This window comes from Bradyrhizobium sp. MI1.3, assembly GCF_055811695.1.
Genome location: NZ_JBVVPQ010000051.1, coordinates 1 through 53,187 on the forward strand (window position 1 = coordinate 1; position 53,187 = coordinate 53,187).

At 64.8% G+C, this 53,187-nt stretch carries 45 protein-coding genes and 1 tRNA gene; 24 read left to right on the top strand and 22 right to left on the bottom strand.

Features of this window, described 5'->3' with window-relative positions:
• Positions 1-175 precede the first annotated feature (175 nt).
• The 5 genes from AC0L3A_RS28835 to rpmH all read right to left on the bottom strand — a co-directional run bounded on the left by AC0L3A_RS28835 (position 176) and on the right by rpmH (position 3,779).
• A complete protein-coding gene (locus AC0L3A_RS28835) occupies positions 176-547 on the bottom strand; it encodes a DUF423 domain-containing protein (protein ID WP_007597682.1) in 372 nt (123 codons plus the stop codon).
• Entirely contained in the window at positions 547-1,200 is a 654-nt protein-coding gene (gene yihA, locus AC0L3A_RS28840) for a ribosome biogenesis GTP-binding protein YihA/YsxC (RefSeq protein WP_007597680.1), read from the bottom strand. Before yihA ends, AC0L3A_RS28835 begins: the two co-directional genes overlap by 1 nt.
• A gap of 112 nt (positions 1,201-1,312) precedes the next feature.
• Positions 1,313-3,160 carry a membrane protein insertase YidC gene (gene yidC, locus AC0L3A_RS28845; protein ID WP_007597678.1) on the bottom strand — a complete coding sequence of 616 codons (1,848 nt, stop codon included), beginning with the start codon at positions 3,158-3,160 and terminating at the stop codon, positions 1,313-1,315.
• A gap of 13 nt (positions 3,161-3,173) precedes the next feature.
• Positions 3,174-3,617, bottom strand: a complete 444-nt coding sequence (rnpA, locus tag AC0L3A_RS28850) for a ribonuclease P protein component (protein ID WP_473255580.1) — start codon at positions 3,615-3,617, stop codon at positions 3,174-3,176.
• A 27-nt stretch (positions 3,618-3,644) separates the two neighbouring features.
• Positions 3,645-3,779 (bottom strand): 50S ribosomal protein L34, encoded by a 135-nt coding sequence (gene rpmH / locus AC0L3A_RS28855; protein ID WP_008542748.1) that lies wholly within the window; start codon positions 3,777-3,779, stop codon positions 3,645-3,647.
• Positions 3,780-4,163: 384 nt separating this feature from the next.
• Between rpmH and AC0L3A_RS28860 the strand changes: the two genes are divergently transcribed.
• Both AC0L3A_RS28860 and AC0L3A_RS28865 read left to right on the top strand, forming a co-directional pair.
• Positions 4,164-5,663: an ATP-binding protein gene (locus AC0L3A_RS28860; protein WP_219682512.1), complete on the top strand. Its 1,500-nt coding sequence runs from the start codon at positions 4,164-4,166 to the stop codon at positions 5,661-5,663.
• A 163-nt stretch (positions 5,664-5,826) separates the two neighbouring features.
• Positions 5,827-5,903: transfer RNA gene (locus AC0L3A_RS28865), tRNA-Arg, on the top strand.
• Positions 5,904-5,983: 80 nt separating this feature from the next.
• Here the strand turns inward: AC0L3A_RS28865 and AC0L3A_RS28870 are convergent.
• Entirely contained in the window at positions 5,984-7,405 is a 1,422-nt protein-coding gene (locus AC0L3A_RS28870; protein ID WP_473255581.1) for a DUF7986 domain-containing protein, read from the bottom strand.
• Positions 7,406-7,655: 250 nt separating this feature from the next.
• Positions 7,656-7,880 (bottom strand): hypothetical protein, encoded by a 225-nt coding sequence (locus AC0L3A_RS28875; protein ID WP_245285951.1) that lies wholly within the window; start codon positions 7,878-7,880, stop codon positions 7,656-7,658.
• Positions 7,881-8,117: 237 nt separating this feature from the next.
• On the opposite strand from AC0L3A_RS28875, the gene AC0L3A_RS28880 reads away from it, so the two are divergent.
• Complete coding sequence (locus AC0L3A_RS28880) at positions 8,118-8,603, top strand: hypothetical protein (protein WP_219682506.1); 486 nt, start codon at positions 8,118-8,120, stop codon at positions 8,601-8,603.
• A 75-nt stretch (positions 8,604-8,678) separates the two neighbouring features.
• Here the strand turns inward: AC0L3A_RS28880 and AC0L3A_RS28885 are convergent, their stop codons facing one another.
• Positions 8,679-10,973, bottom strand: coding sequence for an MHYT domain-containing protein (locus tag AC0L3A_RS28885; protein ID WP_354126951.1), 2,295 nt, complete (start codon positions 10,971-10,973; stop codon positions 8,679-8,681).
• 447 nt (positions 10,974-11,420) lie between these two features.
• Between AC0L3A_RS28885 and AC0L3A_RS28890 the strand changes: the two genes are divergently transcribed.
• Entirely contained in the window at positions 11,421-11,579 is a 159-nt protein-coding gene (locus AC0L3A_RS28890) for a hypothetical protein (RefSeq protein ID WP_354126950.1), read from the top strand.
• Between the two features lie 30 nt (positions 11,580-11,609).
• Here AC0L3A_RS28890 and AC0L3A_RS28895 read toward each other — a convergent pair whose 3' ends face one another.
• The 3 genes from AC0L3A_RS28895 to AC0L3A_RS28905 form a co-directional block, all read right to left on the bottom strand.
• The gene (locus tag AC0L3A_RS28895) at positions 11,610-12,632 is read right to left on the bottom strand and encodes an LLM class flavin-dependent oxidoreductase (protein ID WP_473255582.1); all 1,023 of its coding nucleotides are present in this window, start codon (positions 12,630-12,632) and stop codon (positions 11,610-11,612) included.
• A gap of 75 nt (positions 12,633-12,707) precedes the next feature.
• The gene (locus AC0L3A_RS28900) at positions 12,708-13,673 is read right to left on the bottom strand and encodes an AraC family transcriptional regulator (RefSeq protein WP_473255583.1); all 966 of its coding nucleotides are present in this window, start codon (positions 13,671-13,673) and stop codon (positions 12,708-12,710) included.
• Positions 13,674-13,805: 132 nt separating this feature from the next.
• On the bottom strand, positions 13,806-14,774 hold the full coding sequence (locus AC0L3A_RS28905) for an AraC family transcriptional regulator (RefSeq protein WP_246648925.1): 969 nt from the start codon (positions 14,772-14,774) through the stop codon (positions 13,806-13,808).
• Positions 14,775-15,129: 355 nt separating this feature from the next.
• Here AC0L3A_RS28905 and AC0L3A_RS28910 point away from each other — a divergent pair, with 355 nt between their 5' ends.
• On the top strand, positions 15,130-18,765 hold the full coding sequence (locus tag AC0L3A_RS28910; RefSeq protein ID WP_354126948.1) for an autotransporter domain-containing protein: 3,636 nt from the start codon (positions 15,130-15,132) through the stop codon (positions 18,763-18,765).
• Between the two features lie 66 nt (positions 18,766-18,831).
• Positions 18,832-19,635: an outer membrane protein gene (locus AC0L3A_RS28915; protein WP_473255584.1), complete on the top strand. Its 804-nt coding sequence runs from the start codon at positions 18,832-18,834 to the stop codon at positions 19,633-19,635.
• A 47-nt stretch (positions 19,636-19,682) separates the two neighbouring features.
• Here the strand turns inward: AC0L3A_RS28915 and AC0L3A_RS28920 are convergent, their stop codons facing one another.
• Together AC0L3A_RS28920 and AC0L3A_RS28925 are read right to left on the bottom strand one after the other, a co-directional pair.
• Complete coding sequence (locus AC0L3A_RS28920) at positions 19,683-20,366, bottom strand: class I SAM-dependent methyltransferase (RefSeq protein WP_007597664.1); 684 nt, start codon at positions 20,364-20,366, stop codon at positions 19,683-19,685.
• A 27-nt stretch (positions 20,367-20,393) separates the two neighbouring features.
• The gene (locus AC0L3A_RS28925; RefSeq protein ID WP_007597663.1) at positions 20,394-20,852 is read right to left on the bottom strand and encodes an Rrf2 family transcriptional regulator; all 459 of its coding nucleotides are present in this window, start codon (positions 20,850-20,852) and stop codon (positions 20,394-20,396) included.
• A gap of 141 nt (positions 20,853-20,993) precedes the next feature.
• Between AC0L3A_RS28925 and AC0L3A_RS28930 the strand changes: the two genes are divergently transcribed.
• A complete protein-coding gene (locus tag AC0L3A_RS28930; RefSeq protein WP_354126946.1) occupies positions 20,994-22,235 on the top strand; it encodes an MFS transporter in 1,242 nt (413 codons plus the stop codon).
• Between the two features lie 218 nt (positions 22,236-22,453).
• Here AC0L3A_RS28930 and AC0L3A_RS28935 read toward each other — a convergent pair whose 3' ends face one another.
• Complete coding sequence (locus AC0L3A_RS28935) at positions 22,454-24,475, bottom strand: YgiQ family radical SAM protein (RefSeq protein ID WP_354126945.1); 2,022 nt, start codon at positions 24,473-24,475, stop codon at positions 22,454-22,456.
• Between the two features lie 266 nt (positions 24,476-24,741).
• On the opposite strand from AC0L3A_RS28935, the gene AC0L3A_RS28940 reads away from it, so the two are divergent.
• Positions 24,742-24,906 (top strand): hypothetical protein, encoded by a 165-nt coding sequence (locus AC0L3A_RS28940; protein WP_007597654.1) that lies wholly within the window; start codon positions 24,742-24,744, stop codon positions 24,904-24,906.
• A gap of 6 nt (positions 24,907-24,912) precedes the next feature.
• Here the strand turns inward: AC0L3A_RS28940 and AC0L3A_RS28945 are convergent, their stop codons facing one another.
• Both AC0L3A_RS28945 and AC0L3A_RS28950 read right to left on the bottom strand, forming a co-directional pair.
• A complete protein-coding gene (locus tag AC0L3A_RS28945; RefSeq protein ID WP_354126944.1) occupies positions 24,913-25,578 on the bottom strand; it encodes a GntR family transcriptional regulator in 666 nt (221 codons plus the stop codon).
• An 8-nt stretch (positions 25,579-25,586) separates the two neighbouring features.
• Entirely contained in the window at positions 25,587-26,999 is a 1,413-nt protein-coding gene (locus tag AC0L3A_RS28950) for an FAD-binding oxidoreductase (RefSeq protein ID WP_007597645.1), read from the bottom strand.
• Between the two features lie 180 nt (positions 27,000-27,179).
• Between AC0L3A_RS28950 and AC0L3A_RS28955 the strand changes: the two genes are divergently transcribed.
• From AC0L3A_RS28955 to AC0L3A_RS28965, 3 genes are all read left to right on the top strand, one after another.
• A complete protein-coding gene (locus AC0L3A_RS28955; protein ID WP_354126943.1) occupies positions 27,180-28,064 on the top strand; it encodes a dihydrodipicolinate synthase family protein in 885 nt (294 codons plus the stop codon).
• Between the two features lie 206 nt (positions 28,065-28,270).
• Positions 28,271-30,595: a TonB-dependent siderophore receptor gene (locus AC0L3A_RS28960; RefSeq protein ID WP_473255585.1), complete on the top strand. Its 2,325-nt coding sequence runs from the start codon at positions 28,271-28,273 to the stop codon at positions 30,593-30,595.
• A 63-nt stretch (positions 30,596-30,658) separates the two neighbouring features.
• Positions 30,659-31,852 carry a PepSY-associated TM helix domain-containing protein gene (locus AC0L3A_RS28965; protein ID WP_354126941.1) on the top strand — a complete coding sequence of 398 codons (1,194 nt, stop codon included), beginning with the start codon at positions 30,659-30,661 and terminating at the stop codon, positions 31,850-31,852.
• 57 nt (positions 31,853-31,909) lie between these two features.
• Here the strand turns inward: AC0L3A_RS28965 and AC0L3A_RS28970 are convergent, their stop codons facing one another.
• A complete protein-coding gene (locus AC0L3A_RS28970) occupies positions 31,910-32,578 on the bottom strand; it encodes a hypothetical protein (RefSeq protein WP_219682492.1) in 669 nt (222 codons plus the stop codon).
• 182 nt (positions 32,579-32,760) lie between these two features.
• On the opposite strand from AC0L3A_RS28970, the gene AC0L3A_RS28975 reads away from it, so the two are divergent.
• From AC0L3A_RS28975 to AC0L3A_RS28985, 3 genes are all read left to right on the top strand, one after another.
• Positions 32,761-33,993 (top strand): rhodanese-like domain-containing protein, encoded by a 1,233-nt coding sequence (locus tag AC0L3A_RS28975; RefSeq protein ID WP_354126940.1) that lies wholly within the window; start codon positions 32,761-32,763, stop codon positions 33,991-33,993.
• 99 nt (positions 33,994-34,092) lie between these two features.
• Positions 34,093-35,337, top strand: coding sequence for a phosphoglycerate dehydrogenase (serA, locus tag AC0L3A_RS28980; protein ID WP_007597639.1), 1,245 nt, complete (start codon positions 34,093-34,095; stop codon positions 35,335-35,337).
• 76 nt (positions 35,338-35,413) lie between these two features.
• The gene (locus AC0L3A_RS28985; protein ID WP_473255586.1) at positions 35,414-37,075 is read left to right on the top strand and encodes a tannase/feruloyl esterase family alpha/beta hydrolase; all 1,662 of its coding nucleotides are present in this window, start codon (positions 35,414-35,416) and stop codon (positions 37,073-37,075) included.
• Positions 37,076-37,100: 25 nt separating this feature from the next.
• Here the strand turns inward: AC0L3A_RS28985 and AC0L3A_RS28990 are convergent, their stop codons facing one another.
• On the bottom strand, positions 37,101-38,819 hold the full coding sequence (locus AC0L3A_RS28990) for an ATP-dependent Clp protease adaptor ClpS (RefSeq protein WP_473255594.1): 1,719 nt from the start codon (positions 38,817-38,819) through the stop codon (positions 37,101-37,103).
• Positions 38,820-39,030: 211 nt separating this feature from the next.
• Here AC0L3A_RS28990 and AC0L3A_RS28995 point away from each other — a divergent pair, with 211 nt between their 5' ends.
• The 6 genes from AC0L3A_RS28995 to AC0L3A_RS29020 all read left to right on the top strand — a co-directional run bounded on the left by AC0L3A_RS28995 (position 39,031) and on the right by AC0L3A_RS29020 (position 45,942).
• Positions 39,031-39,504 carry a MarR family winged helix-turn-helix transcriptional regulator gene (locus AC0L3A_RS28995; protein ID WP_473255587.1) on the top strand — a complete coding sequence of 158 codons (474 nt, stop codon included), beginning with the start codon at positions 39,031-39,033 and terminating at the stop codon, positions 39,502-39,504.
• A gap of 11 nt (positions 39,505-39,515) precedes the next feature.
• Complete coding sequence (locus AC0L3A_RS29000; protein WP_473255588.1) at positions 39,516-40,286, top strand: enoyl-CoA hydratase; 771 nt, start codon at positions 39,516-39,518, stop codon at positions 40,284-40,286.
• Between the two features lie 129 nt (positions 40,287-40,415).
• On the top strand, positions 40,416-42,497 hold the full coding sequence (locus tag AC0L3A_RS29005) for a methyl-accepting chemotaxis protein (protein ID WP_007597630.1): 2,082 nt from the start codon (positions 40,416-40,418) through the stop codon (positions 42,495-42,497).
• A gap of 124 nt (positions 42,498-42,621) precedes the next feature.
• On the top strand, positions 42,622-43,563 hold the full coding sequence (locus tag AC0L3A_RS29010; RefSeq protein WP_007597629.1) for a dihydrodipicolinate synthase family protein: 942 nt from the start codon (positions 42,622-42,624) through the stop codon (positions 43,561-43,563).
• Between the two features lie 307 nt (positions 43,564-43,870).
• Positions 43,871-45,271 carry a selenium-binding protein SBP56-related protein gene (locus AC0L3A_RS29015; protein WP_007597628.1) on the top strand — a complete coding sequence of 467 codons (1,401 nt, stop codon included), beginning with the start codon at positions 43,871-43,873 and terminating at the stop codon, positions 45,269-45,271.
• A 77-nt stretch (positions 45,272-45,348) separates the two neighbouring features.
• A complete protein-coding gene (locus tag AC0L3A_RS29020) occupies positions 45,349-45,942 on the top strand; it encodes a hypothetical protein (RefSeq protein WP_088941049.1) in 594 nt (197 codons plus the stop codon).
• Between the two features lie 3 nt (positions 45,943-45,945).
• On the opposite strand, the gene AC0L3A_RS29025 is transcribed toward AC0L3A_RS29020, so the two are convergent.
• The 3 genes from AC0L3A_RS29025 to AC0L3A_RS29035 are packed head-to-tail and all read right to left on the bottom strand — an operon-like array spanning position 45,946 to position 48,512.
• Positions 45,946-46,644: a DUF1045 domain-containing protein gene (locus AC0L3A_RS29025; protein ID WP_007597626.1), complete on the bottom strand. Its 699-nt coding sequence runs from the start codon at positions 46,642-46,644 to the stop codon at positions 45,946-45,948.
• Between the two features lie 18 nt (positions 46,645-46,662).
• The gene (locus AC0L3A_RS29030) at positions 46,663-47,856 is read right to left on the bottom strand and encodes an alpha-D-ribose 1-methylphosphonate 5-triphosphate diphosphatase (protein WP_473255589.1); all 1,194 of its coding nucleotides are present in this window, start codon (positions 47,854-47,856) and stop codon (positions 46,663-46,665) included.
• A complete protein-coding gene (locus AC0L3A_RS29035) occupies positions 47,853-48,512 on the bottom strand; it encodes an LbetaH domain-containing protein (RefSeq protein ID WP_473255590.1) in 660 nt (219 codons plus the stop codon). The genes AC0L3A_RS29030 and AC0L3A_RS29035 overlap by 4 nt, the downstream gene beginning before the upstream one ends.
• Positions 48,513-48,695: 183 nt before the next feature.
• Here AC0L3A_RS29035 and phnC point away from each other — a divergent pair, with 183 nt between their 5' ends.
• The 4 genes from phnC to phnE (AC0L3A_RS29055) all read left to right on the top strand — a co-directional run bounded on the left by phnC (position 48,696) and on the right by phnE (AC0L3A_RS29055) (position 52,310).
• Positions 48,696-49,505, top strand: a complete 810-nt coding sequence (gene phnC, locus AC0L3A_RS29040; protein WP_007597623.1) for a phosphonate ABC transporter ATP-binding protein — start codon at positions 48,696-48,698, stop codon at positions 49,503-49,505.
• A 63-nt stretch (positions 49,506-49,568) separates the two neighbouring features.
• Positions 49,569-50,504, top strand: a complete 936-nt coding sequence (phnD, locus tag AC0L3A_RS29045; RefSeq protein WP_219682481.1) for a phosphonate ABC transporter substrate-binding protein — start codon at positions 49,569-49,571, stop codon at positions 50,502-50,504.
• Positions 50,505-50,580: 76 nt separating this feature from the next.
• Positions 50,581-51,465: a phosphonate ABC transporter, permease protein PhnE gene (gene phnE, locus AC0L3A_RS29050; protein WP_473255591.1), complete on the top strand. Its 885-nt coding sequence runs from the start codon at positions 50,581-50,583 to the stop codon at positions 51,463-51,465.
• Positions 51,462-52,310 (top strand): phosphonate ABC transporter, permease protein PhnE, encoded by an 849-nt coding sequence (gene phnE, locus AC0L3A_RS29055; RefSeq protein ID WP_473255592.1) that lies wholly within the window; start codon positions 51,462-51,464, stop codon positions 52,308-52,310. The genes phnE (AC0L3A_RS29050) and phnE (AC0L3A_RS29055) overlap by 4 nt, the downstream gene beginning before the upstream one ends.
• Positions 52,311-52,419: 109 nt before the next feature.
• On the opposite strand, the gene phnF is transcribed toward phnE (AC0L3A_RS29055), so the two are convergent.
• A partial coding sequence (phnF, locus tag AC0L3A_RS29060) for a phosphonate metabolism transcriptional regulator PhnF (RefSeq protein ID WP_473255593.1) occupies positions 52,420-53,187 on the bottom strand: 768 nt, incomplete at its 5' end.

Genomic DNA, 53,187 nt, shown 5'->3' on the forward strand with positions numbered 1-53,187 from the left:
CGGTGATGATCTTGAGCTGGCTGGCGGTGACGCTCGCCGCGGTGGTGGTGAAGCGCAGTCCGTAGCCCGGATGGAGCCAACGGGTCGGCGCGAAGCGCCGCCCGATGACAGGCTCCGCGCAATCCGGGAGAGCTTGCGCGGGTAGATTCCCGGATTACGCTGCGCTCCATCCGGGCTACGGACTGCGCTTCACCACCACCGCGGCGAGCGTCACCGCCAGCCAGCTCAAGATCATCACCGATCCACCGGTCGGCGCTGCATAGGGAAACAGCGAATGGCCGGCATATTGCCGCAACGTGAGGTCGCCCGCGAACAGCGCGGCGCCGGCTGCGAAGCCGGACGCGGCGATGATGCCAATTCCGTCGTGCAGAAGGCCGCGCCCGAGCAGGGCGACGGCCGCGAGTATGGCGGTTGCATGAAACAGCAGCATGGCACTTGCGGCGGCGAGCCGGCTCGCATCGCCGCCATGCGCGGAAGCCGCGGCCAGCGCGACGCCGGCGGCGCCCATCACGCCGGCAAGCCCGATCAGCAGGCGGAATGCCGTCATTACGAGGTTCGCTCTTCCAGCAACTTTGCGATCGCTGCGCGCAGCTCGGCCATGCCGGTCGCGCTCCGCGACGAGGTCGCGAGCACGTTGGGGAACGCCGCCGGACGCTTGGCGAGCGCGGCCTCGGTCTCGATGATGCGCGATTGGAGCTCGGTGGCCTTGATCTGGTCGGCCTTGGTCAGCACGATCTGGTAGCTGACCGCGGAGCGATCGAGTGTCTTCAGGACTTCGAGATCGACGTCCTTGAGGCCGTGCCGCGCGTCCACCAGCACGTAGACACGCGCGAGGCTGGCGCGTCCGAGCAGGAATTTGTGGATCAGCTCGGTCCAGGACGCGACCTGGCTCTTCGGCGCTTTGGCGTAGCCATAGCCGGGCATGTCGACGAGGCGCAGTTCACTTTTCCCGGGGACCTCGAAGAAGATCAGCTCCTGGGTGCGGCCCGGGGTATGCGAGGTGCGCGCGAGCGCGTTGCGCCCGGTCAGCGCGTTGATCAGGCTGGACTTGCCGACATTGGAGCGGCCGGCAAAGGCGATCTCCAGCCCCGCCATCGGCGGCAGCGTTTCAGTCGAGGGCGAGGCCCAGATGAACTGCCAGTCGCGCGTGAACAGCTTCCGCCCGACCTCGATCAGCTTCGCATCCTTGTCGTCATTCATGCGAAGGCTTTCTGTTTGTCCGCGTCATTGCGAGCGAAGCGAAGCAATCCAGAAATGCGTCCGCGGAGGGACTCTGGATTGCTTCGTCGCTCGCTCCTCGCAATGACGACCGCTACGTCGCCTTCTTCGCGAACGTTGCCTTGAGATTGTCGAACAGCTCCACCTTCACGCCGTTGCGGCGCATGATGAAGCTCTGCTGCAGCACCGAGAGCGTGTTGTTCCAGGCCCAGTAGATCACGAGGCCTGCCGGGAAGCCCGCCAGCATGAAGGTGAAGATCAGCGGCATCCAGTTGAAGATCATCTGCTGCGTCGGATCCGGCGGCGTCGGATTCAACTTCATCTGGAACCACATCGTGATGCCCATGATGATCGGCCAGATGCCGAGCGCCAGGTAGTGGCCGAACACCGGGATAGTGGTCGGATCGAACGGGATCAACCCGAACAGAGTGAACAGGTTGGTCGGGTCCGGCGCGGAAAGATCCTTGATCCAGCCGAAGAACGGCGCGTGCCGCATCTCGATGGTGACGAACAGCACCTTGTACAGCGAGAAGAACACCGGGATCTGGATCACCACGGGAAGACAGCCGGCGACCGGATTGATCTTCTCCTTGCGGTAGATCTCCATCATCTCCTGCTGCTGCTTCACCTTGTCGTCAGGGTAGCGCTCCTTCAGCGCCTGAAGCTGCGGTTGGACCGACTTCATCTTCGCCATCGAGGCGTAGGACTTGTTCGCCAGCGGGAAGAACAGGAGCTTCACGATCACGGTCACGAGCAGGATCGAGATGCCGAAATTGCCGAAGAAGCGGTAGAAGAAGTCGAGGCCGAGGAACATCGGCTTGGTGATGAAGTAGAACCAGCCCCAGTCGATCAACAGATCAAAATGGTTGAGGCCGAGTTCCTTGTTGTAGCCGCCATGGCCGGCGAGCGGGAAGTTGATGCCGACGACGCTGGCTTCCTTGGCGCCGGCGAACAGCCGCGCGTTCGCGGTCGCGGAGCCGCCGATCGCGACAGTGACGGGATCGAGCAAATAATCGGTCTGGTAGGTGTGGACGTTGCCGCTCGGGTTCGACGAGAAGCGCGCCTGAATTTGCGCACTGGTGTCCGGCAGCAGCGCCGAGGCCCAGTACTTGTCGGTCATGCCGAGCCAGCCATTGGTGGCCTTGAAGTTCACCGTCCGGGCTTCGTCGATTTTCTTGTAGGCGTATTCCTGCAAGCCATCGAGATAGCCGATCAGGCCTTCATGCAGGATGTAGTAGCCGGAGACCTGCGGCGTGCCGTGGCGCGAGATCAGCGCGAACGGATAGAGCGTGACCGGCGCGTTGCCGACATTGCTCACCTCGTCCTTGACGGTGAAGAGGTAGTGGTCGTCGACCGCGATGGTGCGGCGGAAGCTGAGGCCTTCGCCATTGTCCCATTTCAGCACCACCGGCGTGGTCGGCGTCAGGCTGCCGCTGCCGTCCTGCTTCCAGACGGTCTGCGCGTCCGGCAGTTTCGCCGTCACGCCCGTCGCCGGCACCCAGCCGAACTCGGCGTAATAGGGCTCCGCGGTACCCGAGGGCGAATACAGAATGATCGGCGGTGACTTCGGGTCGACCGTTTCGCGGAATTGCACCAGCGCGACATCGTCGATGCGGCCGCCCTTCAACGAGATGCTGCCGGCGATTCGCGGCGTCTCGATCTTCACGCGCGGGCTGGCAGCAATCGCAACGTCGCGGGCAACGACCGGCTGGGCTTGCTGGTTCGCGCTCGGCGTCGCCGGCTGGGCCGTGCTGCCGGCCTGCGGCGCGGCGCCCGGCGTCGCGGAAGCCGTCGGCTGCGGCGTGCCCTTCTGCAGTTCGGCCTGCGCCTGTTGCTGGGCGCGCTGCTTCTCCATCGCCGGCATGTTGTAGAAATACTGCCAGGCGATCAGCACGAAGCCCGACAGAATGACGGCGAGGATGGTATTGCGGTTGTCGGTCATCATTCTCTCGTCATCAATCCGGTTTGCGGCTGGTCGCAGGAGCGGGGCCGGGCTTTGAGCCGTCGGTTGTTGGGCTGCTTTTTGAGCCGCGTCCCTTGCGCGTATGCCGTGCGGGCTTCGCGAACGCTATGCGCAGATCGTCGAGCATGGTGGCGAAGTCGCGCGAGAGCGCGTCCCTTCGGCCGACCAGCACATAATCATGATGGGGCTGCATCGACACCGGATCGAGCCGATTCACCAGTTCGCGAAGCCGGCGCCGGATGCGATTGCGCTCGGGAGCGTTGCCGTTCTTTTTGGTGACGGTGAAGCCGATCCGGACCGGGCCGCTGTCGTCTCGGCCATGGTTTTGGCGGTCAAGGCTTCGGCGGTCAAGGCTTTGCAGGACGAACGCGGGACTACTCACCCGCGCGCCATTGGCAACGGCGAGGAAATCCGCTCGCTGCCTCAGCCGATCCATGATGAAATCCCAAAAAGGGGGTCCGGCTCAGGCGCTCAGACGCTTGCGGCCGCGGGCGCGGCGGGCGGCGAGCACCTTTCGGCCGCCGGCCGTGGCGAGACGGGCACGGAAGCCGTGACGGCGCTTGCGCACCAGTTTGCTGGGTTGATAAGTCCGCTTCACGGGTTTTTCTCCGCTGACCGGGCAATTTGCCTGTAGAATTGATGATAAAGTCCGGAAGATGCTGCCCAAAACGGGCCTTTTTCGGCCCCAAGAGAGCCGCTCCCGGCGGTCACACCGGGTCATCGCGGACAATTGGCCGGCTTATATGCGAGCGCCTTCTTTTCGTCAACGCCGCACAAGAGCTCAATTCGGGCGAATATCGCTGTCCGTGCGGGGTTTTTAACCCTTGAGGTAGCGACTCGCCAGATCTGCGCTTACATCCGACCTTGGCAGATTGACGATCTGTAATTTGACCGCGCTGGGGGCGGGCCGCATCTTGATACGCGCCAAAACCCTTCACCCGGCGATATCTTTCATCCGGTAAAGGCAGCGAGGGCGAATTTCGTGGCAGCGACAGACCTCCAGCCGATCCAGGATGGGGATCAGCGGGACCCGCCGGCGGCGCTGCCGCGCGGGACGCGCGGGCTTGGGCTGTCCGGCAAGCTGCTGCTGCTCACCGTTCCCCTTGTGATGATCGCGGCCATCCTGCTCTACGTGCCGGCCATCGCCAACTTCTGGGTCAACCGGCTCAACGACCGCGTCGCCGCGGCTAACACGGCGGCGCTGGTGCTCGATGCGGCGCCGCTCGGCATGGTCCCCGACTCGCTCTCGCGCGAGATCCTGAAGAGCATCAATGCGCGTGCCGTTGCCATCAAGATGGGCCAGCAGCGCCGTCTGCTCGCCAGCGACAATCTGCCCGCGGCGATCGAGCACGACATTGACCTGCGCGACATGACGGCGTGGGAGGCGATCACCGGCTCGTTCCGGATGATGCTGGAGACCGGCAACCAGGCCATCCGGATCGTCGGCCCGGGCGTCGGCAACGCCCAGTTCATGGAGATCGTCACCGACGAGCTGCCGCTGCGGCAGTCGATGTACCGCTTCTCCCGCAACGTCGTGGTGGTCGCGCTGATCATCGCGGTGCTGACCGCCGGCCTCGTCTATCTCGCCATGCATTATCTCTTCGTGCGCCCGATGCGGCGGCTGACTGCGAGCCTGGTCGGCTTCCACGAAAATCCCGAGAGTTCGGCGGGGATCATCGTGCCGAGCCAGCGCAGCGACGAGATCGGCGTTGCCGAGCGCGAATTGTCGGACATGCAGCGCGACCTGATGTCGATGCTGCACCAGAAGAGCCGGCTCGCCGCCCTCGGCCTCGCCGTCTCCAAGATCAATCACGATTTGCGCAATCTGCTGGCCTCGGCGCAGCTCCTGTCGGACCAGCTCGCCAGCGTGCCGGATCCGCGGGTGCAGCGCTTTGCGCCAAAACTCGTGCGCTCGCTCGAGCGCGCCATCGCCTTCTGCCAGTCGACCTTGTCTTACGGCCGCGCTCAGGAAGCAGCGCCCGACCGGCGCATGATCATGATCGAGCCTGTGGTGCTGGAGGTGCGCGAGACCGCCGGCCTTGCCTCCGACGCCTCGATCGCCTGGGTCGCCGCGATTGAGCGCGGGCTCGCGGTCGACGCCGATCCCGACCAGCTGTTTCGCGTGCTGCTCAACCTCGTCCGCAACGCCGCCCAGGCGCTGGAAAGCCATGCGTCCGCCGAGGGCGGCGCGCAGCAGATCCGGATCACGGGAAAACGCGAGGGCGCGGTCGCCATCATCGAGGTCTCCGACACCGGCCCTGGCGTGCCGCAGAAGACCCGCGATCACCTGTTCGAGGCGTTCCAGACCTCCGGCCGCCCCGGCGGCAGCGGCCTCGGCCTTGCCATCGCCGCCGAGCTGGTCCGCGCCCATGGCGGCGACATCCATCTGGTCGAAGGCACCATCGGCGCCACCTTCCGGATCGTCATCCCCGACCGCCCCGTGGAACTGCTCTCCGTCCGCAACGAGCGGGCGCGGGCGTAGGTCGGCCGGCGGCCGAGTGCGGAAACCGTCATGTCCCTGCAAAATCTCCCCAATCCGGACCTTGCCAATTGGGGCAAGAGCGGTTAGTCAGAGCGCTCTTTCGCACCCCTCCGGCGTCGCCGGGGGCTGCCTGCGGGCCACGCCCGCACTGTCAGCGAAAAACGCGCCCGTAGCTCAGCTGGATAGAGCATCAGACTACGAATCTGAGGGTCGGACGTTCGAATCGTTCCGGGCGCGCCATTTCGGTACCGACTGTCGCCTGGTCACGCGGATCGAAGCCCCCTTCAGCGGCCCAGCGCAGCGGTCATTGCCCGGTTCGTTCACTCCCTCCGCTCACTGAGACCCAACTCTGTCCATAGCCACGCGAAATTGTAGCTGGCCATCGGATTATCTGGATCGGCGTGCTTCGCCGTCCGGTTCTCCATGAGCTTGAGCCACTCGACGACCTTCATCCGTCCGCCCTCCGTCTTCACCGCGGTCCGCGGCGTTTGCCCGTCGAGCGCGGGAACCGGTTGATCGAGCACGTCACGGTAATGCCGGTCCATGTAGTCATGGACGATGGCACGCTGCTCGTCCTCAGGGATATCGAGCTGATTTGGCATGGCAGACTCTCGCGACACCATGACCTGCTCGATCGATTCCGTCTTGACCGAGGGGTGGCGCAGGCGTCCGCCGAGCGCGTCGGACAGCAGTGCGCATCCGCGGCTGCAGCGCTGTTCGGAGTTGGTATTGAGCACCAACGTCTTGCTCTCCAGCCGTATATCGCCCAGCACGAGCCTGTCCTCGTCGGACCATGTTTCGAAGGTCAGCTGTTTCCGCGATGATCCGTCGTGCCCTGGTGCGGCGGCGGGCTTGGCTGCGCTTCTGTTTTCGCCAACCCAGCTCCATGACTTCGAGCTCGTGGCGCGAAACTCCGGACGTGCTTCCAACGCCGCTCGGATGTCACGCCCCGTGGTGCGGGCGGCGAGCGGGAAGCGCGCCTCGCACAGCATCACCTCGTCCCCTTCCGCGTTCCGCAAATCGGGAATTCTCGGTGACTGAATTCGGTCGATCGCGTCGACAAGCCAGAACGTGGTGAACATGGGCGTGATTGCGCGGAGCCTGTCGGTGGGAGAAAGATCCGAGAATCGGTCCTCGTCGAACTCGTATCCGTTCGCTTCCGCCAATTCTCGCTCTTCCTCGCTGCTCAGCGACTCCAGCTTCCGAACGGCCGCAACCAAGAGTTCCGATGTCTCGTGGTCGAATACCAGCAAGCCGCCACCGATCTGCGACCGCGAACCGACATCAACCACGCGCGCGGCAATGCGGTCCCATGGCTTGAGGCTTCGGGTCGCGCTCCGCTCGCTGACCAGGACCGGTTCGGTGTCGCGAAGCAGGTCGCGCGCCAGGAACGAAGTGTCGGGGACGATGTCGCTGACCTCATAGAGGCTCATCGTCGATTTCCGCAGCGCGGCCATGTAATTGCGAATCGATGCGGATTCTTTCCAGCCGCGGCGCTTGAGATAGTCATCCGTCGCGTTCTCGCCGTCGAATTCACGGGTCAGGAAGTCCTCGAAAGCGCAGGCCCACACGGTGCTCATGAACAGGTCTTCGCCGATGGTCGAAGCGATCTGCTCGATCTCGATGCCGGTTTCCTCGCAGGTGGGGACAAGGTGACCTTCAAGGACCCAGTCGAACCGATCGGCCCATCGATCGCGCGTAGACCACCTTATCAACCCTTCGAGCACGTGCTTGCTGGCCATATCCCTGCTCGCATCCCGGAATTCCCGGTCGCCGCGTAAGCGCGGCCATGCCGGAGTTTAGCAGGCCCGCGCGACCTGTTCGATCCGGAACTGGATTTTTCGAAACGACGATCAACGAATTTCTTTGGCACCCGAACTGGCCCGGCGACGCAAGGGCCGCGTGCGCGCCGACGATGCCTGCTCGCACCGCTCACCGAAGCCGCTGCAATTGATTGCACCGGTTCCAAGCCTACGCGTAACAAAGCCCGCTTTAGCGCCGCCCAACTTCCTGCGCCGTCGGATCCGAACCGAGCCCCTTGCTCGTCAGCAAAAGGTTGAACTGATCGGCGAAAAAAAGCTGCCCGTTCGGAGCCGTGATCGAAACCACAAAACCATTCACAGCGTGCTTGCGGGCCAGGATCACCGCAACGATCGCGCTGTCACGGAAATCCACGGTGCGGCAGTCGTCTTTAATAGCTTCGATGATAAATGTCATTTGGCCCACGACCACAATTGGCACGCGCCAATTGCGCGCCCGGCAACTCAACCTCGTATCGGTGAAAATGATGTTGCCGACAAGCCAGCTATTGACCCGATGGAACCGCGACCATACCCATATTGGGGGAAACAGCAGACCGGTCCTGGCTCACGCGGTGCGCCAGGGAGACATATAACTGGCTTGCAACCGACTTGTGGGCGTCGGACCGGACATCCGTAGAAGCGGGCACTGGCCATGGTTGGTACGGCGAAAGACGAGGACATCGCGGCGGATTTGATCCGAACCGTCTCCCGCCACTCGTTGGCCTACATGCTGTGGGCAGCCAGCGAAATGTTCCGCCACTACGATTTCGATCCGCTGGACTTGATGATCATTCATGCGGTCTTGAACGCGAACGTTCTCAAGATCATGAAGAACCCCGAACTGGACCGGCAATTTGGCAGCATCCAGGCGGTTGAGCCGGACAAGATCAAGCAGGGCGTTTCCCGTGCCGCCCTGTCCCGCTTTTTCGGTCTGCCGATCGAAACCGTCCGGCGGCGCGCCGATCGCTTGAAGAAGCAAGGCATTTTCCGCGAGACCGACCATGGACTGATCGTGACCGAAGCCAATCAGTTCAAGTTCGGCAATAATCACGAGCTGCAGAGAACCAACATGCTCCTGGTGCGGAAATTCCTCCGTGACCTGACGGAAGCGGGCGTCGAGCTTCCCGGCGGGATTTGACGGACCATTGCCTTGGAGTCTCCGAACCGGGACCGCACCGCGCGCAGGCGGCGTGCGCCATTCATCATCCGGCTTTCACGCGCTCTTCGGCCGAAAGGCGACGATGGATCCGGTTGGCTCGTCTTCGCGCATTGCCGCCTCGATGGCCTTCGCCAACGCAGCCTGGTCGAATGGTTTTGACAATCGCGGCAGGCTGGATCGTTCGTCGCTGGGAATCTCTGCGTATCCCGTGCTCAGGAGGATGACCGTCCCGGGGCGCTCCGCGGCGACAGCGCTGGCCAGCTGCAGTCCAGTCATCCCAGGCATGGCATAGTCGGTCACGACCAGGTCGACGGTACGGGTGCGGCGGAGCAAAGCCAGTGCCTCGTCGCCCGAGCGCGCCTCGACCACGATGTGCCCAAGATCGTCCAACATCGCTGCCGTGTTCTCGAGCACCAGGAGATCGTCGTCGACGACAAGTACGGAAAGCTGTCGGCTGGCCCGCGGTACGGGCGCCGGAGCTTCCGCGCGCGGGTCAGGCACCGCGGTCTCCCCGGCCATCGGCAGCCAAATTTCGGCTGTCGTGCCCTCCCCGGGAAGGCTCCTCAAAGCGAGCTTGCCGCCGGACTGCTCGGCAAGTCCGTGGACCATTGACAGGCCGAGCCCGGTGCCTTTGCCGACGCCTTTGGTCGTAAAGAACGGCTCCTGGGCGTGCCTGAGGGTCTCGTCATCCATGCCGCAGCCGGTGTCGCTCACCGAGAGCGCAACATAGTCGCTCGTCCGAAGGCCGCCATCGCCCCGCTCTTCGCGAGCGGCAATGGTAATCAGGCCACCGCCCGGCATCGCATCACGTGCGTTGACCGCCAGGTTGAGGACAGCCAGTTCGAGCTGGTTCGCGTCGACCCTCACCTTCGGCAGGTCCATCGGAAACAGCGTCTCGACACGAATTCCGGCCTCGAATTTCAGCAATGAGGCCATGCCGTGCACCAATTCGTGGATATCGACGACCGCCGGCCTGAGATCCTGTTTACGCGCAAAAGCGAGCATACGCTGGGTCAGGGACGCGCCCCGCTGCGCGCCTAGCGTCGCGTTGTCCACCAGGCGCTGCACCTTCGCATCGCCCGGCGGCAGGCGCCTCTTCAGAAGTTCGAGGCTGCCGAGAACGGCTGCGAGCAGGTTGTTGAAGTCGTGGGCCACACCGCCGGTAAGCTGGCCGATGGTTTCCATCTTCTGCGACATCATCAGTGCTTCGCGCGCCCGATCCAGCGCATCCTGTGCCCGTCGCCTTTCGCTGACGTCGCGCACGATCTTCGCAAAGCCGGCGATTGCGCCGCTCTCGTTCCGTACCGCAACGATCGTTGCTTCCGCCCAGAAGCGGCTGCCGTCCTTGCGGATACGCCAGCCTTCGATTGCCGACTTCCCCTCGCGCTCGGCTTCAACAAGGGCGCGCGCCGGGGCCCCGGCCGCGCAATCTTCCTCGGTGTGAAAGATCGTGTAGCTCGTCCCTACGATGTCATCGCCATAGCCCATCAGCCGGTGCGCGCCGAGATTCCAGTTGCCCACGCGCCCGTCCGGATCGAGCATGAAGATCGCGTGGTCGACGATACCTTCGACAAGGAGCCGAAAGCGTTCTTCGCTGCGCCTCAGTGCGTCGGCCTCGCGTTGAGCGCGCTCCGCGGAAGCCCTGTCATAGACGGCAGCCGCGATTCCGATGCTCAGGATCACAATGGTGATGCCGGCGAGCAGGAACGCGAGCGGCGCCTGACCGACGCCGAGATGTCCTGCCTGCCGGGCCATGGTGTTCGTCGGCAGGAACATGGCGCCTTCCATCGCGGCGTAGTGCATGCCGGAGACCGCAAGGCCCATCACCAGTCCCGCGAACAGCCGCTGGACCGCGTTGGTGTTGCGAAAGGCGAGCCAGAGCGCCACGACGGAGGCGCTGATCGCGATCAGGATCGAGAGCACAACCCATCGGGGATCGTACTCCATGAGCGCCGCCATGCGCATCGCGGCCATGCCGGTATAGTGCATGCCGGAGATACCAAGTCCCATCGCGAAGCCGGATGCGAGGAGCGCCCGTGGCCGTCGTCCGACGACGGCAAAGGCCGCAGCGGCGACGACGATCGGAATGACAAGCGAGAGGAGAGTCAGGAATGGATCGTACGAGATCTCGATTCCAGGCAGGCTGAAGGCCAGCATACCGACGAAATGCATGGACCAGATGCCGCCGCCCATGGCGATCGCGGCGGCTACCAGCCAGGATCGGCGGGCCCTTCCCGAAGCAGCTCGCATTCGGGTCGCCAGGTCCAACGCCGTATAGGAGGCGAGTGCCGCGATCAGAATCGATAACGCGACCAGAACGGGATCGTGAAAAGCCGCATGATGATGCATTTCGGCCGACGCTAGCCGAACTTACGTTCGCGTTCGCGTTCCCGCAAATTGTCCTCCCCCGACGACGCCGAATCATCCTCGGCACCAAGATCGTTTCCGCCTGACAGGACGGCGCCGATGACCGGCCGCGGCATCCGTACCTCGCCAGACGAGAATCAGTTGAGAATAGTACCGACGACGAGCCTGCACCGCAAAGGTGGCAGCAAGTCGGCTGGTTCCCGCAAAAGATGCATGACGAGCAGCCGCTCGTCATACGCGAGGGCGGCGTCACGCGCTGCTACGCCGGCAAGGGCGTGGTGCGCTACCGATGGTAAGATCCAGGCAGGCTCGGCCGGCGGTGTGAGGTGCAGCACGCGAGATCACCTGTAATCTGCTTCACACGCAAACGCGCCCAATGACGCTAGATGGAACCAGGCGCGCCTCCGCGCGGCCTGTTCGGAGCTGGCGATGATGGCTGCACTGGCAAAGGCGATATCCCGCGCGACGAGAACCGACGTTGATGTCGAAACTCTGAAAGTCCTCGTGATCTTTTCGGGCGCGGGCTTGCTGCTCTCTCTCGTGGCCGCAATGATCTACGGACAGGCTGTCAGCGCCGCCTTGTTTTGAGAGCGCGCTTCGCCAAATCGACCATTCGCCTCACCGCCACCCGAGCGCCGGCGCCACGTGCGTGAGGATCGCCTCGATGGCGTGCGCGCAATAGTCGACGCCGAGCTGGTTCGGGATGGTCAGCAGCAACGTGTCGGCCTCGGCGATCGCCTCGTCCGCTCGGAGCTGCTCGATCAGCACATCCGGCTCCGCCGCATAGGAGCGGCCGAAGATCGCGCGGGTGCGCGGGTCGATGAAGCCGACCTGGTCCTCGCTCCCGCGCTCGCCGCCGAAATAGGCGCGGTCGCGATCGTCGATCAGCGCGAAGATGCTGCGGCTGACGGAGACGCGGGGCTCGCGGGGGTGGCCGGCTTCCTTCCACGCAGCGCGATAGTTACGAATCTGAGCGGCCTGCTGCACATGGAAGGCTTCGCCGGTCTCGTCGTTCTTCAGCGTCGAGCTCTGCAGATTCATGCCGCGCCTGGCGGCCCAGACCGCCGTGGCGTTCGAGCCGGCCCCCCACCAGATCCGTTCGCGCAGGCCTTCCGCATGCGGCTCGAGCCGCAACAGGCCCGGCGGATTTGGGAACATCGGCTGCGGGTTGGGTTTTGCAAAACCTTCGCCGCGCAAGATATCGAGAAACACTTCGGCATGACGCCGGCCCATATCGGCGTCGCTCTCGCCGTCGGCCGGCTGGTAGCCGAAATAGCGCCAGCCGTCGATCACCTGCTCGGGCGAGCCGCGGCTGATGCCGAGCTGCAGCCGCCCGCCGGCGATGAGATCGGCAGAGCCGGCGTCCTCCGCCATGTAGAGCGGATTCTCGTAGCGCATGTCGATCACGGCCGTGCCGATCTCGATCTTGCTGGTCTTGGCGCCGACCGCGGCGAGCAGCGGAAAGGGCGAGGCGAGCTGCCGCGCGAAATGATGCACCCGGAAATAGGCGCCGTCGGCGCCGAGTTCTTCCGCCGCAACCGCAAGCTCGATCGATTGCAGCAGCGTGTCCGCGGCCGAGCGGGTCTGCGATTGCGGCGAGGGCGTCCAGTGCCCGAAGGAGAGGAATCCGATCTTTTTCATGGGCGCAATCTAATGACGATCAGGACGGTTTGCGAGACCATCGTCGGCCCAATCGCCTAAGACTCGCGCCTCGCCTCACGCGCCGCGCATGTCGGACGGTGTGACGCTGAAGCGCCGTCGAAACACGCGGTTGAAATAGGAGACGTCGGCGAATCCGGCCGAATGGGCGAGGTCGCTGATCTTGCGCCAGCGGTTGAGCGGGTCGAGCAGCAGCCTGCGTGCCAGCAGCAGGCGCTGTTCAAGCAGAAACTCGGTGAACGTTGTTCCGGTCTGTTCGAACGTCCGCTGGGCATGACGCGGACTGAGACCGGCCTTCCGTGCGACCGAATAGATCGTCAGGTCAGCTCGGCCGAGATTGGCGATCACGTCGGCGCGCATGAGGTCGAGCCGCGCGGCGGCATGTCCTCGGCCGTTCGCCAGTTCGGCGCGATCGGCGTCGGTTCCCAGCAACAACGCAATCAGGTCGACCATGTGCTGCGACATCAGGTGCCGACTGACCATGTCCGTATGCGGGCCAACACTGGCGGCTAGGGCGTGGTAGCGAACGATTGCTTCACTGATGGGACCTTGATCGCCAACAACTGTCCCCAGCCGATCCTCGGCCTTCGGGCAGATCGCCAGGAGCAGGGATCGCGGGATGCGTATGGCCTTGGCCTCGCAATCGTCGCTCATGCGCGTGCCACAGAGCACGCCCATGTCCCCCAGACCCATTTGCGATTCCGACAATTCGATCGAACACTTCTCCTGCGATACAAGCACGCGTCCGGACGTGGCGATGACCAGGCATAGCCCGTCGTAGCCGTCCTTCAAGGTTTCGCGCGTGCGCGAGAATTCAACAGACGATCCGCTGGCGACGGCCATCATGATGTCGCCCAGCAGGCTGACCTGCAATTTGCAGTCGATGCTGTCGCCGGCGCCGGGCTGGACGTCGATCCGGAACGTCCATCGATACATTTCCTCGCGCCATCGCTCGTAATCGCGCCCGCTGGGCGGACCCGTGTAACGGTCGACAAAAAAATTCGGCGCGCTTGTTTGCATCATGCTTCCCGTCGATTCCGGCTGCCCACAATATCCGGAGATTCCCCGAGCGAAAGGCCGGGAGACGTGGTTGGCGCCTCATTCTACACGATTGGCGCTGGAGTCCAATCGCACCGCGCCGGTATCGCCCGCACCTCAGGCGCCGCGCAGGTCGGACGGAGTGACGCCGAAACGCCGTCGAAACATGCGGTTGAAATAGGACACGTCGGGGAAGCCGGACGAGTGGGCGAGATCGCTGACCTTGCGCCAGCGGTTGAGTGGATCGAGCAACAGCCTGCGCACCAGCAGCAGGCGCTGTTCGAGCAGGAACTCGGTGAACGTGGTTCCGGTCTGTTCGAACATCCGTTGCGCCTGGCGCGGGCTGAGCCCCGCCTTCTGTGCCACCGAATAGATCGTGAGCTTGTCCGTGCTCAGATTGGCGATGATGTCGGCACGCATGAGGTCAAGCCGTGCGGCGGCATGTCCCCGGCTGTTCGCCAGTTCGGTGCGATCGCCGTCCGTCCCCAGCAACAGCCCGATCAGATCGACCATGTGCCGCGCCATCAGGTGCTGCCCGACCACATCCGCGTGCGGACCAATGCTGGCGGCCAGCGTATGGTAGCGTGCGATCGCTTCTCGTATCGGAGCCTGGTCGACGAGAGCCAGCGCGAGCCGGTCCTCGGCTCTGGGGCAGATCGTCAGGAGCAGCGACCGCGGGATGCGTATGGTCTTGACCTCGCAATCGCTGCTCATGCGCGTGCCGCAGAGCACGCTCATGTCGCCGAGACACATTTGCGATTCCGACAGTTCGATCGAATGCTGCTCGTGCGATATGAGCACGGGGCCGGATGTGGCGATGACGAGGCACATGCCGTCGTAACCATCCCTGAGAATTTCGGGGGTGCGCGAGAATTCAGCCGACGTTCCGACAGTGGTGCCCAACAGGATGCCGCCCAACAGGCTGATCTGCATTTTGCAATCGATGCTGTCGCCGGCGCCGGGCTGGACGTCGACCCGCAGCGTGCACCGGTACATTTCCTCGCGCCACCGTTCGTATTCGCGTCCGCTTGGCGGACCCGTGTAACGGTTGACGAAGACGTTCGGCGCGCCCGCACGATCCATCATGGGTCCCTTCAATTGCGATCGCACACCATACCGGGAGATTGCCGAACCGAAAGGCCGGCGCCGGAGGATAGCGCCTCAATCTCGACGATTGGCGCTGGAGTCCAATTGTACCGGTGCCATTCGAGAGTGCGCAGGAAGCCGCCGCTTTTAGGGGCTTTCGTCCGTGGCCGTTCTGCATCAGAGCGCCGCTGTTGCGCTCGCGGGGCGCTGGGAGTGAAGCGAATGGCGTTGCGTTCCAAGACAGAAAACCCCGCATACCTCATTGATGCCACGCGAAGTTTCAGTGCGATTCAGTCTCGCCAAACGGCCGGGCCGGTTCGCGCGAGATCGATGTTCGATTTGTGCGAGGTCATGCATGCCGCATCTTTCATTCAACCGCGACGCGGCTGCGCAACTGGCTCCCGCGCGGAGCCGCTTTGCCTCACGCGCGGCGTCGTTGATGGCATTGATGATCGGCTCGACCGCGCTGACGGTGGTGTCGCTGGCGCTGATCAGCCCCGCAAGCGCCGGCAATCCGGTCTGGGTCGGCACCATCTCGACCGACTGGTTCACCGCCGGAAACTGGAATACCTCGGCGGTGCCGAACGCGACCGATACGGTCACAATCGATACGACAACGCATCTCACATTCATCAACGGCGGAACGGCAGCGGCGCAGCAGACCTTCGTGGGTGGCGTGAGCACGGGCAACCTGTCCATCGGCGGTGGCGGCATCCTGAACGACGCCTTCGGCTACCTCGGCTATCTCCAGAACAGCATCGGCAGCGTCAACGTGTCCGGGGGCTCGGCCTGGAACAATACGGCCGATCTCAGCATCGGCCGTCTTGGCGCCGGCAACCTCGGGATATCCGGCGGCAGTACCGTGGCCGACGTCAACGCGTCGATCGGCGGAGGCGTCGGCGGCTCTGGCAGTGTCACGGTGGCCGGTGCGGGGTCGACCTGGATCAATGCTGGCGACGTCAATGTCGGCGACATCGGCACTGGCAGCCTGACGGTTATCAACGGCGCCAGCGTCATCACGGTCGGAAACAGCTTCATCGGCAATCTCGGCGCCGGTACGGCGACGGTCACGGGGGCCGGCTCGACCTGGGCTGCCGGCGCGAACCTTCTCGTCGGTGCGGGCGCCAGCGGCACATTGCAGGTGTTGCAGGGCGGCTCGGTGAGTGCGACGATCACCGAGATCGGCTCCGCGGCGGGCGTCCACGGCGACGTCACGGTGGACGGTGTCGGCTCAACCCTGAGTACGGGAACGCTAACCGCCGGGCTCGACGGTATTGGCCAGCTGACCGTTTCCGGCGGGGGTCATGTCAACAGCACCGGCGTTTTCCTCGGATACTATGGCGGTTCGGGCACGGCCTCGGTGGATGGCGCGGGATCGATCTGGACCAACACCGGCACGCTGACCGTGGGTAACGCCGGCACCGGCACGCTGACGATCACAAATGGTGCCTTCGTGCAGAGCTCAGGCGCTATCAGTATCGGCAACGGCGTCGGCTCAACCGGCAATGTTCGGGTCGATGGAGCAGGGTCGGGCCTCGGCCTGACCTCAAATGCCAACTTGTCTGTCGGCGTGGCCGGAATCGGTACACTCGCGATCACCAATGCCGGCCAAGTCGCCAGCAGCAACAGCATTGTCGGCGCGGCGACCGGCGCGAGCGGTTCTGTTCTCGTCGACGGCGCAGGATCGGAATGGTTCGCCGCCAATTTGCTCGTGCTCGGGGGCGCCGGCCGGGGAACGCTGATGCTCTCCAATGGCGGCATAGCTCTGGGCGCCACTGCTGTGCTTGGCCTGACTGCCGGCGGGAGCGGCGGATCGGCCGTGATCGACGGCACGGGCTCGTCATGGACCGTCAATAGCCTCTATGTCGGCATGAACACGCTCGGCTCACTTGCGGTTATGCATGGCGGCAGCTTGAGCAATCTCAACACGGGGATCGGACAGGGCAGCGGCTCGAACGGCAGCGTCACCGTGGACGGTGCGGGTTCGTCCTGGACAAATTTTGTGAACATCACGATCGGAAACGCCGGAACAGGCTCACTGACGATCTCGAATGGTGGCGCGGTTTCCGCCGCTGGCCAGTTCGTGATCGCCAATCAGGCGGGCTCGACCGGCGCGCTCAACATCGGGGCGGCGCCGGGCTCGGCTGCGGCGGCGCCCGGCACCTTGGCGACGGCCACGGTCCAGTTCGGCGCCGGCATCGGCGCCATCAATTTCAATCACTCCTCGTCGAATTATCTGTTCTCGCCTGACATCGTCGGCAACGGCGCCGTCAACCAATTGTCGGGCACCACCATCCTCACCGGCAACAACACCTATACCGGGCCGACCACCGTTGATGGCGGTACGCTGTTGGTGAACGGCACGATTGCAAGCTCCACCACCACCGTGAACGCCGGCGGCACACTGGGCGGCATTGGCATCGTCGGCGACACCACCATCAGCGGCGGCACGCTGGCGCCGGGCACCAACGCGATCGGCACGCTCACCATTGCGGGCAATCTGGTGCTGTCCACGGCGGCGACCTACATGGTCCAGGTCTCTGGCATATCGGCCAGCAACACGGTGGTCGCAGGCGCCGCGCAGCTCGCCGGCACCGTCGCGGTGAACCTGACCGGCCGGATCGCGGCGACCACGACCTATACCATCCTCAGTTCGGCGAACACGACCGGGACGTTCGGATCGGTCGCGGTGAGCAACTTGGCCTACGCACGCAACGCGCGGGTCACCTACTCCGGCAATAACGTGCTGCTGACGCTCGATGCCGGATTGCTGTCGCCGTCGCTGCCCGGCTTCGCCAACATAAACCAGAGGAATGTCGCCGCCGGGATCGACAATGCCCTGCTCTCGGGCGCTTCGCTGTCGACCGGCTTCAACACGCTGTTCAACGCGACCGGCCAGAATCTCCTCAACCGGCTGACGCAGGCCTCCGGCGAAGCCGCCACCGGTGCGCAGCAAGGCACCTTCAATGCCATGGGCCAGTTCCTCAACGCGATGCTCGACCCGTTCTTCGGCGGCCGCCACGATGCCGGCGCGCCGGTGAACGGGGCCTCCCGATATGCCGAGGGTGGCGCCGCCACGCGCACGAACCCGAGTCGGGACGCCTACGCGGCAATCGATAAGGCGCGGGGTGCCGGGGATTCGTTCGCACGGCGCTGGAGCGTGTGGGCGGCCGGCTATGGCGGCGCGCAGACCACCGACGGCAATGCGGTGATCGGTTCGAACACCGCGACCAGCCGCATCGCCGGCGTGGCCGCGGGCGCCGACTATCAGATATCGCCGAACACGCTGGTCGGCTTCGCGCTCGGCGGCGGCGGCACCAGCTTTGGCGTCGCCAACAGGCTCGGCGGAGGCAGCTCCGACCTGTTCCAGGCCGGCGTCTACGCACGCCACACCATGGGCAACGCCTACGTTGCCGGCGCACTCGCCTATGGCTGGCAGGACGTGACGACGGATCGCACGGTGACGATCGCGGGCGCCGACCATCTGCGGGCCCGCTTCGACGCCAACGCGCTGTCGGGACGCCTCGAAGGCGGTTATCGCTATGCCACGCCCTGGATGGGCATCACGCCTTATGCGGCGGCGCAGTTCACGACGCTGTTCCTGCCGGGCTATGGCGAGCAGGCGATCTCCGGCGCCAACACCTTTGCGCTGAATTATGCCGGCAGGGATGTCACCGCCGCGCGCGGCGAACTCGGTCTGCGCACCGATCGCTCCTATGCACTGGAGACGGCGGTTCTCACGCTGCGCGGCCGTGCGGCGTGGGCGCATGATGTCAATCCGGATCGTGCGGTCGCGGCCACCTTCCAGACCCTGCCAGGCGCGAGTTTCGTGGTGAATGGCGCCGCGCAGGCGCCCGATGCCGCGCTCCTCACGGGCGCGGCCGAGCTGAGATGGCTGAACGGCTTCTCGCTGTCCGGCACCTTCGAGAGTGAGTTCTCGAGCGTCACCCGTAGCTACGCCGGCAAGGGCATCGCCAGATATCAGTGGTGAAGTGCACCAAGCGCCTTTCAGGGAATTCGTGCTGAGGAGTTTTTGATGAATCGGATCGTGATTGGAATGGCGGTGTCGCTGCTTGCAACGGGCGCGACGGCTGCCGATCTGGCGCCAGGAAGCAACGTACCAAGCCCGCACGTCAAGGCGCCGCCGATGGTCGATCCCGGCTACAACTGGACGGGATTTTATGCGGGGTTGAACGGCGGCTATAGCTGGGGCCGCTCCAACGCAACGGTCCTGCCGATCACACCGCTGGCCGTGAGCATCGGACAGAACGCTGACGGCGGGCTTGGCGGTGGCCAGGCCGGCTACAGCTGGCAGATCGATCCGAGATGGGTTCTGGGTGTCGAGGCCGATCTTCAAGCAACCGGCGAGAGCGGCCGTTCGACTGACGCGCTGACGGCGGTCAGGATCGGTTTGGTTGGGGTTACCGGCATGACTACCAGCAGCACTGATTTCCCGTGGTTTGCAACCTTCCGCGGTCGCGCCGGAGTTTTGGCCGATCCCAGCCTGCTGCTCTATGCAACCGGCGGCCTGGCAGTCGGAGAGGTTAAATTCGGAACACAGGCAACGCTGACCGCGCAATTGTTCGATGGTGCCAATGCGCCCGTCGGAGCGCCGGTGACGATTGCCGGTGCGATAGTCTCGGAGAGCCGGACCCGCCTGGGCTGGACCGCCGGCGCCGGCATCGAAAAGAAATTCAACCGCAACTGGTCAGCCAAACTCGAATACCTCTATCTCGATCTGGGCTCTGCCACTTACTTCAGTGGCACTGCCAACGAAACGACAGTCGGCTTCCACGATCATATCCTGCGGGCCGGCTTCAACTACCAGTTCGCGCCTGGACCGGTGGTCGCGTGGTACTGATTCCGAGTATTTCTTCCAGATACCTACATCAACGTTGCCGTGACGCCTCAGGCGTAGGCGACCCAGCCGCGGAAAGTGAAGCCGGTATAGAACAGCGTCGGGTCGGAGAATCCGGCCTGCCGCAAAATCGCTTCATCCTGCGCGGGCGCGAGGATTTCCAGATGGTTGGTGACGGCGTTCCGCGCGGCCGCCGCCTGATCCGGCTCGACGCCGGACGCGGCGAGGTACGCGGAGTATCGCGAGAGCCACAGCGGGCGTTCCTCTTCGCCATTGGGCGCGCTCAAATGCGCGACCACGAAAGGCGCGCGCGGCTTGAGCCGGCGGCGGATCTCCGAGGCGATACGGCGTCGCTCCTCGACATCGACGAAGTGCAGGGTCAACAGGCAGGTGGCGCCGTCGAACGGGCCTTCCGGAGCGTCGTCGATGTAGCCCTGATGAAGACGCGCACGTGGCGCGAACGATCCGAGGGTTTGCCTCGCTAGCCCCAGCATGGCCGCGGACGGATCGACGCCATCGAAGCTCCAGCCTCCATGCGCTTGCGCAAAAGCCTTCAGCTCCAGGCCGCCGCCGGCTCCGAGAACGAGAATCCGTGCATCGTCACGCGCGCGCTCGGCCAGTAGGATCGCCGCCATGGACAGCATGGCATTGTAGCCGGGGACGAACCGTGGCGGTCCTTCGGTGTATCTCGCCACCGCTTGCGGATCGGAAAACACGTTCTGAACGTCGGTCATGATGTCGTCCTTGCTGAAATGGGCCAATCACGCGCCATGCGCGCTCATGCCCTGAAGCTTTCGCGAGCCGAGGCGCTTGCGCAGATCGTCGCCCAGCATCGCCAGCGTTACCTCGCCAAAGCGCGACAGCAGCAGCGCCTGCGCATCGCCAAACGCCTGATCGAGGGCGGCATTGACGGACTGTTCGACGAGGCAGCCCGGCGCCTCCGTCCGGTTACCAATCGCCAGAAGCGAGGGACTGCCGAGCGCGATGTAGACGTCGCGCAGCGTCACCTTCGCGAGGTCGCAAGCCAACGTCCAGCCGCCGCCGTGGCCTTTTTCGGAGCGGACGTAACCAAGGTCCCGAAGCCCGGCCATGATCCGCCGGATCACCACCGGGTTGGTATCCATTGCTTTTGCCAGGGTCTCGGACGTGAAGGGACCAGGCTGCTGTGCCATGTGCAGCAGGACGTGCAGCACGCCCGATAATCGACTGTCTCGTTTCATGTAACTTTATATGTTACATGATTTCATTCAGGTCAAGCGATTTCGGCGCGAGCCTTCCGATCTCACGCTTCGACCGGAAGCGAACTGCGCGCCGCCAGGTCTGTGCAGAATCTCGTCGCAAAGCTCAGGCGGCTGACGACGATGCGAAGCGGAACGTTCTATGGATGGCGCGTTGTCGCCGCGGCGTTCGGTCTCGCCGTTCTCGGCCTGGGGTTCGGCTTCTATGGACCGCCGATCTTCCTGAGTGCCGTTCGCGAAGCTCACGGCTGGCCGCTGGCCCTGGTCTCGACGGCCGTCACCGTGCACTTCCTGGCGGGGTCGATCGTGACGGCCAATCTGCCGACGCTCTATCGGCGCTTCGGCATTCCGGCTGTCACAAAGGCCGGGGCGCTGTCGCTGGCCGTCGGCGTCTTTGGATGGGCGATAGCAGCGACGCCGTGGCAATTGTTCGGCGCGACGGTGTTGAGTGGTGCAGGGTGGGTGACGATGGGCGTGGCCGCGGTCAACGCCATCGTGTCGCCCTGGTTCGTCCGCCGTCGTCCCGCGGCACTCGCGGTCGCCTATAACGGCGCAAATGTCGGCGGGATCATCTTTTCGCCGCTCTGGGCTGCGGCCATTGCCAAGCTTGGGTTTGCCGTTGCAGCAGCAGCCATCGGCCTGATCTTGGTCGTGGTAGTGTGGCTGCTTGCGAGCACTGTGCTGTCGCGCGCGCCGGAGCAGACCGGATCGATGCCGGACGGCGCGGCCCCGGCCGAAGAGACTGTCTCGGCGAAGAGCGCACGGCCGCTGCCGGGATCGCTGCTCTGGCGGGACCGCAAATTCCTGACGCTCGCGGCTGGCATGAGCCTGGGGCTGTTCGCACAGATCGGCCTGACCGCGCATCTCTTCTCGCTGCTGCTGCCTGCGCTCGGTGCGCAATGGACTGGTCCGGTGGTGGGACTGATCGGCGTCATGGCGATCGCCGGCCGGACGCTGCTGGGCTGGCTCATGCCTGGAAGCATCGACCGGCGGCTGGTTGCCTGCGCCAGCTACGCCGTTCAAATCGCCGGCACGATCACATTCATTGCCGCGGCCGGAACGAACATTCCGCTGTTGATCCTCGGTGTTGTCTTGTTCGGCCTCGGGTTCGGCAACGGGACGTTCCTTCCGCCGCTGATTGCGCAGCTCGAATTCGCTCCGGACGACGTGCCGCGTGTGGTCGCGCTGATCGTTGCGATGTCGCAAGGCGCCTATTCATTTGCGCCGGCGGTCTTTGGTTTGATCCGGGAATGGCTTCCGGCCGGTACGGGCGCCACGCCCGGCTTTTATGTTGCCGCGGCGCTGGTGCAGGGATTGGCGATCTGCGCATTTTGGGCGGGGCGCCTCCGAGCCGATGCGGCTTGAAACGCCGCGCAATGGCCAATGCGTCCGATGATGGCATCCTGCTCCTGTTTTGCCCGACGGAGCAACGACTTTTTGTCCGGACGGATCAACGTCTCAGCAAGGCGCCTAAGCCATTGATCCCGCTCATGCCGGCTACTGTGCATGGGGTTGTTTTCGAGATTTTTGTTTTTGAGGGCACGAAAGCGGCAGGCTGAACCGGACCTGATCCGGCTCGCCCGCTACTTCATCACCCGCAGATTCTTGGTCGTGAACCGCTGCGTCTTGTCGCCGGGACGAACCGGCCGCCGCGTGCCGGCGGCCTTGCCGGTGCCCGGTGGCTGGTGCGCGGGGACCAGCTGGTCGGGGCGGGAGCCGATCAGATCAGCGCGGCCCATCTCTTTCAGCGCCTCGCGCAGCACCGGCCAATTGTCGGGGTCGTGGTAGCGCAGGAACGCCTTGTGCAGGCGGCGCTGGCGCAGGCCCTTGATCGCCTCGACCTTGTCGCTGCCGCCGCGCCGCACGCCGCGCAGCGGGTTGACGCCGGTGTGGTACATCGCCGTTGCGGTCGCCATCGGCGAGGGCAGGAAGGTCTGCACCTGGTCGGCGCGGTAGCGATTCTTCTTCAGCCACAGCGCGAGGTTCATCATGTCCTCGTCGGTCGTGCCCGGATGCGCCGCGATGAAATACGGGATCAGATAGTATTTCTTGCCGGCCTGTTCGGCCGCCGCATCGAACATCCGCTTGAACTGGTTGTAGGCGCCGATGCCGGGCTTCATCATCTTGTCGAGCGGCCCGCGCTCGGTATGTTCAGGCGCGATCTTGAGATAACCGCCGACGTGATGGGTGACGAGCTCCTTGATGTATTCGGGGCTCTCGACCGCGAGGTCGTAGCGCACGCCGGAGGCGACCATCACCTTCTTGATGCCCTTGGTCTCGCGCACCTTGCGATAGAGCCGGATCAGATCGTCATGCGAGGTGTTGAGGTTCGGGCAGATCTCGGGGAAGACGCAGGACGGCCGCCGGCACGCGGCCTCGACCTTCGGGTCCTTGCACGCCATCCGGTACATGTTGGCGGTGGGGCCGCCGATGTCCGAGATCACGCCGGTGAAGCCGGGCGTCTTGTCGCGGATCTTCTCGATCTCGCGCAGGATCGAGCCCTCGGAACGGTTCTGGATGATGCGGCCCTCGTGCTCGGTGATCGAGCAGAAGGTGCAGCCGCCAAAACAGCCGCGCATGATCGTTACCGAGAATTTGATCATGTCCCACGCCGGGATCTTCGCGTCACCGTAGGACGGATGCGGGGCGCGTGCATAAGGAAGATCGTAGACCGCGTCCATCTCGTCGCTGGTCAGCGGGATCGGCGGCGGGTTGAGCCAGAGGTCGCGATCGCCGTGGCGCTGCACCAGCGGTCGCGCATTGCCGGGATTGCTCTCCCGGTGCAGCACGCGTGACGCGCGCGCATAGGCTTCCTTGTCCTGCTCGACTTGCTCCAGCGCCGGCAGCCGGATCACGGTCAAGCCTTTCGTCCGCGAAGCGCCCTCGTCGGCGGAATCGAGATCGTCGGCGTGCAGTTCGACATAGTCCTCAGGCACGCGGCGGAACAGCGCGACGCCCCTGATGTCGTCGAGCTCGCGCGGCGCCTCGCCGGCGGCAAGACGGTTGGCCACTTCGACCACGGCGCGCTCGGCATTGCCGTAGAGCAGCAGGTCCGCCTTGGCGTCGGCCAGCACCGAGCGGCGCACCTTGTCCGACCAGTAATCGTAATGCGCGATCCGGCGCAGCGACGCCTCGATGCCGCCGAGCACGACCGGGACGCCCTTGAACGCCTCGCGGCAACGCTGCGCGTAGACGACGGTGCAGCGGTCCGGCCGCTTGCCGCCTTCGCCGCCCGCGGTATAGGCATCGTCGCTGCGGATGCGGCGGTCCGCGGTGTAGCGGTTCACCATCGAGTCCATGTTGCCGCCGGTGACGCCGAAGAACACTTTTGGCTTGCCCAATACCTTGAACGGCTCGGCCGAATGCCAGTCCGGCTGCGAGATGATGCCGACCCGAAAGCCCTGCGCCTCCAGCAGGCGGCCGATGATGGCCATGCCGAAGCTGGGATGGTCGACATAGGCATCGCCCGTCACCAGCACGATGTCGCAGGCATCCCAGCCGAGCGCATCCATCTCGGCGCGGCTCATGGGGAGGAACGGCGCCGGCTTGCGCGGGCGTGCCTGCGCCATCAGGGGTTTTTCGGCGGCGATGATCTGGATGTCCATGGCGCATACGCATAGGACTCCGGGACGGCGAATACAACCGACGGGCACGTGAAAGATCCGGTTCCGTGGCCGGCAGCCCAGGCGTGCGACCGCGTTAACCGTTCGCGAACGCAGCCATCAGCTGTGTGCACCTTCTCGGGTCACACGCAGGAACCAACTGCCCTCGCGAACATTCTGATGCAGGGTTTGCGCCGGCCCGGCTGGCGCGCGCTCGCGCCCGGGGTCTAGTATCGCCTCGATGTTCGCCTCGGGCGGATGGGGGAGCCGTGAGTACAGTCATAGAGAACTTGCTGCTCCGAAAGCAGAAGCTCGTTGAGCAGCTCGAGAAGGCGCCCACGGTCGAGGACCGCGACAAAATCGAGCACCAGCTCGAACAGATCAACACCGCGCTGGATTTTCTGGACAGGCCCGGCACGAAAGGTGCGCGGTAGCAGCGCTCAATCCACCTGCAGTGCTCTTGCGTAGACCACGCCCGAATTGGTGACGTGCGTGGTCATCAGCGTCGCGAAGGCGGCAAACTCGCCGCGCGCGAACAGATCGAGCAGCTTGCGATGCTCGTCGAAGGACGTGCGGGTGCGCACGTCGATCGGCGAAGTCAAATTGGTGCGGAGTGCAGCGACGCGGCTGGATGCGAGCTGATAGGATTCGGCGAGATAGCGGTTGCCGCAATGGGCGAACAGCGCCTCGTGGAAAGCGGCATCGGCGCGCCCGTAGGCGATATTGTCCCGGGCCGCAATCGCCGGCTCCATCGCCGTGATCGCCTCGCTCATCGTCGCGGTCGCACCCTCGCGATCATGGTGGAAGGCGAGCTCGGCGGCCTCGGGCTCCAGCGCGATCCTGAAAGTGCAGAGCGCGGTGATGTCTTCGGCGCTTGGCGTGAAGACAAAACTGCCGACCTGCGGCCGGATCACGACGAGGCCCTGCGCCTGCAGCTGGCCCATCGCCTCGCGCACCGGGGTGCGGCTGACGCCGAAGGAGTTGGCCACCATCTCCTCGGAGATGGCGGCGCCGAGCGCGAACTCGCCGTCGATGATGGCTTGGCGCAGCCGCTGCATCACCCGCTGCGACAGCGATTTCGGTGCATCGAGCTTCAGCGATCGCATCGGCTCTCTCAGATCACCTTGCCGGGGTTGAGCAGATGATCGGGATCGAGCGCGGCCTTCAGCGTCCGCATCAGCGCGATCTCGGCCTCGCTCCTGGCATGACCCAGCCACTTCTTCTTCAAGGTGCCGATACCGTGCTCGGCGGAGACGCTGCCGCCCATCTCGCGCACGAGACCGTAGATGATCGCGTCCATCGCTTCCTTCGGCTGCTGCTCGACGGCAAGGCCGGTCACCCAGGAGACGAGATGCAGATTGCCGTCGCCGATATGGCCGTAATAGACGCTCTCGCATCCGTCGATGCCGTCCGCCAGCGCGGCCTTGCAGCGCGTGACGAACTCGTCCATCCGCGCCACGGCGAGCCCGATATCGTAGGAGATGTGCGGCCCCAGCACTTGGCCGAACTCGGCGCAGATGTCGCGCACGCGCCAGAAGCTCTGCGTCTGCCCCAGCGATTGCGCCACGGCAGCGTCGGCGAGCAGGCCGCGCTCCATCAGCTCTTCGAGCCAGCTTTGGAACCGCGGTGCGTCGAGGCTCTCGTCGGTGCCTTGCGCTTCGACTAGCACGTAGAGGCCGTGGCCTGTGGCGACCGGCGGCTTGACGCCGGCGCGAGTCGTAATGACGTCCCAATAGTCCGGCCACATCACCTCGAATGCCGACAGCAGCGGGCCGAGCCCGCTTCGCGCGGCGCCGAGCAGCGCGATCACCGCGGCATAGTCCTCGAGCGCGCAGAGCGCGGCCATGGTCGAGCGCGGTTTTGGAAACAGCCGCAGCACCACGCGGGTGATGATGCCGAGCGTGCCTTCCGAGCCGATGAACAGATGCTTCAGGTCATAGCCGGCATTGTTCTTCATCAGCTTGTTGAGGCTGGTGATGATGGTGCCGTCGGGCAGCACGACTTGGAGCCCGAGCACCAGCTCGCGCGTCATGCCGTAGCGGATCACGCGGTTGCCGCCGGCATTGGTCGAGAGGTTGCCGCCGATCGCGCAGGAGCCGCGCGAGCCGAGATCGAGCGGAAAGAAGAAGCCGGCTTCGTCGGCCGCCTGCTGGATCGTCTGAAGCGGCGTGCCTGCTTTCACCGTCATCGTCATCGAGGCGTGATCGATCTCCTCGATGCCGCTCATGCGCTCCAGCGAGATCGCGACCCAGCCTGCCTCAGGCGATGCGCCGCGGCACAGCCCGGTCAATCCGCCCTGCGGCACGAACGGCAGATGTGCCTGCCGGCAAGTCGCGATCGCATCCGCAACGCCTTGCGCGTCGACCGGGCGGATTACCGCGAGCGGCGTTTGCGGCAGGCTCGCGCTCCAGTCGTTGCAATTGCGCGCGGGCACGTCGGTGCCAACAAGCACGGCTGCGGCGCCGAGCCTGCCGCGCAAGGCGCTAAGCAACTGGGCGGGCCGCTCGACGGGGGTCACCATGTCCATGCGAGACCTCCTCGGAATCTGGCTGCGTGTCATGCGCGCCATGACGATGGAAAGGATTTGCGCCTTTCTTGTATGTAAGGTACAAGGTGGAAAGTAAAGCAAAAACAAGGCTTGCCAAGCCCCTGGTTCGATCGTCCGAGATCAGAGGCCTGGTCCGAAGCCACAGCAACGGATGGTGTGATGACGGAGGCAATTCGCGGGTTCTGGGTGGCGTCGGCGACGCCGCTTGCCGCCGACGGCAGCGTGGACTCCGCCAAGCTCGCGGCCCACGCCAAGCAACTCTTCGGCAAGGGCGTCGACGGTGTCGTGCTGTTCGGCACCACCGGCGAGGGCACCTCCTTCAATGTCGCCGAACGGGTCGCGACCATCGAGGCCGTGCTCAAGGCCGGCGTCGCGCCGGACCGAATTGGAATCGGCGGCGGCTTCCCCGCAATCAGCGACAGCATCGCATTGACGCGTGCCGTGCTCGGACTCGGTCTGCGTCACGTGCTGTATCTGCCGCCTTACTTCGACCGCAGCGTCACCGCTGAAGGCATCGAGGATGCCTTTGCGGCGATCCTCGACGGCGTCGCCGACGATCGCCTGCGCGCCTACCTCTATCATATCCCGCAGATCTCGGGTGTCGCGGTCCCGACGAGCGTCGCCGCGAATCTGCGCAAGCGCCACGGCAAGGTCGTTGCAGGCCTGAAAGACTCCAGCGGCGACTTCAAGCAGTTCCAGGCGTTCCGCGCCGCCGCTCCTGAGCTCGCCATCACCGTCGGCAACGAGGTTGACATCACCCGCGCGATCGCCGCCGGCGGCGCCGGCACCATCTGCGGCATGGCCAACATCGCGCCGGAGCTGGTCAAGGCCATGATCGACGGCAAGGATGTCGAAGCACGCATGCAGGCTGCCGTGGACATCGTGGTGAAATCGCCATCCTTCCTCACGACGCTGAAAGCCATCCTCGCGGCACAGACGGGCGATGCGAGCTGGCTGCGTGTGCGGCCGCCGCTCCGGGCCTTATCCGACGGCACCGTGCTCAAGCGGAAGCTCGACGAGCTGACGGCTCCCGCCATCGCGTGAGATCGCGCAAAACCGCGACACGTTGCCGCAAATTCGCGCGCTGCGTGTCGCGCTCGCTGCGCAATCAATCGAAGATTGCCGAACAGCGGGATCGGAATCTAGAACCCTTCAACGCTAGAGCGATTCAAGTTCGCTTGCGGTTCTCTTCACGAACAGCGGCTGTTAGACGCGCCAGCTTCTGCGTCTGACTTGGAAGTGAATCGAAAGTGCGTGTCTATCTGGACGGCCAGCGCGTCAGCGGCCGTCGAACGCTTGCCGGCGAGAGCCGCGCGGGTCTTCTCATTGGAGCGGCCGTGCTGCTCGCCGAATTTCTCTCCAGCTCGGCGACCGCGCAGGCCCAATCCGCACTTCCGCCGGTGACGGTGGAAGCGCGGGCTCCGCGGCCGAAAGCGGCGCGTGCATCGGACCAGTCTCCGCGCCGCACGCAAACCGCCGCGCGCCAGCGCAATCACAATCCAGCACCCGCAGCGCCGACGCTCTCGGAGCGCGCCGCCGCGGAAGCCGCCGCGCAACAGGCCGCCAAGCTCGGCTACCGCGCGATGCCGAGCGCAACCACGTTGCGCAGCGGCGCCTCGCCGCTCGACACCTCGCAGGCCGTCAACGTCGTCCCTGCGCAAGTGTTGAAGGACCAGCTTCCGCGCAACATCGACGATGCGCTCGTCAATATCTCCGGCATCACCCAGACCAACACGCTCGCCGGCACCCAGGACGCCGTGATCCGTCGCGGATTCGGCGACAACCGCGACGGCTCGATCATGCGCAACGGCATGCCCCTGGTGCAGGGGCGCAGCCTGAATGCAGCCGTCGACAGCGTCGAGGTGCTGAAGGGGCCGGCCTCGCTGCTTTACGGCATCATGGATCCCGGCGGCATCGTCAACACCATCAGCAAGCGTCCGGAGCTCTATCAGCACGGCTCGGTCACGCTGCTCGGCTCGACCTTCGCGAACAACCGCAGCGGCGCTGACGGCACGCTCGACATCACCGGTCCGATCGGCGACGGCGGTCTCGCCTATCGTTTCATCGGCTACGGCGTCAGCGAGGACTATTGGCGCAATTTCGGCCGCCACAGGGAAATGCTGGTCAACCCGTCGCTCGCCTGGTACGGCGACACCACGACGGTCCAGCTAACCTACGAGCACCGCGAATTCATCACTCCGTTCGACCGCGGCACCGCGTTCGTCAACGGCGCTCCGCTGGCGATCCCGAAGACGCGCCGGCTCGACGAGCCCTTCAACAACATGTGGGGCACCTCCGACCTGGTGCAGGCCTCGGTTGAGCAGAAGCTCGACGACAATTGGAAGGTCACGGCGGCCTATAGCTACAACACCGAAACATATAGCGCCAATCAGCTTCGCATCACCGGCGTCAACGCCAAGAGCGGTGTGGAGACCCGCAGCAATGACGGCACCCAGAACTCGCTGAGCAACGCCAGTTACGGCACCTCCTATTTACAGGGTGACGTCTGGGTGGGCGGCTTCCGCAACGAGATCCTGTTCGGTGGCGAGGCGCTGTATCGCACGATCGATCGCCACGACTTGATCCGTCAGGCGACCCCGAGCTTCAATTTCTACAACCCGGTCTACGGACTGATCTCGCCGGGCACGGCTGTTTCGCCAACGGACAGCGAACAGACTGACAAGCTCGGCACCCGCGGCTTCTTCGCTCAGGACACCTTCCATCTGACCAACTGGCTGTCCGTGGTCGGAGGCGTGCGCTGGATGGAATACGAGCAGCTCGCCGGAAAAGGCCGGCCGAACTTCATCACAAACACTAATTTGGCGGGTGACAAGGTGCTGCCGCTCGGCGGCGTCATCTTCAAGCTGAACGATCAGCTCTCCTACTACGTGAGCTATACGCAGTCGTTGAAGCCGACATCGGTCATCGCAGCGTTCACCTCCGGCTTTGTCGTCGACTCCACCATCGCGCCCGAAGAAGGAACGCAATGGGAAACCGGTCTGAAGTTCGATGTCAACAAGCGGCTGTCGGGCACCCTGGCCGTCTACGACATCCAGAAGAAGAATGTCCTGGTGCTGGATGACATCGGCGGAGGCAAGTCGGCGGCGCGCGCCTCTGGCGCGGCCAAGTCGCGCGGCGTCGAATTGGACGTGACCGGCAAACTGACTGATCAATGGAGCCTGATCGGAAGTTATGGGTATACCGATGCCCGGCTGATCAATGATCCCGCTGTCGGTAACGCCAAGCTCCTGAACGCCGCCATGAACACGGCTTCGCTCTATCTCGTCTATGATTTCGGCGATGCGCTGCCCGGACGTCTGCGGCTCGGCGGCGGCGCGCACTATGTCGGTGACCGACCGGGCGACTCCCTCAACACGTTCTTCCTGCCGGCCTATACCGTCGCGGACATCTTTGCGACTTACGACACCAAGATCGACAATCTGCCGGTGACCTATCAATTCAACGTCAAGAACCTGTTCGACAAGGTCTACTATACGTCCACCACCGGAAACGCTCTGAACGTCGCGATCGGCGACGCGCGCAGGATATCCCTGTCGGCGACGGTGAAGTTCTAGCGATGACGGTGTGGCGCGAGGAAGCCGATTTCCCGGTCGTGCAGACCAGAAGGGCCGGCGCCGATGCATGAGTGCTGGCGCGCGATCAAGGCCGTTCTGCTTCAGGTCCATTCCATCGCGGGCCTCGCGCTCGCGCTGCTACTCGCTGTGATCGCGCTGACCGGTGCGATCATGAGTTTCGAGGACGAGATCGGCGACTATCTGAACCGCGGCATCATGCAGGTCGCGCCGCGCCAGGCAGCGGCGCTGATGCCGGACGAACTGGTTGCGCGCCTGACTGCGGCGCAGGATGTCGGCAAGGTCTCCGCCGTGACGCTAGCAAGTGATCCGTCCGCCGCGGTGCATGTGCGCTTCGCCCGCGACGAACGAGGCGCGCGGCCGTCCTCGCTCTATGTCGATCCCTATGACGCGCGCGTGTTGGGCGCACCGCGCGGCGAAGAGTTTTTCGCGACCGTGCGCAAGCTGCATCGCTGGCTGTTGATTCCCGGCGACGCCAAGGGCTGGGGGCGTCAGATCACGGGCGTGGCCGCGCTCGGCTTGATCGTGATGCTCATCTCGGGCCTCGTGCTGCGCTGGCCGCGGCGTGCAGGCAGCGTGAAGATGTGGCTGAAGCCCAATGTCCGGCTCAGCGGGCGCGGGCTGCATCGGTCGCTGCATGCGGTGATCGGCACCTGGGTCCTGCCGGTCTATCTGGTGATGACGCTCACCGGGCTCTGGTACTCGTTCGACTGGTACAAGGATGGCGTCGTCTGGTTGCTGTCGCGGCCGCAAGTCGCCGCCGCTAAGATGCAGCCCAAGATGCCCACAAAGGCGTCGCGTGCCACCGGCGCCGGCGAGACGGCGCCGCCGATCGGCTTTGATCGCGCGTGGGCCGCCTTCCTGCACGAAGAGGGCAGCCGCTTCTCCAAGGCGTTACTGACGCTGCCCGCCGGTCCGGGCACGGTGATACGGATCCGCTCCTGGGGGAAAGACTCCACCCTCGATACTACCCGCGACGAACTCCGCATCGACGCCGTGACCGGTCAGTTGGTCTCTGCGGAACGCTACGCCGACAAGACGTTCGGCGAGAAGATCATCGCGAATGTGCTCGACATCCACCGCGGTGCGATTCTGGGTTGGCCCGGCAAGCTCGCGTTCATGGTCGCGGCTGCGCTGATGCCGCTGTTCGCGGTCACCGGCGTCCTGCTCTATCTGTCGCGCCGCAGGATGCGGCGCCCTGTGCAGCCGCGGCTCGGCCGGCTCGTGCCGGGCGAGTGAACGGACGAACTGCTTCGACACGGCTTGGGGTCGCCCGGCTGACCTGCCGCCCTCATGTCACTTCGCCTGCATGCGCCGTTCGTCAATGACGATGTCGTTGTTGATGGCGTAGACGAAGCAGCCGCCATCTCGGCCGTTCCGCGCGGGATCGCTGTTGCATTTCGCCAACGCGGAGGTCTGGGCGTCTTTCAGGCTGGGATCCCCTGCCGAGATGAATAGTTTGCCCCAGGGATGGATCGCGATCGCCTTGGGCTCCATGGCCTTGTCGTAGTTCTGCACGTCAGGGCGCTGTCGCGTGATCCGCCGGATGATCGGAATCTGCGACAAGTCGTACTTGCCTGCATAGTGCAGCCGCGGCATGTCTCTCGACGCGAGCTCGCCTTCGGCGACGATTTCCTCGTTGACGGCCAGCAGGGCGCATGGCTTGCCGTAGCGGAGCTGACACGCTTCGAGCGAGCGGTCGCCGGTGACAGACGGGTCTTCATGCTCGCAGGAGCGAAAATAGCTTGCGCGGATGAGCTCCACGGCCTGTCCCTTGTTGGGTTTGCAGGCGAGATAGTCCTTGATCAGCGTGTCGCGAAGCGTTGGGTGTACGGCCGGCGTCGCTGCGGCCATGATCGAGGCCATTGCCCGCTCGAATTGCGATTTGCGTTCGGCATTGGTGAGCGCGGCCATGGCGACGCCCGGAAGCGCCAGAAATATCACCAGGAATTTCAACATTTTCATATTGCGCCCCCCAGACGATTTGGAAACTCTAGCCCCCAAGCGCGGCATACGAAACGATTTTTCAGCGAGGGGCCAGGGCGGGCGCGCCGCCGGGCGGGGCCATGCCCCGGATCGGGCTGGCCAACCGGACGGCAATCATTCAAGAACCAGTCCCGTTCAAGTCTCCTAAGGTTGCCTACCCCATGAAGCTCACCACCGTCACCCCCGCCGACATTCGCCGCGCGCTGCTGCTTCGCGAGGAGATCGCGCTGCTCGATCTCAGGCACGAGGCTGGTTTCGCGACGGGACATCCATTGTTCGCCGCCAATTTGGCCGCCGATCGGATCGAGATCGAAGCCGAGGTCAGGCTGCCGCGCAAAAATGTGCCGATCGTGCTCTATGACGACGGCGAGGGATTGGTCACTGCCGGCACCGAGCGGCTGGCCGCGCTCGGCTATACCAACGTCCGCGCGCTCGATGGCGGGCTGAAGGCCTGGCGCGACGCGGGCTATCAGGTGTTCGAGGACGTCAACTCCTACTCAAAAGCCTTTGGCGAGCTGGTCGAATCGCGCAGGCATACGCCGTCGTTCAGTGCCGACGAGGTGGCAAAACTCATCGCGGACAAGGCCAACATCGCCATCCTCGACGTTCGCCGCTTCGACGAATATGCCACCATGAACATTCCGGGCTCGGTCAGCGTGCCCGGCGCGGAGCTGGTGCTGCGGGCAGGGCAGGCGGCACCCGATGCCGACACCACCATCATCGTCAATTGCGCCGGCCGCACCCGCTCGATCATCGGCACCCAATCGCTGATCAATGCTGGCGTGCCGAACAAGGTTCGGGCGCTGCGCAACGGCACCATCGGTTGGACGCTGGCGCGGCATACGCTTGATCATGGTGCCGACCGGCGTGGCGCGATCGGATCGTTCGCGGGCGGCCGGGCCAATGCGCGCGACGTCGCCTATCGCGCCGGTGTCCGGCATATCGGCGCGAGCGAGATGGCTGCGCTTGTCGCGCAGACCGATCGCACGCTCCATCGCTTCGACGTGCGTGACGCCGAGGAATATGCCGCAGGTCATCTCCCGGGGTTTCGCCACTATCCTGGCGGCCAGCTCGTCCAGGAGACCGATATGGCAGCACCAGTGCGCGGCGCGCGCATCGTGCTGACCGACGACAGGGGCGTCCGCGCCGACATGACGGCGTCCTGGCTCGCGCAGATGGGTTGGGAGGTCTATGTACAGGAAGGTGGCTATGACGGCGCCCTCGAAATCGGTCCGCCGCACGTCCTGCCCAAGCCCGACCCCGCCCACCGTTACCGCCGCCCCTATGAAGGCACCGGCGTCGACGAGCGCGCGATGCAGGCCTATCTCGACTGGGAGTATGGTCTGGTCGATCAGTTGCGGCTTGACGGAACGCACGGGTTTTATGTGATCTGACGACCGCTCCGCCATCTTCTCCCCGTATCCGAACCCTATTGTGCTGCGCATCCCCCGCGGTCTATGAGCTGCGGCAAAGCTGTGACCCACGGAGATTTCATGCCAGTCCCAGGCCAAAGCCCTGAGCGGAGCGCGAAGGCGCTGCTGCTCGAAGGCGTCAACGACAGCGCCGTGGACCTGTTCAGAACGGCGGGTTTCACCAATGTCGAGCGCCTGACCAAGGCGCTGGACGGCGAGGATTTGCGGCGGGCGCTTAAGGGCGTGTCGCTGCTCGGCATTCGCTCGCGCACCCAGATCACCGATGAGGTGCTGGAAGCAGCCGACCAGCTTCTCGCCGTCGGCTGCTTCAGCGTCGGTACCAACCAGGTCGATCTGCTGGCGGCGCGCAAGCGCGGCATTCCGGTGTTCAACGCGCCGTTCTCGAACACGCGGAGCGTCGCCGAGCTCGTGATCGGCGAGATCGTGATGCTGCTGCGGCGCATCTTCCCGCGCTCGGTGTCGGCCCATGAGGGCGGCTGGGACAAGTCGGCGACCGGCAGCCGCGAAGTGCGCGGCCGCACCCTTGGCATCATCGGCTACGGCAACATCGGCTCGCAGCTCTCGACGCTGGCCGAAGCGATCGGCATGCGCGTGATCTATTTCGACCGTACCGACAAGCTCCGCCACGGCAACACTGAGCCGGTCGAAAAGCTGGAAGAGCTGCTGGCGCAGAGCGACGTCGTCAGCCTGCACGTGCCGGAGACGCCGGAGACCGCTGGGATGATCGGTGAGAAGGAGCTGCGGGCGATGAAGCCCGGCTCCCTTCTGATCAACAACAGCCGCGGCACCGTCGTCGATCTCGATGCGCTGGCGGGGGCTCTGCGCGACGGTCATCTCGCGGGTGCCGCCATCGACGTGTTTCCGGTCGAGCCGTCCTCGAATTCGGACCGCTTCAAGAGCCCGGTGCAGGGCCTCGGCAATGTCATCCTCACGCCGCATATCGGCGGCTCGACCGAGGAGGCGCAGGAGCGCATCGGCGGCGAGGTGGCGCGCAAGCTGGTCGATTTTTTCATCACCGGCTCGACCACGGGGGCGGTGAATTTTCCGGAGGTGCAGTTGCATCTGCGTCCCTCCGGCGCGCGCTTCAGCCACGTCCATCGCAACGTGCCCGGCATGCTGCGCCGGCTCAACGAGGTCTTCCTCCAGCGCGACATCAACATCGCCGCGCAGTATCTGGAGACCTCGGGCGACCTCGGTTACGTCGTGCTCGATGCCGACCTCGGCGGCCAGGATTCAGGCGCGCTGCTGCAGCAGATCCGCAGCCTCGAGGGGACCGTCGGCGCGCGGCTGGTGTTTGAGCACTAGCACTGCATTGACGACCGGCCGCAGGCGCCTTGAATGCGGCCTTCTGGCGGAACGAACAGGAACTCAGGGGGAAACGATGGCGCAAATCCATGTGACACTGTGCGCATTGCTGGTGGGCGCAGCGGGCGTGCTCGGCGCGAATTCGGCTTCAGCGGCGACGCTGGCCGAGGATGCGGACACCGTCTGCAAGGGCCTCGTCGGCGGCATCGACGCCGTGAAGATCGATTCGGCGACGTTGCTGGCGCCGTCGCAGCTTGCCGTCGCCGAACGCGGCCCGACGCCGTCGCAGCGCGTCACGCCCGCCAATCCCGGCTTCTGCAAGCTGCTCGGCCATATCGATCCCAGCGATCCCAAGGCGCCGCCGATCAAATTTCAGGTCAATCTGCCCGTCGAATGGAACGGCCGCTCGCTGCAATATGGCGGCGGCGGATTCAACGGCGTGCTGATCACGGGCCTGACGCTGCCGCCGGCCTATCCCTTCGACAAGCCGTCGCCGCTCGCGCGCGGCTTCGTCACCTACGGCACCGATTCCGGTCATGAGTCCAAGCCGGGCGAACCGCCGCAGCTGTTCGCGCTCAACGACGAAGCCTTCGAGAATTTCGCCCATCGCGCCTACAAGAAGGTGCGCGATGCCGCCGTCACGCTGATGCAGCGCGCCTACGGCAAGAGACCTGAGAAGATGTACTTCATGGGTTCGTCCGAAGGCGGCCGCGAAGGCCTCACCATGGCACAGCGCTATCCTGACGATTTCGACGGCATCTTTGCCCGCGTGCCTGTCATCAACTGGGTCGGCCTTCAGCATGCCGGCACGCGTTCCGGGCTCGTGACCATGGGTGACGGCTGGATCAACCCGGCGCAGGTGAAGCTTGTGGGCGATGCCGTGCGCGCGGCTTGCGACAAGGCCGATGGCTCCGATGACGCGCTGGTGCAGGATCCTGTATCCTGCAAGGCGGCGTTCAAGGCGGAGACGCTGCGTTGCGCGAGCGGCAAGACCGGCGATCAGTGCCTCACCGACGCACAGATCAAGGCAATCGAGACCCTGCATGCGACCTACAAATTCCCGTTCGCGCTTGCCAATGGCCTCGACGACTATCCGGGCTGGGGCGTGTCGGGCGAGGACACGCCGGCGGTTGGCCCGACCGGCGGCTGGGTCGCGTGGTGGCTCGGCACGGCGCCCCCGGCGCAGCCACCCACGCCCAATAACGGCATCGCCTGGATCTACGGTGCCGGCGGCATCCAATATGTGTTCGCGCGCGATCCCAAGCTCGACGTGACGACGTACAAGCCCGAACAGCACAAGGCGCGGCTGCTCGAGGTCTCCAGCCTGATGGATTCCACCGACCCCGATCTCAGCCGCTTCCGCGCTCGCGGCGGCCGGCTGATCATGCTCGAGCACATGGCGGACTACGCGCAGAGCCCCTATGCCGGCATCCGTTATTTCGAGAACGTCGAACGTAAGCTCGGCAAGGCCGAGACGGCTGAATTCGCGCGGCTCTACACCGCGCCCGGCGTCGACCATGTCGGATCCGGCGCGCCGGCCAATGTCGACATGCTGAGCGCGCTGGTCGACTGGGTCGAAAAGGCCAAGGCGCCCGGCAACCTCGAAGTCGCCGAGCAGAAGGTCGAGGCGCCGTCGTTTGCGACGCTTCGCGCGCTGCCGCTGTGCCGCTGGCCGGCCTGGCCGCACTACAAGAGCGGCCCGCTGACGGAGGCGTCGAGCTTCATGTGCGCTCCGTAGCAGGCGCACCACGTCGGAGGAAGCGTCACCCGGTGGCCATTGCCTGCGCGCCGCCGAGCAGCTGCGCGTTAAGCCGGCCGCCGGAGAACAGCATGTCGTCGAGGGCTTCGTCGATATCGGCGGAGACCACGGTGTTGCCGCCGTCCCGCGCAATGCTTCCTTGCGCCAGCCGCCGCATCAGCTCCTTGATGAAGGCGCAACTCGTGCCGTCGCTACGCCGGGCAGCCTCTGCGATGACCGCCTCGTCGAGCGGCAGTCCCTTGCCGTAGAGCCGGACCAGCTTGCCGCGGCCGGTCTCGTTGGGTAGCGGCACTTCGATGGCTTGGTCGATGCGGCCGGGGCGACCCGCGAGAGCACCTTCGAGGTCCTCCGGCCGGTTGGTGGTCAGGACGAACAGGATGTCGGCATCTTCCTTCAGCCCGTCCATCTCGTTGAGCAGCTTGTTCAGCATGGATTCCTCACACGGCCCCATGTCATCGCGGTCACGGGCGATGAGATCGACATCCTCGATCACCACCATCGACGGCTGGAGCAGCCGTGCCAGGCTCATATAGGCGCCGAGCAGACCGATCTGTTCGGCCGTGATGATCAGCGTCGTATGCCCGGGCAAATGCGTTGCGAGATAGCGGATCGTGTGGGTCTTGCCGGTGCCCGGCGGGCCGTACAGCAAGATGCCTTTGCGGGTCGATTGGCCCAACCGGCGCAATTGGTCTCGGGTGTTGACGAAGGTCAGAACGTTGCGATCGAGCAGCCGCAGGGTCTGCTCCGGCAGGATCACCTCGTCGCGCGACACCTGCGGCAAGCGATGCACCGTGATGCCGCGCGAGCGACCGCGATAGTCGGAGTCCGCATCGAGCGACAGGATCTTGCCGCGATAGGTCCGCGCAGCCTGTACGGCTTCTTCCAATTCACTGAAGCACTGCTGGACCAGAGCCGCGCCTGCGGAACCTGAAGACACCAGGATCTCGATCCGAATTCCGGGCTCGCGACTGTATTCGCGGTGTGCGCAGAGCAAAACCGCATAGCGGAGATGATCCTGCTCACACAGCCATAGTCCGTTATCCAGACACTTGACCGGGCGCTTCTCGCCTACGTCGACGTCGGAATATTGCAGCGGGGCGATCGCGATCGCATAGCGGCCCTCCTTGAGCAGCCGTGGAATCGACAGCGTTTCGTAGCGCTGCTCCTCGTTCAATCCCACCAGCCGGATGGCCTTGCCGAAGAGCCGGTCGACTGCGGCCTGGAGATCGACGCGCATGTGGCCGGGAAATTGGCGGATCGTGGTCACGAGTTTGCTGCGCGCGGTGCTGGCAAGGTGCCAATCGAGAACGTCGCAAGCAAAGTCGAAATCTTCCTCTTGTTCGTTCGAGGGCTCATCCGCCGCACGCATGCAGTCGCTGCACAGCCAGACCGTGCGGTCGCCGATACGCACGTCCATCTGTCCCTCGGGCTTCCCGCAGAGTTCGCAAGGAGTTTTGACCGCCTCAAGCGTGACCTGCAGTCGATGGCCGGCCAGGCCGATCGATTGTTGCGCAGATTTGAAAAGGACTTCGGCAACCGATTGAGGGTAAGGTCCGCAAACCGCCTTTTCCTTCTGCTCGATCTGGGTGATCAGCGCGGTCGCTTCACGGTCTGATTTGCCGAAGACCTGCCGAAGCAGATCCATCACGAATTGGTCCGGCGTATCATCGTCATTATGAATTACGAGCTGGGTCGGCTGGTTCTCGCCACGCATACTGTTCATCACGAAAGGTCTCCGGGACAATCTATGATTGAATAGAACGAATAGGGAACACAAAAAGCAGCGACCGTCAAGCGGGGCGGCGGCGACTAATTGCGATTGGTGGCTGAGGTCCTGGTGCGCCGGTGCGGCCCTGTTCCTCGACGACTGCCGCGGCACATCGACCTAGCCGCCGCTCTTTGACAATCTGAACCGCTTCGACTATCTATTTCGCATGCGAAATAAAGCAGCCGGCGCGGGGCATCATCGGCTGATCTACCTGTTGAGCGTTGCGCAGCGGCGCTTGCAGCGCTGGATGGCGGCGCAGCCTTCGAGCGAGGTCACGCCGGCGCAGGCAGGGCTTCTGTTCATCCTCGGCAAGCAGGACGGCGTCCTGATGGGCGAGGCGGGCACGGCGCTCGATCTGGGGCCGGCCGGCATCTCCGGCCTCGTCGACCGCACGGCAGCTGCAAGATTGATCGAGCGGCGGGCCGATCGCGAGGACGGGCGCGCCTGGCGCGTATGGCTGACGCCGAGGGGTCGTGCAGCGCTCGCACAGGCAAAGGCCAACGCGGCACAGGTCAACGCTGCCTTGACGGACGGATTCACCAGTGCGGAGATCGATATCGTCGCGCGCTGGCTGACCAGCATTCAGGACAAGTTTCCAAGAGAACTTCCAACAGAGCCTTTGAGCGATACAGAGGAATAGAGGAGAGACCCATGACCGAGCACGTCCGGATCGAGAACGACGGCGGAATTCTTACGCTCACGCTGGCGCGCCCCGACAAGAAGAACGCACTGACGGATGCGATGTACGGCAAGCTTGCCGATGCCATCGAATCCGCCGAGTCCGATGCGTTGGCCCGCGTGATCCTGATCCGCGGCGAGGGCGACATGTTCACTGCCGGCAACGACGTCGGCGAATTCGCGGCGGTCGCGGCGGGCAAGTCGGAAGGAAGCCGCAACGTCGTGCGCTTCATCCAGTCGCTGGCGCGCTGCACCCGGCCCTTGGTCGCCGCGGTGCAGGGCCGCGCCGTCGGCGTCGGCACCACGATGCTGCTGCATTGCGACCTCGTCGTGCTTGCCGACAACGCGCAATTGTCGACGCCCTTCGTCAGCCTTGCGCTGGTGCCGGAAGCCGCCTCCAGCCTGCTGATGCCGGCGCGCATCGGCTATGCGCGGGCTTACGAGATGTTCGCGCTGGGCGAGGCCGTGCCGGCCAAATCCGCGCTGGAATGGGGGCTCGCCAACCGCGTGGTGCCGCTCGACAAGCTCGATGCCGAGGCGCTCGCGCTGGCGCAGCGTCTTGCCCGTCAGCCGGCCGGCGCGCTCACCGCCACCAAGAAGCTGATGCGCAATGGCGAGGCGCTGGTCGCGCAGATGAATGCCGAAGGCGAGCAGTTCGGACTGCGCCTGCGCACCGCCGAGGCGCGCGAGGCCTTCACGGCGTTCGCGGAACGCCGCCCGCCGGATTTCACCAAGGTTGCGTGATGGCCGGGGCCGGGGCTCCTTGGGCCGGAAACTCACGCCCATTCGATTAAAACCTTAACGGAACATTGGCATGTCGCGGGGCAAGGTGGTGCCCGAAGAATAGGCCCCCGACCTCAGGCCCCCGACACCATGGCAATGTTTAAGAAATCGGTAAGTTCGCTTCTCCTGACCTTGATGGCCCTGCTGGCCGCGGGTGCGCTGGCCTCTACGGCGATCCAGATGGTTGGGGCGTTCGGCCGCTATAGCGACAGCCTGGAGACCGCGCGGCTCGCCGCCGCCGACAAGGCGATCTTCCAGGGCGTGCTGGCGCTGCGCCACAATCGCGGCGATGCGCAGAGCGCAATCCTCGGCGAGGACGACCCGCGGGCAAAACTCGGCGAGGTGGAAAAGGCTGAGCAGGGAGGTTACGACGCGATTGGCGCTGCGCTCGCCACCGTCGATTTCGCCCGCCGCGACGAACTCGCTGGCACATTGAAGCAGGGCTGGAGCGCCGCCTCGCCGCAATTCCAGCTGTTCTACGATGAAGCCAAGCGCCCGCGCGCGGAGCGCAAGATCGAGCGCACCAACTCCTGGTATGATGCCGTCACCAAGGTGATCGACACGGCCAATCTCGCCTCCACCGCGGTCTCGAACCGTGCCTGGATGAACGACCCCTTCATCGCCCGCATGATCCAGGTTCGGCGCTTCGCCTGGCAGGTGCGCGATCGTTATGGAATCCATTGTTCGTCCCTTCGCTCCAACGTCAACGCCAGCAAGCCGCTCGATGACGCTCAGAAGCGGTCAGTGGCGCAATGGGATGGCACGATCGCCTCCGGCTGGGCGGGCATGGCCGAGTTGCTGGCTGCGCCGGACGTGGCGGCAGAGCTGGTGACGGCAGCGACGGACGCAAAGGCCACGACCGACGGTGCCCTCAAGCAGATCGGCGACCTCACGAAAAATTTTGACGGCAGCGGCAAGCCCGCGATGCCCGCCGCGGAATGGAATACGCTGTGTCAGTCACCCTTCGCGTCCATCGTCGCGGTGGCGAACAAGGCGCTCGACCAGTCGATCGTCCGGGCGGAAACGGTGCAGGCCAAGGCGCTCACCAATCTCGTCGTACAGTCGCTCGCGTTCCTGCTCGCGCTGGCCGTGACCCTGGCCGGCGTGTACGTGGTCCGCAACCGCCTCATGCGCCCGGTGCGCGCCATTGTGGACGCCATCGCCAAGATCAGCGCCCGCGACTACGCAACGCCCGTCCCGCAATCCAGGTATCCCGACGAGTTCGGCACCATGGCGGCCGCACTCGAAAGCCTGCGCGAGAGCGCGGCGACCGCGGAACGCCTGGGCCGGGAGCGCGAAGCGCAGCAGGCGCTCCAGCTCGCCCGCTCCGGCACCGTCGATGCGGCTTGCCGCAGTTTCGACGACACCGTGCAAGCCGTCATTCACAGCGTTGCGGCCTCGACGAAGGAACTCGATGCCACCGCGACCGACGTGCGCTCGCTGGTTACGGAATCGAGCAGCCAGACCGCGGCGGTCTCGTCCTCCGCCGAACAGGCCACCAACAATCTCGAGACCATCGCGGCCGCGACCGAAGAACTCTCGGCGTCCGTCGGCGAGATCTCCGCGCAGGTGCAGGCCAGCGCCCGCGAGGCCCGCGAGGCCGTGTCGCAGGCAGCGCAGACCAATGCGACGGTCGAGATCCTCGATCAGACCGCTGGCCGCATCGGCGAGGTCGTGAAGATGATCAACGCCATCGCAGGGCAGACCAATCTCCTGGCGTTGAACGCCACCATCGAAGCCGCGCGCGCGGGCGAGGCCGGCCGCGGCTTCGCCGTGGTTGCCGGCGAGGTCAAGAGCCTCGCCTCGCAGACGGCGACGGCGACAGAAGAGATCTCCCGCCAGGTCGCGGAGATCCAGGGCGCGACGGGCCAGGCGGTCACTGCCATCCGCGCGATCGGCGGCGCGATCAGCGGCATCGACGAGAAGATGACGGCGATCGCCGCCGCCGTCGAACAGCAGCGCGCGGCCACCACCGAGATCTCCCGCAACTTCCAGCAGGCCGCGCAGGGAACCCGCGAGGTCACCGACACCATCGGCAGCGTCGCCAGGCTCAACCAGGAGACAGGCAATGCCGGTTCGGTCCTGTCGGTGTCCGTGACGAAAATGTCCGCCGATGCCGATCGTCTCCGCGTCGCGGTCGAGGGCTTTTTGGGCGCGGTGAGGACCGCATAGCTTCGACAATCTTCCGTCCCTACGTCGCGCGATCGGCATTGCCGCCGATGCGCGCGGCGGGTACATCTGTGACGCGGCGCGAGCGTCGCGGCAGATGTAAGAGATATCAGGGATGGAGAGTTCGATGCCGGTCACGCCTCAACACAAGGCCCAGCGCCCCTATCGCGGCGTGTTCCCGGTCGCGCCCACCATCTTCGACGAGCGCGGCGAGCTCGACCTCGAGGGACAGCGCCGCTGCATCGATTTCATGATCGACGCAGGCTCGAACGGTCTGTGCATTCTCGCGAATTTTTCCGAACAGTTCGTGCTCACGGACGCCGAGCGCGAGACCGTGATGCATGCAGTGCTGGAGCATGTCGCGGGCCGGGTTCCCGTGATCGTCACCACCACGCATTTCAGCTCGGCCGTCTGCGCCGCGCGGAGCCAGCAGGCCGAGGCGGCCGGTGCCGCCATGGTGATGGTCATGCCGCCCTATCACGGCGCGACCTTCCGCGTGCCGGAGAAAGGCGTGGTCGAATTCTTCAAGGTGCTGTCGGGCGCAATCAAGATTCCGATCATGATCCAGGATGCGCCCGTCGCCGGCACGCCGCTGTCGGTCGAGCTGCTCGCGCGGCTGGCGCGCGACTTCTCCAACATCCGCTATTTCAAGATCGAGGTGCCGGGCGCGGCTGCAAAGCTGCGTAGCCTGATCGAGGCGGGCGGCAGCGATATCGAAGGTCCCTGGGACGGCGAGGAAGCGATCACGCTGCTCGCCGATCTCGATGCAGGCGCCACCGGCGCGATGACCGGCGGCGGCTATCCCGACGGCATCCGCCAGATTGTCGATCCCTACTTCGCCGGCAAGCGTGAAGAGGCGAAGGCCTCCTACGAACGCTGGCTGCCGCTGATCAACTACGAAAACCGCCAATGCGGCCTGATCGCCTGCAAGGCGATGATGCAGGCCGGCGGCGTGATCAAGTCGGACACGGTGCGGCATCCGCTCCAGCCGCTGCACCCGGCGACGCGGGCCGGGCTGCTGGAGCTCGCGAAAGAACGGGATGCGCTGGCGCTGCGGTGGGGGAAGTAGCCTCTGCCGGCGTCCTGGACAAGCGCGCCCGAAGGTTATGTGTTCCGCCTCCCGTGCGCGATTGCGCACTAGGCCGGGACGACACTGAGTGTGAGGCGCGCTGTGAGGTGCGCGCCCTGGCCTGATCCCGCCGGCTGAAAGCGTCGAATTAACGCGGTTCGGGCGGTTTCGCGCAGCCCGGCGATGACATATTGTTCGCTCGCCAACCAGGCCCGCGGAGCATATCAAGACATCGCGCAACAACTCTTCATTATGCCGCTATTCCGAACCAGGTTGGTGCGAACCAACGAGACAGGGAGGCAGTGCCATGACGATGAGGCCGGATCCCACCTTTCACGCATCGCCCAAGCTTGCGATGGAAGCTCCTGCGGAGAACTTTGCCTACACGTTGCTGCTCAGTCCGGATTTCTCAAAACCGGATGCTCTCGCGGTCATCGACGTCAAGCCGGGATCGCCGACCTACAGCCAGATCGTCCACACCGTGACGATGCCCAACAAGGGCGATGAGTTTCATCACTTCGGCTGGAATGCCTGCTCCTCCGCCTTGTCGCCGCTCACTGGGCATGCCTTCATCGAGCGGCGCTATCTCATCATCCCCGGGCTGCGCTCGTCGCGGATCTACATCATCGATACCAAGCCCGATCCGACCAAAGCCAAAATCCATAAAATCATCGAGCCCGAGGAAGTTTTCAAAAAGACCGGCTATTCGCGGCCGCATACCATCCATTGCGGGCCGGACGGCGTCTATGTGAGCACGCTCGGCGGCGGCGGCAAGGACGGCACCAACGGGCCTCCAGGCGTCTTCATCATGGATTGCGAGACGTTCGAGGTCCTTGGACGATGGGAGATCGACCGCGGTCCGCAGACGCTGCACTATGATTTCTGGTGGAACCTGCCGCGCGACTACATGGTGACGAGTGAATGGGCGTTGCCGCCGCAGTTCGAGAACGGAATCGTCGCGGAAGATCTGCTGGCGAACAAATATGGCCATCGTCTCCACTTTTGGGATCTTCGCGCCCGTCGCAACGTGCAGACCATCGACCTCGGCGCCAATCATCAGATGGCGCTGGAGGTACGGCCGGCGCACGATCCGGTTCGCGAATACGGCTTCGTAGGCGTTGTGGTCGACACCACGAATCTCGAAGCCTCGATCTGGACTTGGTGGCGCGAAGGCGGAAAATTCCATGCGGAGAAGACGGCGACGATCCCGTCCGAGCCTGCGCCAAAGGAGAAGCTCCCGCCGCTGCTTCAGGGCTTTGGCGCCGTGCCGCCGCTGGTGACCGACATCGACCTGTCGATGGATGATCGTTTTCTCTACGTCTCGTGCTGGGGCACGGGTGAGATGCGCCAGTACGACGTGAGTAATCCGCGAAAGCCGAAGCTTGCGGGCTCGGTTCACATCGGCGGCATCGCGCGCCGCACCCGTCATCCGAACGGCAAGGCATTTGCGGCCGGCCCGCAGATGGTCGAGATCAGCCGCGACGGCAGGCGGGTGTACTGGACCAATTCGCTCTATTCCACCTGGGATGACCAGTTCTATCCCGATGGCGTTCCGGGTGTGGAAGTCATGGCCAATGTCGGTCGCAATGGCGGCCTTGAGCTCGACAAGAACTACTTCGTGAGCTTCCCCGACGGATATCGTGCGCACCAGATCAGGCTGGAGGGCGGTGATTGTTCGACGGACTCCTTTTGCTACCCGTCGGCCTAGATTGGGCACACGCGAGCCTCGGCTGGCTGTGGCTCGCTCTTGTTGCGAGCGGTCTCTATCACGGGGTCAATCCGGGAATGGGCTGGCCGCTCGCCGTTTCGGCCGGGCTCATGGACAAGAGCCCGCGCGCGCTCTTTCGTGCTTTGTGGGCTCTGGCGGCCGGGCATCTCCTGGCAACGCTTCTCGTGCTGCTGCCATTCGCGTTCCTTCTCGTGCTGGCCGAGTGGCAGCGTTCGATCCAGCTCGGCGCGAGCCTTCTCGTCATCGGCTTCGGCGTCTATCGGCTGGTCGAGCGGCGCCATCCGCGCGCGCTGGCACGAATTCCGCCGACGCAATTGGCGCTCTGGTCATTTGCCGTTGCCATTGCTCATGGCGCCGCCTTGATGCTCGTGCCGATCTATCTCGGGCTCTGCCAGGCCTTCGAACTCGATGCCGGCCATGAGGCCGCCGGCGCGCTGATGAAGGCGAGTCTCGGGATGGCGGTGCTGGTGTCTTTGGTGCACGTTGCCGCCATGGTCAGCGCCGGCGGATGCCTGGCATGGCTGGTCTACCGCCATCTGGGATTGAGATTCGTCTCGCGAAGCTGGTTCAATCTGGATGTAATCTGGGCGACCAGCCTCATTCTGGTTGGCGTTGTGGCGCTCGGCTTCAATCTCGCGAGCTGGCACTGACGCTTACTGCGTCAAGGCCCACTCGCCGATGATGCGGAAGCGAGCTTTGGCGTCATCCTGCTTGAACAGCGCGACGCGATCGATCGCAAGCGTCTTGAGACCGAGCGCAGCAAACCTCCCCCGCAGCATGTCCAGAATCGGCCCGCGCCGCTCCGCGTCGAGCCGGCCCGTCAGCGTCATGTGGAAGCGGAATTCCTCCATCACGTAAGGATAGCCCCAGCGGTCGAGATAGTCGCGTTGCCGTTCGCTCAGCTTCTCCGGCTTGCGCCGCGCGCGGTCTTCCGCGCTCAGCGGCGCGCGGAAGGAATCGAAGTCGCGCGCGCAATCGGCGGCGAGCTGCTGGAGTTCGCCGACCGGCTCCGCCGGAATGACGGCGATGAAGCCGCTGATGGAATCGACGACCGGGCGGATCACCGGAATTGCGCGTGCCCTGCCGGCGAATGTCGCGCAGGCCGCAACAAGCTCGACCTCGCGCCTGTCGGACGCCAGCGCCATCGGCGCCTTCAGCGTGGCGTGAAAGCCGTATTTGCGGGGATCGGCGGTGACATCACGCCAGTCCGGAGCCGTGCGCAGGGCCTCGTCCGGGAACGGCAGCTCTCGGCCGGTATGCGCATCATAGCCGAGCAGTTCGGCGCCGAAGCGCGAGACGGCGCTGTCGGCACTGGCGGCATGGTAGATCGCGTAGCGGGGAAAATCTGTCATGGACCGAACATAACCGGTTTATGCCGCGACGACAGCTTCGCGCGGGGTAGCTGCCATGCCAAGCAACCGCGTCGCGTCGGTGAGATGTACGAGCTTGCCGCCTGATATCACGGCGATCAGCCGCGGCCGCAGCGGCATGCGGTCGTCGACCAGCAGAATGTCCGCGCGCCGTCCTTCCGCCAGTACGCCGCGATCGGCAAGGCCGGTTGCGCGCGCGGGCGCGGCGGAGACCAGGTTCCAGGCCTCGGTCAGCGGCAGCACGCCATCGGCAGCGAGGCGGAACGCAGCGAGCAGCTGCGCGGGATAGTAGTAGTCCGAGGCCAGCACCGAGCAGAGCCCTTTGGCGATCATGTCGGATGCCTTGGTCCAGCCGGTGTGGCTGCCGCCGCGCACGACGTTCGGCGCGCCGTAGACGATGGCATCACCGTGGCTTGCTGCCGCCCGCGCCGTCTCCTCGTTGATCGGAAACTCCGCGATCGCCACGCCCATCGCGCGAAAGCTCTGGCGCATCGCCGGCGTCGCATCGTCATGCGAGAGCATCCGCACGTCGGCGGCGCGCGCCGCGGCGGCGAGTCGCGACACGGAAGGCGGCACATCCGCGGCGCGGGACATTATGTGTCCGACCAGCCGGTCGAAATCTTCACCCGAGAGGCCGGTGCGCTCCACCATGCGGTTGCGCTTGCGGGGCTTGGCCATGTCCCCAACCGTGCCGTCCATGTGGTCGTTGAAGGCGAACAGGTCGACGCGGCCCTCGCTGAGCCACTGCGAGATCTCGGCCTCGGCGTCGAGATCGTAGGTCTCGTGGCGCAGGTGAAAGCGGGTGTCGGCGGCAAACTGCGGGCGCTGCCGTTCGATCGCCTCCATCAGGCCGCGCGCATTGTCGGCGCTGCGCAGGCCCGGCTCCCACGAACAGGTCGTGGCGTGAAACACCGTGGTGATGCCGTTGCTGATCGCCTGGCGATCGCTGTCGGCGAGCGCCACATCGATCGGGAAGTCGACCCCGGCACGCGGCATCATCTGTCGCTCGAAGGCATCGCCGTGCAGATCTACGATGCCAGGCAGCACCAGCAGGTCGCGCGCGTCGATCGCAAGTCGTACGCGGCTGCGAGAGCCATCGACCTGCGCGATGTCCGTTCCGGACACGAGAAGCGACGTTTCGACGAACTCGGAGCCGATCAGGGCCCGGCCGCCCTCGAGGAATATGTCTGTCACGCGACCGCGCTTCGTTTGCTGGCAGAGGAAGGTGCCCCTGCTTCGTATGTCGTGAGGAAATCCTCAATCCCGAGCTTGCGGAAATCGGGCAGGGCTTCACGCAACTTGTCGTGATCCCAGTCCCACCAGGCGAGCCTCGCAAGCCGCCCCGCAACCTCTTCCGAGAACCGCCGGCGCACGATGCGCGCCGGATTGCCGGCGACGATGGTGTAGGCCGGCACGTCCTTGGTGACGATGGCGCCGGCCGCGATCACCGCGCCGGTGCCGATGTTGCGACCCGGCAGCACGATCGCGCCGTGACCGATCCAGACGTCGTGACCGATATGGACGTGGTGCTGGCGCCGCGAGTCGAAGAATTCCGTGTCGTCGCTCTCGCCTTCGAAATAGGCGCTCGACCGATAGGTGAAATGCGCCTGCGTGGCCCGGTGCATCGGGTGATTGCCCGGATTGATCCGTGTCATCGCCGCGATCGAGCAGAATTTTCCGATGGTGGTGTAGGTGATCTGGGCGTCATTCACGACATAGGAGTAATCGCCCATCGTCACTTCGTGCAGCATCGTGCGCGCGCCGACCTCGGTGTAGGCCCCAAGCCTGGTGTCGTGCAGCTTCGCCGAGGGATCGATGGTCGGCTGGACCGAAAGAGCTTTGGCGGCCATGTTGCATCCGAACGAGAGGGCGGGCGTTTCTCTTCGAGCGGCTTGATGACAATGTCATGACGACGCGATGACAGGGGATGAACAGGGGATGAGGTGTGTAGGATCGCCGCACCGCAACGTCCGTGTCACACAAGTGTCAAGCGCCGGGGTTAGCGGTGGGTCCCAGCTACTCTGGAGCCCTGCATGCTGGTGGTTGAAGGTCTGACGTGTCGCTTCGGGGTGAAAGCCGCGGTGGACGACGCTTCGTTTCAAGTCTCTCCCGGCGGTTTCGTCGGCGTGATCGGACGGTCCGGCGCCGGCAAGTCGACCCTGCTGCGGACCATCAACCGTCTCGCGACGCCTTCGCAGGGTCGCATCCTGTTCGACGGCCTCGACGTCACCGCGTTGCGCGGCAAGGAGCTGCGGCAGTGGCGAGCGCGCTCGGCGATGATCTTTCAGCAGTTCAACCTGGTCGGCCGGCTCGATGTTCTCACTAACGTCCTGATGGGACGGCTCGCGACGATGCCAGCCTGGCGCTCGCTGTCGCAGACCTGGCCCGAGCAGGACAAGGCGCTGGCGATGTCCGCGCTCGAACAGTTCGATATCGCCCCGCTCGCAGCCCAGCGCGCCGATCAGCTCTCCGGCGGCCAGCAGCAGCGCGTGGCGATCGCCCGCGCCCTGGTGCAGCAGCCCGACATCATTCTCGCCGACGAGCCTATCGCCTCGCTCGACCCGCGCAACACCAAGATCGTGATGGATGCGCTGCTGCGCATCAACAAGCATTTCGGCATCACCGTGCTCTGCAACCTGCATTCGCTCGATCTGGCGCGCAGCTATTGCGACCGGCTGATCGGCATGGCGCAGGGCCGCGTCGTGTTCGACGGCGCGCCGGCCGAGTTGACCGAACACGTTGCGCGCGAGCTCTACGATCTCGAAGCCGCCGATGTCATGGGCGGCACGCCTGCACCGGTGCGACAGGGCATTCCGGCGCTTGGAACGGCGGCCGCCGCCTGAGCTGCGCCGCTTCAGGACTCACCAGTTTTGCGTCAACCGACCTCAACCAATGAAGAGGCTATCATGATTACTCGCAGATTGATTCTTGCCGGCGCCGCCGCGCTCGCGTTCACGGCTTCCGCGTCCGCCGAAGACTGGAAGGCCAAATATCCCGAGCTGACCTTCGCGGTCATTCCGGCGGAAAACGCCTCGGGCGTCACCGAGCGCTGGGCGCCGTTCATGAGCTATCTCTCCAAGGAACTGGGCGTGAAAGTCACGCTGCGCATCGCCAACGACTACGCTGCCGTGATCGAAGGCCAGCGCGCCGGCAACATCCACATCGCGAGCTACGGCTCTGCCTCGTTCGCCCGCGCCCGCCTGACCGGCGTCAAGACCGACGCCTTCGCCAACGACATCAATTCCGACGGCTCGACCGGCTATTACTCGGTGTTCTTCGTCAAGACGAGCAGCCCCTACAAGAGCATCGACCAGCTCAAAGGCAAGAACCTCGGCCTGGTCGACCCGAACTCGACCTCCGGCAACAACGTGCCGCGCTTCGAGCTCGACAAGATGGGCATCGCGGATGCCGACACCTATTTCAGCAAGGTCGTCTTCACCGGCAGCCATGAGAACGCGATCCTGGCGCTGGCGCAGGGCACTGTCGACGTTGCCGCCAACCAGTGGACCAGCGATGACGATTCGACGCTGGCGCAGATGCTGACCAAGGGCATGCTGAAGAATGCCGACGGCTCGGCGATGAAGAAGGACGATTTCCGCATCATCCACAAATCGGCGCCCATCATCAACGGCCCCTATGCCTACAATTCCGACCTGCCGGAAGAGGCCAAGGCCGCCATCGCCAAGGCGTTCTTCGACGCGCCGGTCAAGGACAAGGCGGCTTTCGATCGCCTCCAGGACGGCCAGAAGAAGGGTTTCCATCCCGCGACCACCAAGGATTGGGATGGCACGATCGAGCTGATCAAGTTCGTCGATGCGCTGCGTAAGAAGAAGGCGTCCTGAATTTCGGGACGATGCCACTGGAGCCGGGTCGATGGACCCGGCTCTTTCTCTTTGATCGACCACCTTTCCTGATCAGATGACCGTCGCGGTTTCGATCCTTCCCGAGCAGCAGCTCGCCGTGCTCAACGCCGCCTATCGCCAGGCGGTCGCGCGCAGGCGGCTCCGACTCCTGTTTGGAGCCGTGATCTTCGCCGCTGCACTGTGTCCGGCCGCGTTCGGCGCCGAAGTGAATCTGCGCACGCTGTTCACCCATTACGGCAACTTCATCAGCTATTTCGACCGCATCCTTACACTCGACAACGGACAGCGGGTCTGGACCGATGTCGGCGAGTGGCTGTGGGGCTGGCGCAAATGGCTGAAGATGCTGGGCGAGACCGTGCTGATCTCCTATGTCGGCACGTTGATCGGCGCGGTTTTTGCATTTTGCCTCAACTTCTTCGCTGCTGAAAACACCTCGCCCGCGCCCTGGCTGCGTTTCACGGTGCGGCGCCTGCTCGAATTCGCCCGCACGGTGCCCGGCATCGTGTTTGCGCTGATCTTCGTGATCGCCTTCGGTCTCGGTCCGATGGCGGGTGTGCTCGCAATTGCGATTCACTCCACCGGCGCGCTCGGCAAGCTGTTCTCGGAGATCGTCGAGAACGCCGACATGAAGCCGGTCGAAGGCGTTCGCTCGACCGGCGCAAGCTGGCTCTCCTGTATGCGCTTCGCCATCCTGCCGCAGGTCATGGCAGGCTATGCCAGCTACGCGCTGCTGCGTTTCGAGATCAACGTCCGCGAGGCCTCCGTGATGGGCTTTGTCGGTGCCGGTGGCATCGGCCAGGAGCTCGTCGTCGCCATCCGCAAGTTCTACTACTCCGACGTCAGCGCGATCCTGCTCACCATCATCGTCACGGTCTTCATCATCGACATCAGCACCGGCTGGCTGCGCGGCCGCCTGTTCGGCAAGGAGGCGCGGACGTGACGGGACCGCAGGAGACCGATACCGCGGCGCTTCGCGCGCGCTATCCTGACGTGTTCGACCGGCCGGCCTCGGCGCGGCTCGCCATGCCGGCGATGATCGTCGCGGCGCTCGCGATCCTGATTTACGGCCTCGTCGATCTCGACTTCTCGCCGTCGCGGTTCGTCGCGGGCCTCAACCAGCTCGGCTGGATCAGCCTGATGATGATCCCGCCGGATCCCGGCTCGTCGCTGCCGATCTATCTGAAGGCGCTGGGCGAGACGCTGTCGATCGCGCTGCTCGGCACGACGCTGGCCGCACTGTTCGCGCTGCCGGTCAGTCTTCTTGCCGCGCGTAACGTCGTGCCGTCGAGCATTTTGCGCTTCCCGATTCGGCGTTTCCTGGATTCGATCCGCGGCGTCGACACGCTGATCTGGGCGCTGGTGTGGATCAACGTGGTCGGGCTCGGCCCGTTTGCCGGCGTGCTCGCCATTGCCGTGTCGGATTTCGGCGCGTTTGGAAAACTGTTCTCGGAGGCGATCGAGGGCGCCGACCAGAAGCAGGTCGAGGGCATCCGCGCCTCCGGCGGCAGTGCGCTGCACGAGATCCGCTTCGGTCTGCTGCCGCAGGTTTTGCCCGTGATCGCCGGCCAAGTGCTCTATTTCATCGAGTCGAACACGCGTTCGGCTACCATCATCGGCATCGTCGGTGCCGGCGGCATCGGCCTCCAGCTCGCCGAGCAGATCCGCGTGCTGGAATGGCAGAAAGTGTCGTTCCTGATCCTGATGATCCTGATCGCGGTCGCCGCGATCGATTTCGTTTCGGGCAAATTGCGGTTTGCGATTATTGGGCGAAGGGCGGTGGCCTGATCACCGATTTCGTAGGGTGGGCAAAGCGAAGCGTGCCCACCACTTCAATCGCGACGTTGGATAGATGGTGGGCACGGCGCAAGCGCGCCTTTGCCCACCCTACGATTCTTCACCCGTTCTCCACCAGAAATTCCACCCGCTCCGCGGCAAAGCGCGAATGCTTGGTCACCAGCGGCTTGCCGTCGAGATCGTGGTCGGTGGCATCGACCACCAGGATCGGTCGTCCCAGCGCCAGATCGAGCCGGGCGGCGTCGGTTGCGTCGACGATGCCGGCGGTGATCCGGGTCGCGCCCCGGCGATAGTCGCGGACGCCGTAATGCTCGAGCAGTTTCGTCATCGAGCGGGTGGCAGCAAAGACGTCGCCCGCACCCGGGAACAGCTGCGCCGACAGCCACGTCGTGGAGACGCAGATCGGCGTGCGGTCGGCGAGGCGCATCGCCTCGATCCGCACCAACGGTGCGCCGGCCTTCAATCCAAGTTCCCGCGCGAGTTCGCGGGTCGCGACATCATCGGACGCCTCGATCAGCCGGCCATGCGGTTCGCGGCCGTCGGCGCCGACGATCTCGGAGAAGCGGGTCCGCGAGCGCAGTGGATAAGCGAGCTTCTGCGCCTCGACATAGGTTCCGCTGCCGCGTTCGGCCCGCACGATGCCGCGCTCGGCAAGCGCGGCCAGCGCGCGTCGCACGGTGTGGCGGTTCACGCGATAGGTTTCGGCGATCTCCACCTCGCCCGGCAGCTTGTCGCGGGCCGCCAAGCGGCCGGCGGCGCGGGCCCCCCCCCCCGCCGCCGCGGCCCGGCGGCCCCCCCCCCCCCCCGGGGGGGGGGGGGGGGGGGGGGGGAAGGGGGGGGGGGGGGGGGGGGCAAAAAACCCCCGTTT

Excerpts from the sequence above, each read along its gene's own strand:
- AC0L3A_RS29000 (WP_473255588.1), top strand. The coding sequence starts at position 39,516 with ATGACCGAGCACGTCCGGATCGAGAACGACGGCGGAATTCTTACGCTC.
- AC0L3A_RS28965 (WP_354126941.1), top strand. The coding sequence starts at position 30,659 with ATGCATGAGTGCTGGCGCGCGATCAAGGCCGTTCTGCTTCAGGTCCAT.
- rnpA (WP_473255580.1), bottom strand. The coding sequence starts at position 3,617 with ATGGATCGGCTGAGGCAGCGAGCGGATTTCCTCGCCGTTGCCAATGGC.
- AC0L3A_RS28915 (WP_473255584.1), top strand. The coding sequence starts at position 18,832 with ATGGCGGTGTCGCTGCTTGCAACGGGCGCGACGGCTGCCGATCTGGCG.
- AC0L3A_RS29020 (WP_088941049.1), top strand. The coding sequence starts at position 45,349 with ATGGGCTGGCCGCTCGCCGTTTCGGCCGGGCTCATGGACAAGAGCCCG.
- AC0L3A_RS28955 (WP_354126943.1), top strand. The coding sequence starts at position 27,180 with ATGACGGAGGCAATTCGCGGGTTCTGGGTGGCGTCGGCGACGCCGCTT.
- AC0L3A_RS28925 (WP_007597663.1), bottom strand. The coding sequence starts at position 20,852 with ATGAAACGAGACAGTCGATTATCGGGCGTGCTGCACGTCCTGCTGCAC.
- phnC (WP_007597623.1), top strand. The coding sequence starts at position 48,696 with ATGCTGGTGGTTGAAGGTCTGACGTGTCGCTTCGGGGTGAAAGCCGCG.
- AC0L3A_RS28950 (WP_007597645.1), bottom strand. The coding sequence starts at position 26,999 with ATGGACATGGTGACCCCCGTCGAGCGGCCCGCCCAGTTGCTTAGCGCC.
- yidC (WP_007597678.1), bottom strand. The coding sequence starts at position 3,160 with ATGACCGACAACCGCAATACCATCCTCGCCGTCATTCTGTCGGGCTTC.
- AC0L3A_RS29010 (WP_007597629.1), top strand. The coding sequence starts at position 42,622 with ATGCCGGTCACGCCTCAACACAAGGCCCAGCGCCCCTATCGCGGCGTG.
- AC0L3A_RS28835 (WP_007597682.1), bottom strand. The coding sequence starts at position 547 with ATGACGGCATTCCGCCTGCTGATCGGGCTTGCCGGCGTGATGGGCGCC.
- AC0L3A_RS28985 (WP_473255586.1), top strand. The coding sequence starts at position 35,414 with ATGGCGCAAATCCATGTGACACTGTGCGCATTGCTGGTGGGCGCAGCG.
- AC0L3A_RS28990 (WP_473255594.1), bottom strand. The coding sequence starts at position 38,819 with ATGAACAGTATGCGTGGCGAGAACCAGCCGACCCAGCTCGTAATTCAT.
- phnD (WP_219682481.1), top strand. The coding sequence starts at position 49,569 with ATGATTACTCGCAGATTGATTCTTGCCGGCGCCGCCGCGCTCGCGTTC.
- AC0L3A_RS28945 (WP_354126944.1), bottom strand. The coding sequence starts at position 25,578 with ATGCGATCGCTGAAGCTCGATGCACCGAAATCGCTGTCGCAGCGGGTG.
- serA (WP_007597639.1), top strand. The coding sequence starts at position 34,093 with ATGCCAGTCCCAGGCCAAAGCCCTGAGCGGAGCGCGAAGGCGCTGCTG.
- AC0L3A_RS28875 (WP_245285951.1), bottom strand. The coding sequence starts at position 7,880 with ATGACATTTATCATCGAAGCTATTAAAGACGACTGCCGCACCGTGGAT.
- AC0L3A_RS28900 (WP_473255583.1), bottom strand. The coding sequence starts at position 13,673 with ATGATGCAAACAAGCGCGCCGAATTTTTTTGTCGACCGTTACACGGGT.
- AC0L3A_RS28880 (WP_219682506.1), top strand. The coding sequence starts at position 8,118 with ATGGTTGGTACGGCGAAAGACGAGGACATCGCGGCGGATTTGATCCGA.
- AC0L3A_RS28920 (WP_007597664.1), bottom strand. The coding sequence starts at position 20,366 with ATGACCGACGTTCAGAACGTGTTTTCCGATCCGCAAGCGGTGGCGAGA.
- AC0L3A_RS28885 (WP_354126951.1), bottom strand. The coding sequence starts at position 10,973 with ATGCATCATCATGCGGCTTTTCACGATCCCGTTCTGGTCGCGTTATCG.
- phnE (WP_473255591.1), top strand. The coding sequence starts at position 50,581 with ATGACCGTCGCGGTTTCGATCCTTCCCGAGCAGCAGCTCGCCGTGCTC.
- AC0L3A_RS29005 (WP_007597630.1), top strand. The coding sequence starts at position 40,416 with ATGGCAATGTTTAAGAAATCGGTAAGTTCGCTTCTCCTGACCTTGATG.
- AC0L3A_RS28890 (WP_354126950.1), top strand. The coding sequence starts at position 11,421 with ATGATGGCTGCACTGGCAAAGGCGATATCCCGCGCGACGAGAACCGAC.
- AC0L3A_RS28870 (WP_473255581.1), bottom strand. The coding sequence starts at position 7,405 with ATGGCCAGCAAGCACGTGCTCGAAGGGTTGATAAGGTGGTCTACGCGC.
- AC0L3A_RS28935 (WP_354126945.1), bottom strand. The coding sequence starts at position 24,475 with ATGGACATCCAGATCATCGCCGCCGAAAAACCCCTGATGGCGCAGGCA.
- AC0L3A_RS28905 (WP_246648925.1), bottom strand. The coding sequence starts at position 14,774 with ATGATGGATCGTGCGGGCGCGCCGAACGTCTTCGTCAACCGTTACACG.
- AC0L3A_RS28910 (WP_354126948.1), top strand. The coding sequence starts at position 15,130 with ATGCCGCATCTTTCATTCAACCGCGACGCGGCTGCGCAACTGGCTCCC.
- yihA (WP_007597680.1), bottom strand. The coding sequence starts at position 1,200 with ATGAATGACGACAAGGATGCGAAGCTGATCGAGGTCGGGCGGAAGCTG.
- AC0L3A_RS28930 (WP_354126946.1), top strand. The coding sequence starts at position 20,994 with ATGCGAAGCGGAACGTTCTATGGATGGCGCGTTGTCGCCGCGGCGTTC.
- AC0L3A_RS29025 (WP_007597626.1), bottom strand. The coding sequence starts at position 46,644 with ATGACAGATTTTCCCCGCTACGCGATCTACCATGCCGCCAGTGCCGAC.
- AC0L3A_RS29015 (WP_007597628.1), top strand. The coding sequence starts at position 43,871 with ATGACGATGAGGCCGGATCCCACCTTTCACGCATCGCCCAAGCTTGCG.
- AC0L3A_RS28975 (WP_354126940.1), top strand. The coding sequence starts at position 32,761 with ATGAAGCTCACCACCGTCACCCCCGCCGACATTCGCCGCGCGCTGCTG.
- AC0L3A_RS29035 (WP_473255590.1), bottom strand. The coding sequence starts at position 48,512 with ATGGCCGCCAAAGCTCTTTCGGTCCAGCCGACCATCGATCCCTCGGCG.
- AC0L3A_RS28895 (WP_473255582.1), bottom strand. The coding sequence starts at position 12,632 with ATGAAAAAGATCGGATTCCTCTCCTTCGGGCACTGGACGCCCTCGCCG.
- AC0L3A_RS28995 (WP_473255587.1), top strand. The coding sequence starts at position 39,031 with ATGCGAAATAAAGCAGCCGGCGCGGGGCATCATCGGCTGATCTACCTG.
- AC0L3A_RS28970 (WP_219682492.1), bottom strand. The coding sequence starts at position 32,578 with ATGAAAATGTTGAAATTCCTGGTGATATTTCTGGCGCTTCCGGGCGTC.